Source organism: Hanamia caeni (assembly GCF_003721595.1).
Taxonomy (GTDB): domain Bacteria; phylum Bacteroidota; class Bacteroidia; order Chitinophagales; family Chitinophagaceae; genus Ginsengibacter; species Ginsengibacter caeni.
Genome location: NZ_RJJR01000013.1, coordinates 173,014 through 225,404 on the forward strand (window position 1 = coordinate 173,014; position 52,391 = coordinate 225,404).

The 52,391-nt window shown below is 39.7% G+C and carries 41 protein-coding genes (1 of these 41 running past the window's edge); 22 read left to right on the forward strand and 19 right to left on the reverse strand.

The genetic code is table 11. The features are described 5' to 3' along the window. Together EFY79_RS15620 and EFY79_RS15625 are read left to right on the forward strand one after the other, a co-directional pair. A protein-coding gene (locus EFY79_RS15620) for a BatD family protein (RefSeq protein ID WP_123121656.1) crosses the window boundary here: on the forward strand, positions 1-1,400 show its 3' portion. It extends 529 nt beyond the left edge of the window; the window shows 1,400 of its 1,929 coding nt (coding positions 530-1,929); the start codon falls outside the window, past its left edge; the stop codon is at positions 1,398-1,400. A 306-nt stretch (positions 1,401-1,706) separates the two neighbouring features. Beyond that, positions 1,707-4,535 (forward strand): glycosyl hydrolase, encoded by a 2,829-nt coding sequence (locus EFY79_RS15625; protein ID WP_123121657.1) that lies wholly within the window; start codon positions 1,707-1,709, stop codon positions 4,533-4,535. A 108-nt stretch (positions 4,536-4,643) separates the two neighbouring features. On the opposite strand, the gene radA is transcribed toward EFY79_RS15625, so the two are convergent. Further along, positions 4,644-6,017, reverse strand: coding sequence for a DNA repair protein RadA (gene radA, locus EFY79_RS15630; protein ID WP_123121658.1), 1,374 nt, complete (start codon positions 6,015-6,017; stop codon positions 4,644-4,646). A gap of 503 nt (positions 6,018-6,520) precedes the next feature. Here radA and EFY79_RS15635 point away from each other — a divergent pair. The 6 genes from EFY79_RS15635 (at position 6,521) to EFY79_RS15660 (ending at position 12,867) form a co-directional block, all read left to right on the forward strand. Next, a complete protein-coding gene (locus EFY79_RS15635) occupies positions 6,521-8,779 on the forward strand; it encodes a TonB-dependent receptor (RefSeq protein ID WP_123121659.1) in 2,259 nt (752 codons plus the stop codon). Positions 8,780-8,887: 108 nt separating this feature from the next. Continuing rightward, complete coding sequence (locus EFY79_RS15640; protein WP_158605227.1) at positions 8,888-9,178, forward strand: 2TM domain-containing protein; 291 nt, start codon at positions 8,888-8,890, stop codon at positions 9,176-9,178. Positions 9,179-9,219: 41 nt separating this feature from the next. Beyond that, the gene (locus EFY79_RS15645) at positions 9,220-9,861 is read left to right on the forward strand and encodes a hypothetical protein (protein WP_123121661.1); all 642 of its coding nucleotides are present in this window, start codon (positions 9,220-9,222) and stop codon (positions 9,859-9,861) included. Between the two features lie 53 nt (positions 9,862-9,914). Beyond that, positions 9,915-10,202, forward strand: coding sequence for a winged helix-turn-helix domain-containing protein (locus EFY79_RS15650; protein ID WP_123121662.1), 288 nt, complete (start codon positions 9,915-9,917; stop codon positions 10,200-10,202). Between the two features lie 188 nt (positions 10,203-10,390). Beyond that, on the forward strand, positions 10,391-11,782 hold the full coding sequence (locus tag EFY79_RS15655; RefSeq protein WP_123121708.1) for an ammonium transporter: 1,392 nt from the start codon (positions 10,391-10,393) through the stop codon (positions 11,780-11,782). 35 nt (positions 11,783-11,817) lie between these two features. After that, positions 11,818-12,867, forward strand: coding sequence for an outer membrane beta-barrel protein (locus tag EFY79_RS15660; RefSeq protein ID WP_123121663.1), 1,050 nt, complete (start codon positions 11,818-11,820; stop codon positions 12,865-12,867). A gap of 155 nt (positions 12,868-13,022) precedes the next feature. On the opposite strand, the gene EFY79_RS15665 is transcribed toward EFY79_RS15660, so the two are convergent. From EFY79_RS15665 to EFY79_RS15675, 3 genes are read right to left on the reverse strand one after another with little or no spacing between them, the layout of a single operon-like run. Further along, on the reverse strand, positions 13,023-15,599 hold the full coding sequence (locus EFY79_RS15665) for a ligase-associated DNA damage response DEXH box helicase (protein ID WP_123121664.1): 2,577 nt from the start codon (positions 15,597-15,599) through the stop codon (positions 13,023-13,025). Between the two features lie 55 nt (positions 15,600-15,654). Further along, complete coding sequence (locus EFY79_RS15670; protein ID WP_233578034.1) at positions 15,655-17,289, reverse strand: ATP-dependent DNA ligase; 1,635 nt, start codon at positions 17,287-17,289, stop codon at positions 15,655-15,657. Positions 17,290-17,295: 6 nt separating this feature from the next. Then, positions 17,296-18,324 (reverse strand): ligase-associated DNA damage response exonuclease, encoded by a 1,029-nt coding sequence (locus tag EFY79_RS15675; protein ID WP_123121665.1) that lies wholly within the window; start codon positions 18,322-18,324, stop codon positions 17,296-17,298. Between the two features lie 236 nt (positions 18,325-18,560). Here EFY79_RS15675 and EFY79_RS15680 point away from each other — a divergent pair, with 236 nt between their 5' ends. Beyond that, positions 18,561-18,941 (forward strand): hypothetical protein, encoded by a 381-nt coding sequence (locus tag EFY79_RS15680; protein WP_148041938.1) that lies wholly within the window; start codon positions 18,561-18,563, stop codon positions 18,939-18,941. On the opposite strand, the gene EFY79_RS15685 is transcribed toward EFY79_RS15680, so the two are convergent. Together EFY79_RS15685 and EFY79_RS15690 are read right to left on the reverse strand one after the other, a co-directional pair. After that, on the reverse strand, positions 18,938-19,993 hold the full coding sequence (locus EFY79_RS15685; protein WP_123121667.1) for a response regulator: 1,056 nt from the start codon (positions 19,991-19,993) through the stop codon (positions 18,938-18,940). The two genes, EFY79_RS15680 and EFY79_RS15685, sit on opposite strands and share 4 nt — an antisense overlap. Continuing rightward, positions 19,990-21,228, reverse strand: a complete 1,239-nt coding sequence (locus EFY79_RS15690) for a PAS domain-containing sensor histidine kinase (RefSeq protein ID WP_123121668.1) — start codon at positions 21,226-21,228, stop codon at positions 19,990-19,992. The genes EFY79_RS15685 and EFY79_RS15690 overlap by 4 nt, the downstream gene beginning before the upstream one ends. Before the next feature lie 255 nt (positions 21,229-21,483). Here EFY79_RS15690 and EFY79_RS15700 point away from each other — a divergent pair, with 255 nt between their 5' ends. From EFY79_RS15700 to selD, 4 genes are read left to right on the forward strand one after another with little or no spacing between them, the layout of a single operon-like run. Further along, a complete protein-coding gene (locus tag EFY79_RS15700; protein ID WP_148041939.1) occupies positions 21,484-23,178 on the forward strand; it encodes a hypothetical protein in 1,695 nt (564 codons plus the stop codon). Between the two features lie 44 nt (positions 23,179-23,222). After that, on the forward strand, positions 23,223-24,278 hold the full coding sequence (mnmH, locus tag EFY79_RS15705) for a tRNA 2-selenouridine(34) synthase MnmH (RefSeq protein WP_123121671.1): 1,056 nt from the start codon (positions 23,223-23,225) through the stop codon (positions 24,276-24,278). A gap of 60 nt (positions 24,279-24,338) precedes the next feature. Then, on the forward strand, positions 24,339-25,967 hold the full coding sequence (locus tag EFY79_RS15710) for a coiled-coil domain-containing protein (RefSeq protein WP_123121672.1): 1,629 nt from the start codon (positions 24,339-24,341) through the stop codon (positions 25,965-25,967). A 4-nt stretch (positions 25,968-25,971) separates the two neighbouring features. Then, positions 25,972-27,039: a selenide, water dikinase SelD gene (gene selD, locus EFY79_RS15715; protein WP_123121673.1), complete on the forward strand. Its 1,068-nt coding sequence runs from the start codon at positions 25,972-25,974 to the stop codon at positions 27,037-27,039. 161 nt (positions 27,040-27,200) lie between these two features. Here the strand turns inward: selD and EFY79_RS15720 are convergent, their stop codons facing one another. The 4 genes from EFY79_RS15720 to EFY79_RS15735 all read right to left on the reverse strand — a co-directional run bounded on the left by EFY79_RS15720 (position 27,201) and on the right by EFY79_RS15735 (position 30,228). Further along, positions 27,201-27,734, reverse strand: a complete 534-nt coding sequence (locus tag EFY79_RS15720) for a DUF4142 domain-containing protein (RefSeq protein WP_123121674.1) — start codon at positions 27,732-27,734, stop codon at positions 27,201-27,203. 172 nt (positions 27,735-27,906) lie between these two features. Then, positions 27,907-28,137 carry a 4a-hydroxytetrahydrobiopterin dehydratase gene (locus tag EFY79_RS15725; protein ID WP_123121675.1) on the reverse strand — a complete coding sequence of 77 codons (231 nt, stop codon included), beginning with the start codon at positions 28,135-28,137 and terminating at the stop codon, positions 27,907-27,909. Positions 28,138-28,147: 10 nt separating this feature from the next. Further along, positions 28,148-28,582: an IPExxxVDY family protein gene (locus tag EFY79_RS15730; protein WP_123121676.1), complete on the reverse strand. Its 435-nt coding sequence runs from the start codon at positions 28,580-28,582 to the stop codon at positions 28,148-28,150. Between the two features lie 11 nt (positions 28,583-28,593). Beyond that, positions 28,594-30,228 (reverse strand): M20/M25/M40 family metallo-hydrolase, encoded by a 1,635-nt coding sequence (locus EFY79_RS15735; protein WP_148041940.1) that lies wholly within the window; start codon positions 30,226-30,228, stop codon positions 28,594-28,596. Between the two features lie 136 nt (positions 30,229-30,364). Between EFY79_RS15735 and feoB the strand changes: the two genes are divergently transcribed. Further along, on the forward strand, positions 30,365-32,485 hold the full coding sequence (gene feoB, locus EFY79_RS15740) for a ferrous iron transport protein B (protein WP_123121678.1): 2,121 nt from the start codon (positions 30,365-30,367) through the stop codon (positions 32,483-32,485). Positions 32,486-32,581: 96 nt separating this feature from the next. Here feoB and EFY79_RS15745 read toward each other — a convergent pair whose 3' ends face one another. The 3 genes from EFY79_RS15745 to EFY79_RS15755 all read right to left on the reverse strand — a co-directional run bounded on the left by EFY79_RS15745 (position 32,582) and on the right by EFY79_RS15755 (position 36,321). Beyond that, the gene (locus tag EFY79_RS15745) at positions 32,582-33,376 is read right to left on the reverse strand and encodes a uroporphyrinogen-III synthase (protein ID WP_123121710.1); all 795 of its coding nucleotides are present in this window, start codon (positions 33,374-33,376) and stop codon (positions 32,582-32,584) included. A gap of 82 nt (positions 33,377-33,458) precedes the next feature. Next, positions 33,459-34,490 carry a DUF4271 domain-containing protein gene (locus EFY79_RS15750; protein WP_158605228.1) on the reverse strand — a complete coding sequence of 344 codons (1,032 nt, stop codon included), beginning with the start codon at positions 34,488-34,490 and terminating at the stop codon, positions 33,459-33,461. Positions 34,491-34,500: 10 nt separating this feature from the next. After that, positions 34,501-36,321, reverse strand: a complete 1,821-nt coding sequence (locus EFY79_RS15755) for a BamA/TamA family outer membrane protein (RefSeq protein ID WP_123121680.1) — start codon at positions 36,319-36,321, stop codon at positions 34,501-34,503. A gap of 74 nt (positions 36,322-36,395) precedes the next feature. Here EFY79_RS15755 and hemW point away from each other — a divergent pair, with 74 nt between their 5' ends. Next, a complete protein-coding gene (gene hemW, locus EFY79_RS15760; protein ID WP_123121681.1) occupies positions 36,396-37,577 on the forward strand; it encodes a radical SAM family heme chaperone HemW in 1,182 nt (393 codons plus the stop codon). A 181-nt stretch (positions 37,578-37,758) separates the two neighbouring features. On the opposite strand, the gene EFY79_RS15770 is transcribed toward hemW, so the two are convergent. Next, on the reverse strand, positions 37,759-38,361 hold the full coding sequence (locus tag EFY79_RS15770) for a hypothetical protein (protein WP_123121683.1): 603 nt from the start codon (positions 38,359-38,361) through the stop codon (positions 37,759-37,761). A 12-nt stretch (positions 38,362-38,373) separates the two neighbouring features. Then, complete coding sequence (locus EFY79_RS15775) at positions 38,374-40,200, reverse strand: ABC transporter ATP-binding protein (protein WP_123121684.1); 1,827 nt, start codon at positions 40,198-40,200, stop codon at positions 38,374-38,376. Positions 40,201-40,278: 78 nt separating this feature from the next. Between EFY79_RS15775 and rbfA the strand changes: the two genes are divergently transcribed. The 4 genes from rbfA (at position 40,279) to EFY79_RS15795 (ending at position 45,621) form a co-directional block, all read left to right on the forward strand. Continuing rightward, positions 40,279-40,668 (forward strand): 30S ribosome-binding factor RbfA, encoded by a 390-nt coding sequence (gene rbfA, locus EFY79_RS15780; protein WP_123121685.1) that lies wholly within the window; start codon positions 40,279-40,281, stop codon positions 40,666-40,668. A 50-nt stretch (positions 40,669-40,718) separates the two neighbouring features. Then, positions 40,719-41,933, forward strand: coding sequence for an FtsX-like permease family protein (locus tag EFY79_RS15785; RefSeq protein ID WP_123121686.1), 1,215 nt, complete (start codon positions 40,719-40,721; stop codon positions 41,931-41,933). Between the two features lie 317 nt (positions 41,934-42,250). Beyond that, the gene (locus EFY79_RS15790; RefSeq protein WP_123121687.1) at positions 42,251-44,419 is read left to right on the forward strand and encodes a T9SS type A sorting domain-containing protein; all 2,169 of its coding nucleotides are present in this window, start codon (positions 42,251-42,253) and stop codon (positions 44,417-44,419) included. A gap of 212 nt (positions 44,420-44,631) precedes the next feature. Next, complete coding sequence (locus EFY79_RS15795; protein WP_123121688.1) at positions 44,632-45,621, forward strand: aldo/keto reductase; 990 nt, start codon at positions 44,632-44,634, stop codon at positions 45,619-45,621. Between the two features lie 8 nt (positions 45,622-45,629). On the opposite strand, the gene EFY79_RS15800 is transcribed toward EFY79_RS15795, so the two are convergent. Next, positions 45,630-46,529: a diacylglycerol/lipid kinase family protein gene (locus tag EFY79_RS15800; RefSeq protein WP_123121689.1), complete on the reverse strand. Its 900-nt coding sequence runs from the start codon at positions 46,527-46,529 to the stop codon at positions 45,630-45,632. A 36-nt stretch (positions 46,530-46,565) separates the two neighbouring features. Continuing rightward, on the reverse strand, positions 46,566-47,555 hold the full coding sequence (gene obgE, locus EFY79_RS15805; protein WP_123121690.1) for a GTPase ObgE: 990 nt from the start codon (positions 47,553-47,555) through the stop codon (positions 46,566-46,568). 58 nt (positions 47,556-47,613) lie between these two features. Here obgE and EFY79_RS15810 point away from each other — a divergent pair, with 58 nt between their 5' ends. Then, entirely contained in the window at positions 47,614-47,961 is a 348-nt protein-coding gene (locus tag EFY79_RS15810) for a DUF6970 domain-containing protein (RefSeq protein WP_199727554.1), read from the forward strand. 262 nt (positions 47,962-48,223) lie between these two features. On the opposite strand, the gene paaI is transcribed toward EFY79_RS15810, so the two are convergent. Further along, a complete protein-coding gene (gene paaI / locus EFY79_RS15815; RefSeq protein WP_123121691.1) occupies positions 48,224-48,643 on the reverse strand; it encodes a hydroxyphenylacetyl-CoA thioesterase PaaI in 420 nt (139 codons plus the stop codon). A gap of 288 nt (positions 48,644-48,931) precedes the next feature. Here paaI and EFY79_RS15820 point away from each other — a divergent pair, with 288 nt between their 5' ends. Continuing rightward, a complete protein-coding gene (locus EFY79_RS15820; protein WP_123121712.1) occupies positions 48,932-50,404 on the forward strand; it encodes a Gfo/Idh/MocA family protein in 1,473 nt (490 codons plus the stop codon). A gap of 213 nt (positions 50,405-50,617) precedes the next feature. Next, positions 50,618-51,493, forward strand: coding sequence for a glycoside hydrolase family 16 protein (locus EFY79_RS15825; protein WP_123121692.1), 876 nt, complete (start codon positions 50,618-50,620; stop codon positions 51,491-51,493). Between the two features lie 161 nt (positions 51,494-51,654). On the opposite strand, the gene EFY79_RS15830 is transcribed toward EFY79_RS15825, so the two are convergent. Beyond that, on the reverse strand, positions 51,655-52,029 hold the full coding sequence (locus tag EFY79_RS15830) for a DUF4345 domain-containing protein (RefSeq protein ID WP_123121693.1): 375 nt from the start codon (positions 52,027-52,029) through the stop codon (positions 51,655-51,657). Positions 52,030-52,391 lie beyond the last annotated feature (362 nt).

Sequence of the window (52,391 nt, forward strand, 5' to 3'; positions counted from 1 at the left end):
TGGAAGAAAAGACCGCAAAAAATTTATTCATCAAGGTGAATGTTAGTAAAAAGTCATGTTATGTAGGTGAGCCTGTTGTGGCTACCTATCAGCTTTTTACAAGATTACCTTCAGAAACAACAATCACGGACGTGCCATCCTTCAACGGATTTTCGGTAAACGATTTGGATGTTTCAAGCAACTCAACTGTTCAGAAATATAATGGCCGGATGTATAATGTATACAATATCCGGAAAGTTGAATTGTACCCATTGCAATCAGGAGATATTACTTTGGGTTCGATGACATCTACAAATAAAGTAACGTTCGTAAAAGCTGCTTATCTCAACCGTCGCGACAGGGGAGGATTTTTTGATATGTTTCAGAATTTTGGCCAGGATGCCATTCCACCGGAAGGTCTGGTTGAGAAAAGCGTTACATTAAAATCACCTCCTGAAGTAATTAATGTAAAACCGCTTCCGGCCGACAAGCCCGCGGACTTTCGCGGTGCGGTTGGCGAATTTTCAATCGCTTCCTCATTGGAAAAAGATAAAATCAGCACTGATGATGCGGGCATTTTAAAACTTACGATCACAGGCAAAGGAAATATTCAACTGATAAATGCGCCCACTGTTTCGTGGCCCGACGGTATTGATGGCTATGATGCAAAAGTAAAAGACAATGTGGACAGGAAGCAGGTGCCTATGCAGGGGAGTAAAACATTTTCGTATCCTTTCACTGTTTCCAAACCCGGAAAATATTCTATTGATTCTATTGAATTTTCATACTTCGATCCTCTTTCTTCTTCCTATAAAATTCTTCGTACACCACCTTTGCATTTGGTGGTAACAAAGGGTAAAGGTATTCCGCATAATGGTTTATCAGGAGCTGCTAATTCTTCCTCTGCGGATGAAATTGTTTCCGCAAAAACTGAAATCATTGCAGGTATTATTCTGGTGGCGCTGGTGATTTTGGCCATTCTTTTTGTGTTGATTAGAAAACGCAGAAGCGGTGATGACCTCGAAAAAAATATTAAGCTTGATGATTTGAAGAATGACGAGCCGGCAGGTGATGAAATTAAAAAAACAGAATTCACCATTCCTGAAAACCCGTTAAAGGAAGTTCATCAAAAGCTTATGGCGCAGGACAGCTATGGCTTTTACCATACATTAGATGCTTCTTTGAGAAAATTTTTGTCAGGGAAATTCAAAGTGCCTCAAGGCGAATTATCAAAAAAGCGGGTGAATGAAGAATTGGATAAATGTAATGTTACGCTTAATACTTCACTTATGCTCACGTCTTTAATGGACGAAATACAAATGAATTTATATGCGCCTCCATCGCATGTGAGCCAACTCAATTCCATTTATGAAAAAGCATCCGAAGTAATTGTGTTGCTTGATAAACAAATTTGCCGTTAGAAATTCAGAAACTATAAACTAACGGCGATGGGTATACGTTTTTAAGGGTGTCCCCATTTGCGGTTTTAAAATTAGCAGGCTAAATTTACTTGCAGTAAAGCCATTTTTAATCGTGTTTTTATTTTGACATAATGAATCATACTGCTGAAATAAAATCCTTATTCATTCAGCATAGGACAGGATGCAGTTTGTTGTTTGAAAGAATATCTTTACATGCACACATTTATCTTTGTTTAATCACAATACTTATTGCCTGATGCAAATCAAAAGAGCCAATCTTAAACTTCAAGAGATTAATTTTAGAAAATGAAAAAAACGATTATTCTTTCGTTTACTGTCTTTTTTATTCATTACGTTTCGGCTCAAATCAAATGGCCTGCCATTACTGAACAAACAAAGCCCTGGACACGATGGTGGTGGCTGGGCAGTGAAGTGAATAAAAATGATCTTGCCGCAGTCATGCAACAATATCATGATGCAGGACTTGGCGGGCTGGAACTTACAGCAATTTACGGTGTGCAGCATGAAGAAGATCAATACATCAACTTCCTTTCGCCAAAGTGGATGGAGATGTTTGATTATACATTGCAAAAAGCCAAACAACTGAATCTCGGCATAGACCTGGCAAATGCTACCGGCTGGCCATTTGGCGGCCCCTGGATAGGAGACGAAGATGCATCCAAGGATATGGTTTATAAGACTTACAGCTTAAGCGCCGGAGAAACTTTGAAAGATACTATTCAATACATTCAACAGCCACTATTGCGCACGGAACATCCAATTGAAAAAACAATCAATGATATTTTACAACCCATTTCTGCCAATAAAGACTTACAGCAGTTGTCAATTGACCAGGTAAAATTTGCCCGTCCGCTGCCGCTGCAGGTGTTGATGGCTTATTCGGATGTGGGCGATACAGTTGAAGTAACAAATAAAGTAAATCAGAATGGGATATTGAACTGGACAGCTCCCAAAGGCAATTGGAAACTCTATGCTCTTTTTATGGGATGGCATGGCAAGCAGGTAGAGCGCGCTGCGCCGGGCGGTGAAGGTAATGTGATTGATCATTTTTCGTCGGCTGCATTAGGCCATTACCTCGCTCGTTTTGACGAAGCCTTTAAGGGCCGCGATTTAAGCAACTTGCGTGGGTTTTTTAATGATTCGTATGAAGTAGATGATGCTGTGGGCCAATCAAATTATACGCCTTTGCTTTTTAAAGAATTTGAAAAAAGGCGCGGATATGATCTCAGGAAGTTTCTTCCTGATTTATTTACCAATACACCAACAGAAAAAAGCAATCGCATTGTGTGTGACTATCGCATGACTATTGATGAATTAATATTGAATGATTTTACAAAAGAGTGGTATAAATGGGCGCATAGTAAGGGTAAAATCGTGCGCAATCAATCGCATGGTTCTCCGGCCAATACGCTGGATTTGTATGGCGTGGTGGATATTCCCGAAACCGAAGGAACCGAAATACTGCGCATTAAATTTGCGCCTTCCGCTGCTCATATCATGGGCAAACCTTTGGCGTCGTCCGAATCGGCTACATGGTTAAAGGAGCACTTTTTGTCTTCACTGAGTGATGTAAAAGAAGCGCTCGACGTTTATTTTATTGGCGGCGTAAATCACATTTTCTATCATGGCACTGCTTATTCGCCTGCTTCGGAACCGTGGCCGGGAAGGCTTTTTTACGCATCGGTCGAATTTACTCAAACCAATCCTTTCTGGAATAATTTTTCAAAATTGAATCAGTATGTTGCCCGGACGCAATCGTTTCTGCAGAGTGGTAAATCGGACAATGATGTTTTATTGTATTTCCCTATCTACGATAAATATTCAGAGCCTTCCAAACAATTGCTGTTGCATTTTGATGGCATGAAACCCGGATTTGACGGAACACCTTTTGAGCTGGCTGCAGATACCATGCAGCAAAAAGGCTATGCATTTGATTATATTTCTGACCGGCAGATAGAAAATCTTTCTGTTGATAAAGGAAAGATTGCAACAGGCGGCGTTTCCTATCAAACTATTGTGATACCCGGCGTTAAGTTTATGCTGGCTTCCACGCTACAAAAATTGGTGCACCTTGCTGAAAACGGCGCTACTGTCATATTTTATAATGGATTGCCCACGGATGTGCCAGGCTATGCTGAGCTTGATCAACACCGGAAATTATTCCATAATCTCATCGGCGACATGCACTTCCAAAAAAACAAAAACGGTGTTGAAATGGCTGAAGCAGGCAAGGGGAAAATTTATCTGTCCGGAGATTTAATGCAAACACTTCAGCTTGCCGGTATTCGTCGTGAGACGATGGCAGACGGCGGCCTTGAATATGCCAGGCGGCAAAATAAAGATGGCTCCGAATTCTATTTCATTGCCAATCGAAGTGATAAATTTTTTGAGGGCTGGGTGAATCTACAAACCAGCGCCAATGGGTCGGCGCTGTATCATCCTATGTCGGGAGATAGCGGCGTAGCTCGGTTTAGAAAAAATACCAACGGTAGCTCATCTGTCTTTTTGCAATTGGAACCAGGTGAAAGTATCATCGTACAAACATCAAAAAATGCGATTAAGGGAACCGTTTATCCTTATCTTGAAAAGACGGGCGAGCCTGTGCAAATCAAAGGCAAATGGAGTGTAACGTTCTTAAGCGGCGGTCCAGTTTTGCCTGAAAAACTTCAACTGGATCATTTACAGCCGTGGACGGATTTTAAGGATACTTCTTACCAGGTATTTTCCGGTACTGCAGCGTATGTTACTCATTTTAAGATGCCGGCATCAAAGGCAGCGCATTTTTTATTGAACCTTGGCGAAGTGAATGAAAGCGCTGAAGTATATTTAAATTCGAAACACGTGGCTACTGTTATCGGCCCGGTATTTTCATGTAAACTTAACCGGAAAGATTTCAAAGAAAACAATGTGCTTGAAATAAAAGTAGCTAACAGCATGGCCAACCGCATCATCAATCTTGACAAAAACCATGTATTCTGGAAGAAATTCAACAATATAAATTTTGCTGCAAAACTTCCACAGGATCGCGGTAAAGATGGCTTATTCAATGCAGCAAAATGGGAACCTGTGAAGTCAGGATTAACGGGGCCGGTTACTATTACGCCAATTAAATGATTAAGGAAATTGGTTCTTGCTAATAATCAACTTTCATACAGTAAAGAAACAAATAATGCGGATTTCTATTTTAATGCGGTGATGAGATTTTTTTTCTTTTTTGGCAGATTAAAACAAATACCGGTACAGCTCTTCCACTTTTCCCAAAGAAATCACTTCAATGTTGAATTTATTTTTCCCTAACCCCTTAGTATTGTATTTACTCACAATAATTTTTTCAAATCCTAATTTTTCTGCCTCGGCAATTCGCTGTTCAATCCGATTGACGGCTCTGATTTCACCACTTAAACCGACCTCGCCCGAAAAACAGATTTGCATGGGCAGCGCCACATCTTCATACGAAGAAAGCAAAGCGCTTAATACGGCCAAATCAATAGAAGGGTCTTCTACTTTTAATCCGCCTGCAATATTTATAAAAACATCTTTTACGCCAAAATGAAAGCCGCCGCGCTTTTCCAAAACCGCCAGCAGCAATTGTAACCTTCGTAAGTCAAAACCAGTATTGGTTCTTTGCGGGGTTCCATAAACACTTTGTGTTACCAATGCCTGCACTTCAATCAATAAAGGGCGTATCCCTTCCATCGTAGCGCCGATAGCTACACCGCTTAGCTGCTCCTCCTTTTGGGTAATTAATATTTCTGAAGGATTGGAAACTTCTTTCATACCCTCGCTGGTCATTTCATAAATCCCTAACTCAGATGTAGAACCGAACCTGTTTTTTAAGGTTCGTAAAATCCGGTAGGCATAATGCCGGTCGCCTTCAAATTGCAAAACGGTGTCTACCATGTGCTCCAGAATTTTTGGCCCCGCAATGCTTCCGTCTTTGGTGATGTGGCCAATTAAAAATACCGGCGTATTGGTTTCTTTGGCAAAGCGCTGAAGCTCTGCGGCGCTTTCTCTTATTTGCGATACGCTTCCGGGCGCCGATTCTATATATGGCGATTGAATGGTTTGGATAGAATCAACAATAACTAATTGAGGTTTTAACTTTTTGATTTCTTTAAAAATACTTTGTGTGTTCGTTTCTGTTAACAGAAAAAAATTCTGATTATCGATTTGCAGCCTGTCTGCCCGCATTTTGATTTGCTGTTCACTTTCTTCGCCGCTTATATACAAGGTGCGAATATGCTGCATTTGCAAAGTAGCCTGTAAAAAAAGTGTTGATTTCCCGATTCCGGGTTCTCCGGCTATTAGTATAATGCTGCCTAAAACAATACCACCGCCTAACACACGATTGAGTTCTTTATCGATTGTAATAATTCTTTTTTCCTCACCGCTGGTTACATCCTGGAGGGAAATGGTTTTAATGCCCCCACTCAAAGCAGAAAATTCTTTCCATTCTGATACAGGCTTTTCATTTCCTTTTACAATCACTTCTTCCACAAAAGTATTCCACTCATTGCATGACGGGCATTTACCTACCCACTTTGCACTTTCGTGTCCGCAGTTGTTACAAAAAAAAGCCGTTTTAGTTTTGCTCATTTACTTAATGTACTAATGTGATGATTTGCTAATGTGCAAATTAATTCCTTGGTGCCAAAATAAGAATATTGAACATTTATACTTTTGCTGAAAGAGATTTTCAAATTACTGACAACGATGCATGTTATACAAATCTTCTTTTACAAAAAAGTTTTTCGATTATTCCCGTTCGATAGAATGTATTTTACAACAACCGGTTTTAAATCCGTTATGTATAAAAAAGTAAAAGAGCCGGTAATTCTACCAGCTCTTTGTACTTACTAACCCATTAAATTCTATTGCTAAATTACAAATTGCAGAGAGATAAACAAATTAAATTTCGGCGATGTGAATAATTTTTCTAACCCTTCACATATAAGAGCAAATAGCGTTTTGATTTCATCTACTATTGATTTTCAGTTGGTTACAAACAATAATTTCTACATTGGCGGTTATCAAAGTAATTATAAAAATATTTTGTTTATATTATAAACTAATTTATTTTTATGCTTTATTTATGTACAATGAAGATTTTAAGCATTCTTTTTCTTGTTTTAATTAGTTCTAATGCAATAAGCCAGGTAAAAATCGATGGAAAAATCCTGAGCAATAAAAATATTCCGTTAGCAGGAGTAAGTGTCAGTATTATGGATTCCTACGACGGCGCCACCTCAGATTCCGCTGGCAATTTTTCTTTTATCACTTCAGAAAAGGGGCCGCATATTTTAAAAGCTACCTCTTCAGGTTTTAAGGATTATGAAGAAAAAATTGAAATCGCATCTTCACCTATAAATCTCAACATACAGCTCAAGGAAGCCATCACTGAATTAAAAGCGGTGGTAATTAGCGCCGGCACTTTTGAAGCAGGAGATGCAAAAAGAGCGACTGCCTTAAGCTCAATCGACATTGCTACTACAGCCAGCGCTAATTCGGATATTACTGCTGCGCTTAAAACGCTACCCGGCACCCAGCAAACAGGAGAAAGCACGGGTTTATTTGTAAGAGGCGGCACAGCCGATGAAACAAAATATTTCATCGATGGTTCATTGGTCAATCATTTTTATTACAGCACCGAACCGGGCCACGCATCGCGCGGCAGATTTAATCCGTTTTTATTTAAAGGAACGCTTTTTAGTTCCGGCGGATATTCTGCTTTATACGGCCAGGCGCTTTCTTCTGTGCTGCTGCTTGAGTCCATCGATCTTCCTGAAAAAACCTCAGCCAGTTTTGGAATTTCTTATCTCAATGCCAATGCAGGTATCCAAAAACTTTCTAAAAATAAAAAGTCATCCTGGGGAGCTACGTATTCCTATGCTAATTTATCGCTCGTTTATAATCTCATCAAACAAAGATTTGATTATTTCCAGGTTCCCATAGCGCACCAGGCAGATGCAAATTTCAGAATTAAAACTTCATCCACTGGCATGTTAAAATATTATGGAATGTTTGGGGCTACTAATGTAGGTTTCAGAAACCAGGATGTGGACTCTTTAAAAATGAAAGATGCATTTGCGCTTAAAAATATAAACATCTATCACAACCTGTCGTGGCGTGAATTTTTTGGAAATGGGTGGAAAGTGGATATCGCAGGTTCGTACAGTAATAACGAAGATAAAATTAAAATGCAGCTGCAGGATGAAAACAATATGAAACAGGAAATACCAGACAATCCCCTGTATGCTTATAAAAATTTCCGACTGGTAAGTAAAGGTAATTATGCTAATGGCAAAGTAATATTTGAAAAAAAGTTACAGGCGCTCAGCGCTATCCGGTTTGGCGCTGAGGATAATTATAGTGATGAAAACGCAAATTATTACGAATATGACGGAACAATATATCCCCGTAAAATAAAAGAGAATATTTTTGCTGGTTTTGCTGAGGCCGATATTTACCTGGCAAATAATTTCGCTGCGCGGGCCGGCGTACGCACAGAGCATTCTAAATTAATAGAAGAATGGAATGTTGCGCCGCGTATTTCTTTTGCTTATAAATTTCCGGATAAGGGCCAGGTCTCTTTCGCCTATGGCAATTTTTACCAGGACCCTGACAACAAATACTTACCTTCTATCAATGCTTTGCATTTCGAAAAAGCTACTCATTATATATTGCAATATCAGAAATCAGTGAAAGACCGGTTTTTCAGAACGGAAATATTTTATAAAGAATACGACGACCTTATAAAAACCATGGGCGCTAACAATGAAAATTTCACCGCCATAAACAATAATGGTTTTGGCGATGCAAAGGGAATTGAATTTTTTTGGAGAGATAAAAAAACTTTCAAAAATTTAGATTACTGGATTTCTTATTCTTACCTTGATACCAAACGGGATTTTTTAAATTATCCTTCTTCTATTGAACCGTCTTTTGTTTCAAAACATACGGCGTCGATAGTGCTTAAACAGTTTATAGCGCCGGTAAAAATGCAATTCAATATGTCTTATACTTTTGCTTCGGGCCGCCCTTACTATGCAATGGTATACGACGACAATCAAAATAATTACTTTATAAAAGAGCAGGGACGAACAAAAAGCTATAATGATGTAAGTGTGAGCCTGAATTACCTTCCAACCGTATTTAATCCCAAAGCGAAAGCTTTTTCTGTTTTCGTACTTTCGGTAACCAACGTTTTTGGGTTTAAAAATGTGTATGCTTATAATTTTTCAGTAAACGGGCAAAATAAATTGGCCGTTACGCCGCCTTCCAGAAGATTTATTTTTATTGGATATTTTGTGAGCCTTGGAATTGACCGCACACAAGATGAGATTAATAATCATTTGTAAAGCGGAGAGCCGAAAGCAAAACGCATGGCTAAAGAACGAGACTAAGAATTATCAGGTATGAGGTTTGAGGTATTTGGGTTATTTATTATAAAACCTAAAATTAAGATTATGGAAAAAGAAATTAAAGACCCGGAATTATGGAAAAGAGCGCAGAAAAGGGCAGCATTTAAATATCATGTGCTTATTTATTTTATCATGAATATTTTTTTCTGGACCGTCTGGTATCTTAGCCTGAAAAATACCCCGAGCCCAATCACGCATATTGAGAAGATACCGTGGCCCGTATGGCCAATGGTTGGCTGGGGCATTGGGATTTTTTTTCATTACGTGGCTGCCTATAAAAATCAAAATTCCCTTGCCGAAAAAGAATATAATAAACTTAAAAACAATAATAATTGAACCAGGCAACGGCTTTTTCTCTAATTCACAAAACAATCAAAATGAAACAAACAATTTTTTTGGCGGCATTAATTAGCATTTCCGCATTTACTTTCGCCCAAAGCGCGAAATATGAAGGAGCAATGAAAGCAAATATTTCGCAGCTCGATTCACTCATGGCAAAAGGCAATTATACCGAATTGGCCAATAATTTTACACGCATCGGCGATGCCGAAAAAAACCAATGGCTTCCCTATTATTATGCCTCCTATTGCTACACCATGGACGCATTAAGAAGCCAGGATGCTTCGGCAAAAGATCCTATAGCGGATAAAGCCGATTCATCCATTCAAAAAGCAGTGGCTACTTTAGGAAAAGATAATTCTGAAACAGCGCTTATCAAATCAATGATTGCAACTGTTCGCATGACGGTAGATCCACAAAACCGTTACCAGCAGTATGGCCCCGCTATCACGGATAATCTGCAAAAATCTGAAACGCTGGACCCCGCTAATCCACGGCCTATTCTGTTTGAAGCTGAAAACAAATATTATACTCCGGAAGCATACGGCGGCAGCAAAGAAGAGGCAAAAAAGCTGTTAGAGAAAGCAAAAGTTCTTTTTGATAATTTCAAACCAGCCTCAGATATTTCACCCAATTGGGGTAAAGATGCATTGGAATATTTTTTATCGCAGTATAAATAATTGGCTTCGAAGATCAAGTAAAAAAAATATGATATTTATCGTAATTCAAAATAATGCAGTTTAAAGAATTAGACCCCATATTGCATTCTCAGTTGCGGCTGGCGGTAATGTCGATTTTAGTCAGTATAAAAGAAGCGGAGTTTTCATCTCTCAAAGAGAAAACAAATGCTACTTCGGGTAACCTAAGCGTTCAAATCAGTAAATTAAAAGAAGCAGGTTATATCGAAATTCAAAAACAATTCAATAATAACTATCCACAAACCCTGTGTAAAATAACCCCCCTTGGCAAAGAAGCTTTTGAGAATTATGTAAAGGCCTTGCAATCTTACATGAACCTGTAAAATGAGATTTCGAATATTTATTGCTCCACTATAAACAAATTATATAAATTAATATGTTTTAAATATAAAAGAAAATAGCCTGTAATTCATTTCAGTATAGCTAAAATATTACATTAAATAAATAAAAATATATTTTTTTTGTTTGTTTTTTGGATTATTCGTTTAGTTTTGATTAAAATTAAATGGATATGAAAAAAATTAATCTGTCTAAAGTTATTCCTTTTGGAGTTTTAATGTTAATTGCCTGCGTTGCATTATTTGTTCCTTCCCTTCCCGAATTTAATGGTAAAGGCCAATATGTTCCGGCAGATATGACCTGGTTATTAATTGCCACTGCTCTCGTTTTCTTAATGACTCCCGGCCTTGCATTTTTTTACGGAGGAATGGTTCACAGAAAGAACGTGCTCTCGACCATGATTAAGAGTTTTGTGGCTGCGGGCATAGTGAGCGTTTTATGGATAACAGTAGGGTATAGTCTTGCTTTTGGAGATTCGATCGGAGGCGTAATCGGGAATCCCTTCACACATATTTTTTTCAAAGGAGTAAATTCAGGTCAGCCCTGGAGCCTGGCGCCGACTATCCCTTTATTATTGTTTGCTCTTTTTCAATTGATGTTTGCCATCATTACACCCAGCCTGGTGGTGGGAGCTGTGGCAGAAAGAACAAGGTTTTCTTCTTACGTGCTTTTTATTGTCCTGTTCAGCCTGTTTGTGTATGCGCCCATTGCTCACTGGACATGGAATCCTGAAGGATTTTTATTTAAAATGGGAATCCTCGACTTTGCCGGCGGAACTGTAGTTCACATTTCAGCAGGATGCGCTGCCCTCGCTGGAGCCATCGTTTTAAAAAGAAGAAAGGTACACATAGAACATAAAGAAATTCCGCCCGCAAATATTCCCTATGTACTAATTGGAACTGGCCTTTTATGGTTCGGCTGGTTTGGTTTTAATGCTGGTTCTGCCATGGCAGCCAACCATTTGGCCGTTTCTGCTTTTGCCACTACTAATACTTCTGCCGCCGCCGCTGGTTTAGCCTGGATGTTTTTTGATCTTTTGAGGGGGAAAAAACCTTCGGTTCTCGGTTTCTGTATTGGCGCCGTGGTAGGCCTGGTTGCTATCACACCTGCGTCAGGCTATGTAGCCATTCCCCAAAGTATTTTTATTGGAGTAGTAGCCGCTGTAATTTCAAACATAGCTATTTATTATAAATCCAAATCTCCTTTGGATGATACCTTGGATGTGTTTCCCTGCCACGGTATCGGCGGCATTGTAGGCATGATTCTTACAGGAATTTTTGCTACCAAAACCGTGAATGCCGGCGGTAATGATGGCTTATTTTATGGAAATCCAACATTTTTCTTCACTCAATTAAAAGGATTGGGCATTGTAGTAGCCTATAGTTTTGCCTCTTCCTACGCTATTTTCAAATTCATCAATTGGATAATGCCTATGCGGGTAAGCGAAGAAGATGAAGAATTAGGATTAGATGCCACTCAGCATGACGAGAAATATTTCCAGGGCACTTTGCTGGTAAAGCAGAATGGCATTTTACACATCGAAGAAAATACCATAGAACTTTAAATCATTCTATTTTTTCATTTTTAAATAATTATTCAATGCTGACAAAAATTGGCCCGGCCATCTTTTGCCTGGTAGCATTTACAAGTGCAAAAGGTCAAGACACGACGAAAAATGCTTTTTTTAAATTTTCAGGAAGTGCTGATGCATATTACAGGTATGATTTTAATAATCCCGAAAAGCCATTTAATAATTTTACGAGCTTCACTAATTCACAGAATTCATTTGAGTTGGGAAGCGTATCCTTCAAGGCCGAACACAACGTAGGCAAAGTGGGGATGCTTGCTGATATTGGTTTTGGAAAAAGAGCAGAAGAGTTTTCCTATAATGATGAAAAATCCTCAATTGCCATTAAACAATTGTATGTTACTTACTCACCTTCCCCGAAAATAAAACTGACAATGGGCAGTTGGGCTACCCATGTTGGTTATGAATCAGTAGATGCGTATGCTAATAGAAATTACAGCATGAGTTATCTTTTTTCCTATGGCCCCTTTTTTCATACCGGGTTAAAAGCGGATATTTCTTTGTCCGGAAAGTCGAATTTAATGATTGGAGTGGCCAATCCTTCTGACTTGAAATATGCCAGCAATCTTCCAAAAATGATAATTGGCCAATTTTCAACTTCTACCAAAGATGACAAAGTAAAGCTGGCTATCAATTACCAGGGCGGAAAAAATAACGATTCAGCAAAGCTTTACCAGGGCGATGTGGTAGTTAATTATTCCATTGCGCAAAAATGGAGCCTGGGATATAATGGCTCTGTTCAATGGCGGAAAGGAAAACAATTTGACAAATGGGATGCCTCTAAAAGCTGGTACGGCAATGCATTGTACATAAATTCAAGTCCCAATAGCTGGCTAGCATTTTGCCTGCGTACAGAACTTTTCAATGACAATAAAAATGTGCTCGGATTTGATGATTCTATTTTTGAGACCACGTTTTCAACTAATTTCATTATTGATAACCTTACCATTATTCCTGAAATACGATTTGAAAGCGCCGGAAAAAAGATTTATTCAAAGCAAAATGGCGACGGCATAAATAAAACCGGAAATTTTTTACTGGCGGTGGTGTATCATTTTTAATCTTCCCATGCCCCAAAAAAAAATGATGGTATTTGCTCGTCTGCTGTAAATATGAAAGAATTAATTTTCCTATTATATCGTCGCATTCGGATTGACATTGGATAAAAACAATCATTTAGGAATTGAGCCTGGTCTTTTAAAGTTCCGGTGTAGGTTTATTTTTCCAGTTGCAGTTGCATTCTCTTTACGCGCTCCTCCAGCTTTTCTGACGAAAGGTCTTCACGCATGCTGTCAACTTTTATCGGGAAGCAAAAAGGAGTGAGTCTTTTTGGAAAAGTAATAATAATTTTTCCCTGTTGAATTCTTTCCAGCATATCGTGCAGGCGCTGTTCTTCCATTTGTTGTTCCATCACTTCGTTGTACGCCTGCCGCAACAGGAGATTATGCGGGTCATATTCTGAAAATACATTAAACAGGAGCGAAGCCGAAGATTGCAGATGGCGTGCTTTCTTCTGCTCGCCGGGGAATCCCTGGAAAATTAATCCTCCAATTACGGCGATATCACGGAATTTTCTTTTCGCCATTTCCACGCTGTTAAGGCTGCGCCGGATATCTTCAAATAAATTAGCAGGCGAAAAAAGTGTGTACGCGTTACTGTCATCCAGGGGAATTGGCTGATCACTCAGCAATTCAAAGCCGTAATCGTTCATCGCAAATGAAAACGTAATAGGGATGATTAAGCTGATGCGGTACGCCAACACCGCTGCCATGGCTTCGTGTACCAATCTCCCTTCAAAGGGAAAAACAAAAAGATGAAAGCCATCATTGGTTTCAATGTGTTCAATTAATAATTCATTGCGCTTTGGAATATGAGAAAGATATTCCTGCAATTCAAAAAGTGGCTTTAGAATTTTCAACTCTTCTTCTTTTTCAACGCTCAATTTATCATTTTCAATTCCTAAGCCTGCTTCATCAAATTTTTTGCGAAGCATAAAACCGAGATTGGCTGAAAGCGGCATTCTTCCTCCCTGCCAACTCGGTATGCGGGCCTTCTTTGCATTTGATTTTCTCACGACGCACGTCATATCTTTTATCATCACAAATTCAAGTGTTCTTCCGGCCAAGGTAAAGACATCGCCTGGCTGCATTCCGGCGATAAACCATTCTTCGATAACGCCGACATAGCCCCCACTGATAAATTTTACTTTCATCATTGGGTCGCTCACGATTGTTCCTATATGCATGCGATGTCGCATCGCCATTCTTCGGTTATTGATTTTATAAAGGCCATCGATAATTTCAATTTTTTTAAAATCGTCATATTGTTGCAATGCCACGCCTCCTGCAGTTGCAAAGTGCAGGATTTGCTGCCATTCTTCCGTTGTTAGGTATTGGTAACAGTAAGTGGATTTGATTTCTTTAAAAACAATTTCAGGGTAAAACCCATCTGAAATAGCAAGCGTACTCAGGTACTGGATAAGCACATCAAAGCATAATAAGCGCGGCTCACGTGCTTCTATCAGCTTAATTTCCGTTGCTTCTTTTAATGCAGCAGCTTCGATTAATTCCAATGAGTGTGTTGGTAAAAAATAAATTTTACTGACTTCACCCGGCCGGTGCCCGCTTCTTCCGGCTCTTTGTAAAAATCTTGCGACGCCTTTGGGTGAACCCACCTGGATCACGGTTTCAACGGGACGAAAATCAACACCAAGATCCAGGCTGGCAGTGCATACTACCGCTTTTAATTTCCCGGTGTGCAGATTTTCTTCCACCCAGAAACGAAGATCCTGCTCGATACTTCCATGATGCAAAGCGATAGATCCGGCGAGGTCCGGACAAGCATTTAACAAAGCCTGGTACCACATTTCGCTCATGCCACGTGTGTTGATAAAAATAAGCGTGGTCTTGCTTTTCATGATGATTGGAATTACTTTTTCAACCAGCTTAATTCCAAGATGGCCTGCCCATGGATACTTTTCAATTTCATCAGGAAAAATGGATTCGATTTGAATCGGCTTATTAATTACAGCAGTAACTGTTTTAAAATCTTTTTGCGTTAAACCGATTTGCGAAAGAGAAGAAAGCAATACTTCCTGCGCCTGTTTAAGATTTCCAATGGTGGCGCTAATGCCCCAAACATTTAATGCAGAAGGCTGAATGCTGAACGCTGAAGGCCTTGAACTGCCGGCAGAATCAAAATTTGCATTATTTGTTGCTTTACTATTCTGTCCAATAATTCTCGACAAAGCAAGTTCCACTTGCACGCCACGTTTGCTTCCCAGCAATTCATGCCATTCATCAACTGCAATGATTTTTAAATTTTTGAAAATATCCGGATAATTTTTTTGTGCCAATAAAAGATGAAGGCTTTCAGGAGTGATGATCAGCACTTCAGGAATTTGTCTTTTTTGTTTGGCGCGCTCGCTCAAGCTCGTGTCGCCATTGCGAATGCCGACTTGCCAACTCATGCCAAGTTCTGCAATCACTTCTTCCATCGCTCTTTCAATATCTTTTGCCAGCGCGCGCAAAGGCGTGATCCATAAAAGTTGTAAGCCGTTTTTATTTTTCGTTAGATAATTTTCCGGATTTGAATTAATGAAAGAAATGATGGCGCCTAAAAAAACAGAAAAAGTTTTTCCGCAACCGGTTGGAGCATTTACCAATCCCGATTTATGATTGATGATGTGTTGCCATGTTTCTTCCTGGAAAGAAAACGGAATAAAATCCTTTTCAGCAAGCCATTCACTGATTACTTTAAAGCCCTTTGTATTTTTTAATTCAACTTCAATCATTCAACAATAACAATAAAACAATCAACAATAATTCAATAATAAAATAATTCAATAATCACTTTCCATATAACCTCAACATCTCTTTCAAATCATCCAGCGTGTTGATCTCCTCAACCGTTTTATCTTTCCTCCAACGGTTCATTCTTGGGAAACGAAGTGCCACTCCGCTTTTATGACGATTGCTTGCAGCAATTCCTTCAAATGCAATTTCAAAAACCAATTCAGGTTTTACGGTTCTTACCGGTCCGAATTTTTCTAAAGAATTTCTTTTTACAAAATAGTCTATCTGGGCAAATTCTTTATCAGTCAGTCCTGAATAGGCTTTTGTAAAAGTGATTAATTCATTTCCGTCTTTCACCGCAAATGTGTAATCGGTGTAAAGATTGCTTCTTCTTCCACTTCCTTTAGCTGCGTACACCATTACGCAATCAATCGTCAAGGGATCGATTTTCCATTTCCACCAATCGCCTCGCTTTCTGCCTACTTTATACACCGAATCCTTTCTTTTCAACATGATCCCTTCGCTGTTTTTATTTCTTGATTTTTTTCTGAGTTCTCCAAGGTCATGCCATGAATTAAACTCAATGACTTCAGAAATTTGTATTGCCTTATTTTGAATAGGCGAAAGAATTTCTTCCAGTTGATTTCTTCTTTCAATTAAAGATTTCTCACGCCAGTCTTCATAGTTATATTCCAAAAGATCGTAAGCGAAAAAACTAATTGGTGCTTCCTGCAATTGTTTCTTGGAAATATTTTTTCTTCCGATCCTCGTTTGCAAAACCGCGAATGGCAACGGTTTGCCGTCAACAGCAGGAATGATTTCTCCGTCCAAAACAACACCATCCGGTAACAAATCTTTCAGAATACAATACTCCGGAAACTTATCCGTCATCAATTCTTCGCCTCTGCTCCACACAAATAGTTCGTTATTTCTTTTGATCATTTGCCCACGGATTCCATCCCATTTCCACTCCGCCTGCCACAATTCCGGGGCTCCCAGATTTTCAACAGAATCGTCAATAGCATAAGCAAGATAAAATGGATAGGGTTTTGAAAAGTCGGTAACAGCAACGGTTTCATTTAATAATTCGTTAAATGAAGTAGTAAGCGGGTCCCAGTTGCCGCTGATCCTGTGCGCGATGATTGAAGGGGAAACATTAACCACTTTTGCCAATGCATTCACGATTGTTTTTTGTGAAACGCCAATGCGGAAAGCGCCGGTGATCAGTTTATCAAAAACAAATTTTTCTCCGGCGTTCATCTGTTTCCAGCTCTCAACAATAAAGTTTTTTTTCACCGCTTCATCTTCTTTTTCGATGCTAATTAATTTTTGTAAATAGTAAGAAAGATTTTGATTTTCGTGTTGGAGCGTTTCTGTTTTCGAAAGCAACAAAGCCAGTGTTTCGGAAAAATCACCGACGGTATGATGGCATTCAGTAAATAGCCAATCGGGAATTTGCGCAAGTTCTATACACCATTGCCGCATGAGTTTCAAATTCACTGACCGCCGTGGTCTGCGTCCGCTGAAGAGCGCAATTACCCAAACCTTATCTTCATCGGGGCCGGTTGCAAAATAATCAACAAGGCTTTGCAATTTGTCGTTTGTTTTTGTGGAAGAACTTAGTTCGTTTACTAACTCTGCAAACAATTGCAAGCCATTATTCTTTTCTATGTGAGCAATTTCATTCATACACTTTTAGTCTTCATTTTTGTTTTCCAACGGCGAATTTGCTTCTTCATCTTCATCGCCAAATTGCGTTTTTACTTCTGCAGAAATGGCAATATTTTTTTCATTGAGATAACGGCTGAAGGCCGATTGAAAGCCATGCGTCACAAAAACTTTTTCTGCTCCGGTTTCCTGAATTGTTGTTATTAAAGAATTCCAATCTGCGTGATCGCTTAAGGCAAATCCTGCGTCCACATTTCTTCTCCTGGCATTTCCTCTGACCTGCATCCAGCCGCTGCAAACGCCGATTGAATACGGATAGAACTTTCTCATCCACGATGTTCCCTCTGCTCCCGGCGGCGCTATAACCACCGTTTCTTTCAACAATTCTTTTGGAGTTTCAGGAGTGATTCTTACAACAGGATTCAAATCCCAGCCGGCATCAATAAATGTCTGTTGCATGTTGTAAATCGCGCCATGAGCATAAATTGCTTGCGTAGTTTCTTTAAGTGCCTGTAATACACGCTGCGATTTGCCGAGGCTGTAAGCGATCAAAATACTTGCTTTGCCATTCTCTTTATTTTTAGTGATCCAGTTGATGATGTCAGTGTAAATTTCCTGTTGCGGCTTCCAATGAAAAATGGGCAAACCAAAAGTGGATTCAGTAATAAAAACATTACATTTTACCGGCTCAAATTTTCCGCTGATGCCATCATCTTCTCTTTTGTAATCGCCACTTACTACCCAAACCTCATTTTGATACTCGATCCTTATTTGTGATGAGCCAATGATATGCCCTGCAGGATGAAATGAAATTTTTACGCCATTCATAAAAATCGTTTCGTTCCATTCTACCGTTTGATAATGGTTGTTTCCCAATCGCAATTGCAGAATGGGTTTTGTGAATTTGTGACACAAATAAAATTTGTTTCCGAAACGCGCATGATCGCTGTGGCCGTGGGTTATAACTGCTCTCTCCACCGGTTGCCACGGATCAATATAAAAATTTCCCGCTTCGCAATAAAGGCCTTTATCCGTAAAAGAAATAAGTTGGGGCATGAATTAAAAGATTACAAATTACCTGCCTCTTTTTACGGGTTAATAATTTAGACGGGCTTTCAAACAGTAAACAAACAAAAAGTAACAATTTTTATTTTAATGGCGACACACAGAATCGATTTTGTATGAAAAATTCTTAAGAAAAGTGAAGTTGTTTGCTGCATGATTTTAATCATACAACTAATTGCCTGCGCTCATTTGCCAGGCGCGCGCTTATATTCAATTTTGGGTTTGCAATGATAAAACCACGAAACGAAATAAATGATCAATTAAAACACGAGCTTATGTCGTGGTTGAGGCTTATCGAGTTTTACCGGCAGGAAAATGCATTGCTTAAATACCGCCTGAGTGAGTTAGTGGACGATAGCGAGGATAAAAAATTTTTACAGCTTGCCGAGCATTATCAAAATGAATTTTTATTAAAGGACGATACTTTGAAAAAGCTGCTAAAAAATGTGCGGCAATATTTGGATTGGCTGGAAGATGGGAATGAAAATGCATCGGGTATCATAAATAATCACCATATCCTTCGCGATGAAATCCTCGGTTTTGAAAAAAATTTTATCAGTGTTTCCGCAGAGTTTAATCAAACAATGCTGCAGTCGCTTTCATTTTAATTCAACATATCTTTCAGCTTCCTTTCATTTAAAACTTTTACATAACCGGCCTCTGCTTCTATTAATTTTTCATTTTTGAAATCGCTGAGTGTCCTTATCAGCGATTCGGTGGTGGTGCCTGCAATATGCGCCAGGTCTTCGCGGGAGATATGAATCGTAAAATCCGGCGCATCTTCTTTTTTATATTTTTTAGAAAGATTTATGATGGCATCGGCTACTCTTTTTCTGAGCGAATTGTAGGCAAGGCTTATAAGCTGTTCTTCTTTTTCTGCTACATCATGTGCCAGCATCCTGATAAATTTTTGCGCTACCTTTTTATTATTATTTACCAGGATTTCAAAATCTTCGCGGCCAATTACTGTAATGTCTGATTCTTCCAGCGTTTCAGCGGTTTCTTTGTAAGCTGTATTTTCAAGAAGTGCATTGTATCCAAAAAAATCACCCGCATTATATAAGCTGGTAGTAAGCTCTTTGCCGAGGTCGTTGATTTTATAGGTTCTTATTTTTCCTGAGCTTAAATAATATAAGCTATGTGGGTGGTTTCCTTCAGCATATACGCGTTGCTTTTTTTTGAAATGATTAATGACTTGTGAGTTGGTTAATTTATCAAGTGCATCTTCATTTTTTATTTCATCAAAAAAATCATTGAGCTTGCTGGCAGTTTGCGCGCGGGTTATTTGCGCTTTCACTTTTTCAAGGCGGCTTTCGATGGCGTTCAATAATTCGATATCAGTAAAGGGCTTGGTAATGTAATCATCTGCGCCCATTTCCATTCCTCTTCTGAAATCGTTGCGTTCCGTTTTAGCAGTCAGAAAAATAAACGGGATGCTTTTTAAATTTTCGTTTTTATTGATGAGATGGAGAAGGCCGTAGCCATCCAGCACAGGCATCATGATATCACAAACAATAAGATCCGGCTGAAATTTAACAGCCAGCTCGTAGCCCGCTTTGCCATTGGCTGCTGAGGATACCTGGTAATTTGCCATTTCAAGAATTTCGCAGGTATTTTCCCTTATGTCATCATTATCTTCTACTAATAAGATTTTTGTCATTGTGCAAAGATTATATTTATTTCTGTGCCTTTATTGAGTTTACTTTTTAATTCTATTTTGCCATTCATCATCTCTACATATTTTGCCACAATATGCAGCCCAAGGCCTGTGCCGGGGATGTTGATAGCGTTGGAAGCGCGATAAAATATCTGGAATAAATTTTCCTGGTCTTTTGTTGAAATCCCCATTCCCTGGTCTTTTACACAAAATTTTAATGCATCGTTTGTTACTTCCGTCGTGACTGTAATCGGCTTATTTTCTTCGGAAAATTTTGCAGCATTGGAGAGAAGATTGATAAGAATATTTTTGAACAATACTTCGTCAAGAAAAACCGCCTGGTTACCGGTGTGCGTGTAAATGACTTTCTGGCCTTTCTTGAAAAATTCGGCCATCTCATTTACCTGCTGGGAGATCATTTCCTTTATATCGAAATTGGATTCATGCCGGATGATTTTTCCATCTTCTATCTTACCCAAAGATAAAAATTCATTGAGGATGTTATTCAGGTTTAATACCGATGATTTGATACGCTGGATGTGCTTATCCCGCTTTTCCTGCTCGGAGGTCAGTTTGTATTTGGCGAGCAACGAAGCTGAAGAAAGTATGGTGCTCAGTGGTGTTCTGAATTCGTGTGAAGCCATAGATACAAAGGCGCTTTTCATATCTCCCAAATCCTTTTCCTTGCTCAGGGCTTTTGTAAGCTCATCTCTTGATTCTTCCAGCTTTTTCAATGTTTCCTGCAGGATTGCCGTTCGTGCTGCCACTTTTTTTTCCAGCTCGGCATTCAACGATTCCATTTCCTTGTTCATCGCGGCCAGTTGCAGCCGTTGCTGTCTGAGAATGCTCTGCGCTTTCACCCTGGCGGTAATATTCATGACAAATGCAATGGAAAAGGTGCCCTGTTCATCGGTGTAATTACTCAGGCTTACTTCCACCGGAATTTCCACACCATCTTTTGTGAGGCCAAATAATTCCCTGCCGATACCCATTGGCCTGCTGGCCGGTTGTTCCATAAAATGATTTCGCTCGGATATATGCACCTCCCTGTACCTTGATGGGATAAGAATTTCCATTTTTTTGCCGATGAGCTCATCCAGATTGTCATATCCGAATTCAGTAATCAGGTAGTCATTTGCGAGTGTGATATTGCCCGAGTCGTTCACTACAAGTATGCCAAGCGAAGCGTTTTGAAATATGGCTTTAAATTTTTCCTGCTCCTGAATCAGCTTATCCATGATGTCGAATTTTTATGCGCATCCTCATGTTACAATAAAAAAAGCAAATTTAAACTGTAATGGCAAATGCCATCGCCAAAACTTGTTGAAATGCAGTAAAGCAACCTGCCTACCGGTGGGTAGATAAATAAAGCATTTTTTTATGTAGCAAAAAAAGCAGGCTAATGCCGTTATCCTAAAATAATCGGAAAGAAGTGGATGAATGATTTCGACAAACAAACAGTAATTTGCCGCATGCATTTTAAAAAAATAATTTTGAAAATTAACGCACTGAACAAAAAACAAGAATCTGCATTATTTCTTGCTTTACTGTGTATTTGCCTTATTTTATTTTCATTTTCCAAAAAAAAGCCGGGTGTAATTTCTACAAACAAGAATCCTAAAATTGTAAACATTATTAATTTCATTCGCCTGACAGAACCAAGGGATGCTAAAATTACAGAGGATGTGCTTTATCAAACTGTGGTGAGCCAGATAGAATTCATGAGAAAATACAAGCTCAAAGGCACTTTCCTGTTGCAATATGACGCCTTAATGGATATTCGTTACCAGGAATTATTAAAAAAACTTCCTTCAGATTCTTTTGAAATTGGTGGCTGGTGGGAAATGCCCAGACCCTTTGTTCTTGATGCCGGATTGAAGTGGCGTGGCAATTCTTCATGGGATCCGCGCGCCGATGTTGATTTTGCTACCGGCTATTCTATTGAAGAAAGAAAGAAGCTGGCAGATACGTATATGAAACAATTCAAAAATATTTTTGGGCATTATCCCTCGTCTGTTGGTTCATGGTTTATTGACGCTTATACACTGAATTATTTATATACGAAATATGGAATCATTGCGTCCTGCAATTGCAAAGACCAAATCGGCACTGATGGATATACTTTGTGGGGCGGCTATTGGAACCAGGCTTATTATCCCAGTTTGAAAAATGCTTACATGCCTGCGCAGAATGCGGATAACCAGATTCCTGTTCCTGTTTTCCGGATGCTGGGAAGTGATCCTGTGAGGCAATATGATAATGGATTAGGTAATGAACGGCAGGGCGTGGTTACGCTGGAGCCGGTTTATAAATTTGGCGGAGGAGATTCTGCGTGGGTGCATTGGTATTTCAAACAATTTACCGAAGGCGAATGTTTGAATTTTGCTTATGTGCAGGCCGGCCAGGAAAATTCTTTTACCTGGGATGCCATGGAAAAAGGGTTTAAAATTCAAATGCCTCTTATTGCCAAACTCAGGGATGAAAATAAAATTAAAGTTGAGACCCTGGCGGAATCGGGGAAATGGTTTCGCAATAATTTTAAAGTAACACCGGCAACATCAGTAACGGTAAATGATGATGTAAAGAAGGATGATGTACAAACTGTTTGGTACGACAGCCGCTTTTACAGGGCCAACTTTTTATGGGAAAATGGAACCTTGCAAATACGCGACATCCATTTATTTAATGAAAACCTGGCTTCTTCCTATCTGACTCAAAAATCCACTTCTACCAAGTCGGAATTTTTTACATTGCCTTTTGTGGATGGCAACAGGTGGGGCTCACCAAATAAGCTTGCGTCATTATTTTTTAAAATAATGGATAATGGAAAAGAATTATTGCTGAAAGGAGGAAAACCTGTGATTTCAGGAACAGGGAATAAATTGCGCATAGTCTGGCCGGTTAATTCCCAGGATGGAGCCATGGTGTTGAGTTTGGATGAACAAACCCTCAAAATAGAATTTACTGGGAAAAAACCATTAGAGTGGTTTCTAAAATTGTCAAAACAGGCAAATGTGGATCTCCCTTTTAAAAAAATAACGCTTAAAAAAGCTGAATGCGAATTTGAGAAAATGAATTACGCTGTAGTAGCAAAGAAAGGATCATTTGGCCAGCCAACAGAAGAAGCGCCCTTATTTTTAAAACCTGAAAACAATCAACTGGAACTTGAATTAAATACGCTCAACTAAATACATTTTTTGTGCGGGGGTGAGTATCCAAAAAAAATTTATTGATGCCCATTGAGAAAATTGATGTTGAAAGTTTTTTAAGGCTGTCTGAAGTTTTCCCGGTTCTTGATGTAAGAAGCCCGGGTGAATATTTCCATGCGCATATTCCTAACGCCTGTTCTGTTCCGATTTTTACGGATGAACAGAGAAAAATAATTGGTACGGCCTATACACAACAAAGCCGCCAAATCGCCGTAGATCATGGTCTCAATTATTTTTCTGAAAGAATGAAAATTATTCCCGCAGAAGTGGAACAAATTTCTTCTCAGAACAATTTGAATAATAATTCTGACAAAACATTTTTAGTTCATTGCTGGAGGGGAGGAATGCGAAGCGACGCCGTGGCCTGGCTTTTAAATTTATATGGCTACAAAATATTTTTGCTGAGGGGCGGCTACAAATCGTTCAGAAGATGGGTGCTCGCGCAGTTTGAAAAACAATATGAATTAAATATTTTGGGTGGATTCACGGGCTCAGGCAAAACTGAAGTGCTGAAAGAACTGGCAGCGAACGGTGAAAAAGTGATCGACCTTGAAGCCATTGCCCGCCATAAAGGTTCAGCCTTCGGCAGCCTTGGAGAAGCACCGCAGCCGGGTGCTGAAATGTTTGAAAATTTATTAGCAGTTCAGTTATGGAATATTTCAATGAAAGAGGATAAAACAAGCCCAATATGGTTAGAGGATGAAAGCGCGCATATCGGCACTGTTGGAATTCCTAAGCCCTTTTGGCGTCAAATGCGGCAGAGTAAATTATATTTTTTGGACATTCCTTTTGAAAAACGGCTTCAGCATATTGTAAATACCTATGGTGTTTTTGACAGGCAATCGCTGATGGAATGTGTCTTAAAAATCCAAAAACGGCTTGGCGGATTGGAGACAAAAAACGCTGTGCAATTCATAGAGGAGGGAAACCTATTGGCCGCATTTTCTATTCTTCTGAAATATTATGATAAGATGTATGGCCAAAGCCTTCTTAAACGTGATAATGTCGAATCATTGATCCAGAAGATTGATTGCGGCGACGTGACCGAAAAAAATGCATTGCTTTTACCTGAACATTAATGTATTTTTGAATACTTTAGGGCCGTTCAGGAACCATCTTCACCATAAGAACTAACATTTATGCGTCATAAAAAATTTATAGCTAAGCTGCGGGCTTGCTTCGTGATTTTTTACGTTTTCCCATTTTACTGTTTTTCACAGGACCTTGCCGGCGTGTATACCGGCCGGCTTTATAACGACACCACTAAAGAATATATCCCGTTTGAGTTAGCAATAGATAATTCCAAAGGCAAAACGGAAGGTTTTTCCCACACTACTTTTGTTTCAGAAAGTGGCAACAATGTAGGAATAAAACAGGTTAAGATTAAAATCAAAAATGACGAGGTTACTTTTGAAGATGAAAAATTTGTTTACAATAATTTTCCCGAGCCACCGCCAAAGGGAGTTAAAATGTTTGCCTCGTTGAATATATCAAACCGCAATGGGATTCCCGTTTTGACTGGCACCTGGAAAACCAATGCGACAAAGGAATACAGGCCACTTACGGGAACGGTAATGCTTGAAAAAAAGAAAGAGCCGCAAAGCACGTCTCTCGTGAAAAAGCTGGAGGATTTAGGATTAGCCAGATATCTGGAATTTTTGACGGATAATTCGAATACTATTGCTGCAAATAGTAAGGCCAGGGAAGATTCTATAAGAAAACAGCAGGAACTGGATGCGCTTGCCAAAGCACAAAAAGCAAGGGAAGATTCAATAAGAAAGCAACAGGAACTGGATGCGCTTGCCAAAGCACAAAAAGCCAGGCAAGATTCAATACTAAAACAACAGGAACTGGATGCACTTGCCAAAGCACAAAAAGCCAGGGAAGATTCAATAAGAAAACAACAGGAACTGGATGCACTTGCGAAAGCGCAAAGAGCCAGGGAAGATTCAATAAGAAAACAACAGGAACTGGATGCGCTTGCCAAAGCACAAAAAGCGAGGGAAGATTCTTTAAGAAGACAACAGGAATTGGATGCGCTTGCCAAAGCACAAAAGGCCAGGGGAGATTCAATAAGAAAACAACAGGAACTGGATGCGCTTGCCAAAGCACAAAAAGCCAAAGAGGATTCTACAAAAAAACAACAGGAGGAGCTTGCAAGAGCTGAGCGTATAAAATTATACCGCGAGCAACAGGCTAAAGAAGAATTAGAAAAACAACGGGTGGCACAGGAGCAGTCAGCGAGCGCACAGGCAGCAAAAGATCAGAAGGCCAGGGAAGAACTGGCCCGCCAGCAGGCTGAGAAAGAGGCGCTGGCAAAAGCCCAAAAAACAAAAGAAGAATCGGAAAGACAAAAACGGGCGCAGGAAGAACTACTTAGAATTCAAAAAGCAAACCCGACAGCAGGCGCTGATGTTTCAAAAAGAAAACTGGAAACGATAAGGACCGTAGTGGTTGCCCAGGATAGTCTTGTTTTTTCATTATATGATAACGGAACAGTGGACGGCGACACCGTGAGTGTTTTAATAAATGGGAAAGTGGCCATTCCACGCTTGGGTTTATTGGAAAGAGCTTATAATAAAACGATTTATCTTACGCCCGATATGGGGGATTCTATTTCAGTAGTTTTGTACGCGGAAAACCTTGGCAGCATTCCTCCGAACACGGGGCTTCTTGTTATCAGGGAGGGCTCAAAAATTTACGAGATCCGGTTTAGTGGCGATATGGATAAGAATTCAAAAATTGTATTAATTAGAAAAAAAGAATAACTGATTGGAAAATCCTGAACTTAAAGAAAAGATAAAGCTCACTCAATATTCCCGCGGGGCTGGTTGTGGTTGTAAAATTTCACCGAAAATATTAGAGGAAATCCTGGATTCACAGTTTTCATTTCCCGGAAACAACCTGATTGTTGGAAATAACAGCGGGGATGATGCTGCAGTGTATGACCTTGGCAATGGCCAGGCCTTAATTTCTACCACCGATTTTTTTATGCCCATTGTGGATGACGCATTTGATTTTGGACGGGTAGCAGCCGCCAATGCCATCAGCGATGTATATGCTATGGGAGGAAAGCCTGTGCTGGCACTTGCTATTCTCGGATGGCCGGTAGATCATCTTCCTGCATCTCTTGCAAAAGAGGTGATGGAGGGCGCAAAAACGATTTGTTCCCAGGCCGGAATAGCGCTCGCCGGAGGACACAGCATTGATTCTGCCGAGCCCTTTTTTGGCTTGTCAGTCAATGGCGTGATTTCAATTAACCATTTGAAAAGAAATGATACGGCAAAGGAAGGCGATGTAATTTTTTTGACAAAACCCATAGGCGTGGGTATTTTATCCACTGCTCAAAAAAGAGGTGTAATAGAAGACAATGATCTCAAAATTCTGATACATCAACTAACGTCATTGAATTCGATTGGGAGCAGGTTAGGCGAAATCAAAGGCGTGACGGCAATGACAGATGTTACAGGCTTTGGCCTCGCCGGTCATCTCTCTGAAATGGCCGAAGGAAGCGGATTATCTGCACAAATTAATTACCCGGCAATACCAATTATAGAGGGGGCCGTTGAATATCTTTCAAAAAGAATTGTGCCGGATGCTACCTACAGAAACTGGAACAGTTATAGCAACAAAATCAGTTTTGAAAAAGGCGTAAATGTGATGGAAGCTTTCTCTATCCTGCCCGATCCCCAAACCAATGGCGGATTGTTAATCGCTGTTGACCCGGGTTCGGTTGATGAAGTAAAAGAACTTTTCCGGCAAAACGGTTTGGAAAAATTTGCAAATCCTGTGGGGAGGTTTGTTGGAAAAGATGAGAAAGTAATCCACGTATTGAAATAAAATAAGTTAACTAGATTACCGTACACAGCAAAGCAGCAAATAACTTCTTTTTTTATTTCGCCATTTATTATAAAATGGCGGGTGGGCCCACCCGCCATAATAATTCTTTGCTTACTACATACAAAAAGCAATGGATCGCTATCGGACTGAATTTACCTGTGTTATTTAAAATGCATTTCAGTGGCGATGCTATCTGCTTTTTGCAAATGTATTTGAATTTTGGGAAGATACTTATTGGCGAAATCTTTCACTTCTGTGCGGCTGCCTGAACTTAATTCTGTCTGAAAATCGGTTACCGTCTTTTGATGATCTGCAATCTGGTTAATGATATAAGTGGAATCAAATGCGCGGCCTGAAAGTCCCTGCAGGGTTTGCAGCAAAGTTGTATGGTTTGCATCCACAGAATCTTTCACATCTACGCCCACAGTCGTGCCAACGCTTTTCAGATCTGCCTGCGCTGTCGTATGCTGTGCTACCATCGTGTCACCGAAAGATTTAATCATGACATCTTCACCCATCGTAGAAGCAAGCGCTCCTGCGGCAACTTCCGCGCTATTGGCTGCAGACACCTGCATCATAAAAGTTTTGTCGGCGTCGTTAAGCGTATTGGAAGTCTTGGTTTTGTCTTTTGTACAGGCAAACAAGGACACGCTTAAAGCAGCGCAGGCAATAAATGATTTTGTTGTAATTTTCATAGATGTACGTTTTAAAAGATTAAATAATTAAAAAAAAGGGTATCGCGGTTATTAAACAAAACACGTGCGAGAAATTCTATTTCCAGGGGTCAGCAGTAATTTTAACTTTACCGTATCAGCAAATTAAGAGGAACAGATAATCACTTTTTCATTACGTCGCAATTAAAACCGGTTAGCTAAACTTATCAATAATATCCGAAAGCTTTTTGTCTTTATCTGTAACAATATCGCCTGCATCGTGGCTTGAAAGCCAGATTTCCAGCTTATTATATTCGTTAGTCCATTTGGGATGATGGTCCATTTTTTCGGCTGCCAGCGCTACCCGGGTCATGAAGGCGAATGCTTCTGAAAAATCTTTAAATTCAAATTTTTTACAAAGCTTATTATTTTCTTCTTTCCACATAATAAATATTTTAAAAGATTAAATGTTGCTTGTTTTTAATTTTTTCATTGGTAAGTTCAACCACCATCTGCACCGAAGGTATTGTCTTCACCGTATTCATTAACGCAGACAATTCATCGTCCTTCATAATGTCATCTTTCATCAGCCATAGAAAATCGAGGTGCCTGAACTCAGGTAGCAAATATTCACCGTCATCTTCATTATTGTATAAATAATGTTTTATGGTGGCGGATTGCTCGCCGTATTGATAAATCGGGAAAAAATAGTGCCGGTTTTTTTTATTGAGATGAATTTCGATGCTGTTATTAATCCTGAAATCAAAATTGAGCAATTGATTCAGGTGCCAGCAAAAGCGGTATTGTTCGATAGAAGCCACAATGCCTAGCAACCTGGTGTTTTCAAAAAATTCACCCAGCATGGCTTCATTGTCAATACGCAATTTCATCTTCCGTTGGTTTAAAAAACTACATTAAATCTTAAGGTTTGGTTCCCTCTCAAAACCGTAACAGTGGTTGCATCTCCCTTTTTAAATTTCCCTAATGCTTCCATATAACCGTAAATATCACTGATTTGGTTATCGCCAATTTGTGTAATTACATCCCCGTTCTTCATTCCAATCTTTTCTGCATTCCTGCCTTCAACAGTGGCATCTACTCTTACACCTTTTCCCTGGTACCCATAATCAGGCATAAATCCAAGGGTTACTGAAAAGTGCGCTGTTTCCATTTTAGGCTCCTTTGTTTTTGAAAATGGGATTTTTTCGTCATTATTGGTTTTTTTAAGAATGTCTTCAATGTATTGAATTACCCTCAGTTCCCCGGTGAAATTTATTTTGTCCGCATCATCAGTGGCTTTATGATAATCCTTTTGCATGCCGGTAAAGAAAAACAGCACAGGAATATTTTTTAAATAAAAAGAAGTATGATCGCTTGGGCCGATGCCTGTGGAATCAAATTTTATGTTGAGCGATTTTGTTTTTTCGGGAAGAATTTTACTCCATTCCGGCGATGTGCCATAGCCGCCGATTATTAAAGATTTGGTAGCATCATCCAGCCGGCCAATCATGTCCATATTAATCATATAATTTACTGCATCTGGTGGCACGGTTGGATGTTCTATAAAATATTTAGAGCCAAGCAATCCAAGCTCTTCTCCTGAAAAACAAATGAAAAGAAAATTATTTTTTTTAAGCTTTGAATCTTTTACCATTTTAGCCAGTTCCAATACGGCTGCGGTGCCGCTCGCATTGTCGTCAGCGCCATTGTGAATTTCATGTACACCGGGGTCTGTTGCATTGTGGTCGTCGCCGAATCCCAGGTGATCATAGTGAGCACCCAAAATAATCGTGTACGGTGCACCGTTATCTACATAACCAATTACATTATGGGCGGTAGACATTTTTTCGCCGATTTCAACTTGAAGATCTACGGTAAGGTTTGCTGCGTTGTCGCTTAAATATTTCGCTGCCATCTTCTTTGATAAATAAACTACAGGAATGTTTACCGACTCCATTTTTGATTTCGCATCAAAATGTAAATCGTCATCTTCATTTCCCGAATTGAAAATAATTAAAGCAGATGCGTCTTTTTTTTGAATGTTGAGCGCCTGTTGCTTTGCCGATTCAGAAATATCAAAATGAGGATTGTCTTTATTTTGTGCAAGTATATCTTTGATATCCCAAAACCACGGCATTCCTTTTTCTTTGAATGCCGGAGAAACATCTCCGCCGGCCTTACCATTGCCGCTTATAATTAAAGGGAAAAAATCTTTGCCGGCTTGTAATGAAGTATCGTTAATAATAAAATGTGTAGCCGGAAGAATTTCCTTGCCTTCGTGAATCGTAAAAGCCTGCAAATAAGAGTTATTATCTCCTTTAGGAATTAATCCTATGGCTTTAAACTGGCCTGATAAATATTCGTAAGCTAATTTTTCGCCTTCGCTGCCGGCTCTTCTTCCCTGCAATTGATCGCCGGCCAAATAGGTGATTTCAGTTTTCAGATTGTCAATGATTTTCTTCTCTGCTTTCTTTAATTTCTGCGCCTGTGCCTGAACGGATAAAAGGATAAAAAATATATAGAGGTATTTCATCATGAAATTGTTTTTTTTGGAAGACAAAATTAAAGGGAATTCACACAGGTGATAAGATAAATTCATGCCAACAATGTGTTTCCCTATTTCGTAAAAAGAATGAATCGTTCGCTGTTACCTTTGCCCATTATTTCATTCATTGGCCACGCAACTCAACATAGCTTTAGTCGGAAATCCTAACAGCGGGAAAACCTCGCTTTTTAATGCACTTACGGGCCTCAACCAAAAAGTGGGCAATTTTCCAGGTGTGACGGTTGATAAGAAAACCGGTATTTCACGGATTTCTCCCTTTATGTCTGCCAAAATCATCGATCTGCCCGGGACTTATAGCCTTTATCCGAAAAGAGGCGATGAATGGGTAGCCTATAAAGTTTTGCTGGAGCAGGACCCGCAGATAAAGGCGGATATCATTGTGTTGGTGGCCGATGCAAGCAACCTCAAAAGAAATTTGCTGTTTTGTTCGCAGATCGTGGATCTGAAACGGCCGGTGGTAATTGCGCTGACGATGATGGATATTGCCGGAAAAAATAATATCAAAGTGGATGTGGCGGGACTGGAAAGAGAACTCGGTGTTTTCGTGGTGCCCGTAAATCCGCGAAAAAATAAGGGCATCAGCCAGCTAAAATCAGCCATTTCAAATGCGGCAAACAATCTTGATCGTTTGCCGGAGCGCGATTTTACCGATATGAAAAGTTTAGCGCCCTGTGCTATAAAGAAAGTGCAGCATTTGTTTCCTGAGGTCAGTGATTACCGCGCCATACATTATCTCATTAACCATGAAAATTTTGCGCTGAACGATGAAACCCAGGAAGCGATAGAAAATATTGAGATTGAAACGCAATTTAATCCTACCAAAACCCAGGCGCAGGAAATTTTGCAGCGATATGGAAAAATAAAATCCATAATGAAGCAAACCGTGGTGGAAGCTGACCCGTTGCAAAAAGCTTTATTTACGCAAAAACTTGATGATATTTTATTACACCGCACCTGGGGCTATCTCATTTTGATGGCGGTACTTTTTATATTGTTTCAAAGCATTTTTGTAATTGCCCAATACCCGATGGACGGGATAGAATGGTTTTTTGCGGAGGGAAGCAAATGGCTGGCCACGCTGCTGCCCGCAGGCTGGTTTTCTGATCTTTTCATCAATGGAATTCTGGCTGGCTTAAGCGGTATTGTAGTTTTTGTGCCGCAGATCATGATTTTGTTCGGCCTTATTACGCTTTTGGAAGATACCGGTTATATGGCAAGGATTAGTTTTCTTACCGATAAAATTATGCGAAAGGCAGGCCTGAATGGCAAAAGCGTAATGCCTATGGTAAGCGGCCTCGCATGTGCGGTGCCTGCCATTATGAGCGCCCGAAGTATTGAAAATAAAAAAGAAAGGTTATTAACCATCATGGTTACGCCCCTGATGAGCTGCAGTGCAAGATTGCCGGTTTATACGGTGCTGATTGCGCTGGTGATTCCGAATAAAATGTATTTGGGTTTTATAAGCCTGCAGGGCTTAGTGATGATGCTGATGTATTTTTTAGGAACTTTTATGGCGCTGCTGGCCGCTTATGTAATGAAATGGTTTATCAAAAGCAAAGAAAAAAGCTTTTTCATTTTGGAATTGCCTTCTTATCGTGGCCCGCGATGGAAAAATATCATGACGACGATGGTAGAAAGAGCCAAAATATTTGTTTTTGAAGCGGGGAAAGTAATCATGGTAATCAGTTTGCTGCTATGGGTGCTAAGCACGTTTGGGCCACCCAAAAAAATGCATGCCGTTACTGTCAAATACGAAAATCTAACTAAACAAAATCCATCGCAGGCTAAGGAATATGGAAAGCTTGAAAGCACTGAAAGGCTTGAGAATTCATACGCGGGCATCTTAGGCAAAAGTATCGAACCGGTTATCAGGCCTTTGGGGTACGACTGGAAAATAGGAATCGCGCTTATAACTTCGTTTGCTGCCAGGGAAGTGTTTGTCGGAACAATGGCTACACTGTACAGTGTTGGCGACGACGCGGATGAAAACAGCGCCACCCTTCGTGAGAAAATGAATGCGGCCACGTGGCCAAACGGTAATAAAGTTTACACGCTGGGGGCCGGATTATCGCTACTTGTTTTTTATGCATTGGCGATGCAGTGCATGAGTACTTTAGCTATCGTAAAACGTGAAACCCGCAGTTGGAAATGGCCTTTGATAATGCTGGCCTACATGACCGGCCTTGCCTATATTATGAGTTTTATTGCGTACCAGTTGTTCAAATAAAAATATAAATCCGGCCATTTGTTTATTTACTGTAAAACAGGTTGCCTTGCTATTCACGCTGAAAACTTAGAAAGATAATTTCAAATGAAATTTTGACTATTTCTTCTGTAAGGCAGACAAATATTTTTCAAGCGCTGAAACCATGCTGGGCGCTTCCTGCGCCGGGGCGAGTATATCGGGCCTTAATCCTGCATTGATGATGGCTTTACGGGTATTATCGCCAAAAGCGCCTATCAACGTGCCATTTTGTTTAAAGGAAGGACAATTGTCTATAAAGCTTTTCAGTCCCAACGGGCTGAAAAAACAAATTATCTGGTAATCATATTTTTCAATGATGGCCTTCACATTGTTGGAGGTAATTTGGTAAAGTACGGGAATTGCGTAATTGCAATTATTTTCACTAAGCCACGAGGTGATTTCACTGTCGAAAGATTGCGAACACGGATACAAAAATTTTTCCTGGTGCTTGTACTTATCCATTACGTCGAACAGGTTCCTCGTGGTGCCATCATTGCTAAAAAACACCTTTCTTTTACGGTATAGGATAAATTTTTGAAGATAAAGTGCCACGGATTCGGTAATACAAAAATATTTTACATCCTGCGAGATAGAAATTCTCATTTCATCACAAATGCGAAAAAAATGGTCGATGGCGTTGCGGCTGTTAAAAATAACCGCAGTAAATGAAGAAATATCTATTTTTTGTTTTCTGAAATCTTTGGATGGCACCGGGTCAATGCTAATCGGGTTCGCAAAGTTTAATTCAACATTGAATTTTCGGGCAATCTCAAAATAGGGGGATTTTTCACTTTCGGGCCTGGGCTGCGTGATCAAAATATGGCGGATTTCCTGTACTGTTTTGGGATCCTTAGGGTCGATATTTGTATCCATTTTAGAATTCATGCAGTATGACTGCAAAGTTAGTCTTTTTATTAAGAAAATTAAAAATAAGCAGCAAAAAATTAGATAAAAATCATATTAAATAATCTATGGCAACTTTGTACAATATAAATAAAGGAATTATCTCAGCGCCTGCAATGTAGATGAGAAAATGAAGCGGCCGCAACGGGATTTTTTTTTCAATTATTCCATAACTTTTAACATATCGCGACAGGAACAGTAAAATAAGTAACAGGAAAGAAATATTCAATACAATTGGCAGCCATTCCGGATTGATAAAAGCCAGCAAAATGATAAGCGGCACCAAAAAAATGCCTGTCATTTTATTCACCAGGAAAATGGCAAAAATATACCCGTTCGTACTTTCCTGCACGTCTGATACCCACCCAAGAAATTTTAGCAGGCAAAATTTGATAAAATAAATGGTAGCTACCGACAAAATGCAAAATGGTAAAAGCACGGGACCTTTAAACAATTTGGGAGGATGGTAAAAATTGAAAAGGAGCCAAATGTAAATGCCCGCGGTAATGGCAAAAAATATATTTAAAATCAACGAAGGCAAAGTTGCTTGCCGCAGTTGGTCCGATAGCTGTGTTTGCCGCAGGGAAGTATTAAAATAAACCCTGAATAAATTTTTAAAATAGCCTGTAAAAAAGGTTCTGAAAAGGCCAAGAATCAATAGTACGATACACAGTACATAAAACAAAAACTCTTTGCCGCCGGCTGCATGAGCCTGTTCTTCAAAAAATACCGGTTTGCCGGTCGAATTAACATACGGATTTTTAGAAAGAATGATGCTGTCATAATTTATCACGGGCTTTATTATCGCGATAGCAGAATCAGTAAGGCTGTCAGTTTTTAGTTGCAAACTATCATTTGGGTTCAGAACGGCCGACGGGGCATTCGCTGAAATTTTGCTTTTATTTCCGGAATCCTGCAAAACAGGATTTGAAGTTATTTGTCCGTTTACTGTCCGCGGCTTTTTTTCGATCACGGCCCGGCTGGTATCTTGCGTTTTTACACTATCCCGCTGAGTTTGGCAAAAAGCGGCGCCGCTAAAAAGAACAAGAGAAACAAACACCAGGAAACCGCTGAAAAATTTCATTTTCATTTTGTCAAAAATAGTTGATATATCCAAAATGTATTTTAGAAGAATTTCTATGATCAAATTTTATATCATTGCGCTTTCCTACGGCGTAACTCAGGTTCAGCAAACCGAATCTGGTTTCAAATTCCAACCCGACACCGCCGCTGATAAATGAGTTGGAATAATCTGCAGCGCTGAATTTTGTTTTTGTAAAGCCGACATCAGAAAAACCGAAAAAATAAGAATTAATTCCCAGAAGATACCGGTACTCCCCGGTGAAAACCGCGTATTTATTAGCATAGATGCTCTCTTCATCAAATCCGCGAAGCAGGCGGTAGCCGCCAATTCTAAACAATTCATTTTGAAAATTCTGCGGGCTCTCTATCCATCCAAAGCTACCGGATGTTTTAAAAGCGGCTGCTTTGCCCAAGGGAAAAAAATGTGCAGCCGATGCAACAATCTTCAACTGGTAGGTTTTTGGTTTGATGGAATCATATAATGAATTAAAATCGAACCCGGGATTAGAAGGATCTTTCAGGTTCAGAATATCATTATTTTTTAGGGTTTTTTTTATGCCTGCTGTAGCCGTAATATCCACCTCGTTTCCTTTTCTCGGATTCAACCGGTAATTGGTATTTTGGAATTGATACCCAACGCCGATATTATTAGAGCGAACATCAATATTTGGCGGCAATATTTTTGAACTGATAATTTGGTTGGTATCCAGGCCGCCAGCCAGCAGGTAATTTTGTTCTGCCTGGTAAAAAAAATCAAGCGTTTTGTCCGCAGAAATAAAATATTGAATGCCCAGGATTCCTTTTAATTGCAGGTAAGAAGAATCTCTTTTCAATAAATCAAAAGAGAAATTAAATCCAAAGTTCGATTTTAAAACATAGGGAACAGAATAGCCCAGGTTAAGCCGCGGCGATTGAGGCTGAAGCTGTTGCCAGTTCAGTAAAATATTTTCGCCCGCGCCAAAACTGTTTTTCAAATCAAGATGAACATCAGCCGTCAGCGTGGATTTCTTTGTAATAGTATTTGCCGGTGCAAATCCGACCAGCACATTCACCTGGCTGCTTCGCTTGGGCTCAAGATACAAATTGAGCGTGGCGCCGCTTCCGAGCATGGTTACATCCCAGTTTTGCTGTTCCTGCAGAAATGGAAGTTGCTTCAGGTTAGTGGAAATTTTTTGCAATTGCGCATTATTATAAAGGCTGCCGTTATAAATGCCAAGATAATGTTGCAAAAACAGATTTTTAATTTTCACTTTACCATAAACACGGATGCTGTCTATATGGTACAAAGGCCCTTTGGTAACATGCAGCTCACCTTTTATCAAGTCATCTTTAAAAGAAATATTTTTCAGCGAAACAGAAGCGAATGGATAGCCGTTGTTTTCATAATAATCACTGATTTTTTTTTCCTGCAGCCTTAGTCTTAAAAAATCCATCGGCTTATTTTCGAATTGCCTGGAATTCCATCCCGTTCTTTCGAGCACCTCTTCATCAACACTGTCTGTACTAATTTGTGCCCACTTAAATTTTTCTCCTAAATATAATTTAACTTTTGCCTGCGAAGAATCATAAGTCACCAAATCCACAGAGGCCACCGGAAAGCCTTTGTTTAAAAGGCTTACAGGCAATTCGTTTATATATTTTTGCGCGGCTTGTTTATTTTCAAAATCTGTTTCCGGCTTCAGTTGCTGAAAATTAACGGAAGTATCTTTGCCGGATGCAGCATAGGTTACCGTATATTTTTTTTGACAAAAAGAACCATGCGGATTTACAAAAAGAAATAATAAAACGAGCGCAGCAATATAGCTCAGATATTTTGTGGTGGCTGGTTTCATCTTGAGCGCGTAAAGCTAAATTGATTTTGCGAAAACCGGTAGTTGTGCGGTTGTAAACAATAAATTAAAAATCCTTGGCCGGAATTTATATTCATATTCCTTTTTGCAGGCAGGCATGCTTTTATTGTAATTTCCATTTTTCTACTTCCATTGCCTATAAAAAAGAAATGTGTGAAAGCCTTGTAAAAGAAATCATTTTAAGAGGAGACAACTTAAAACAAAACAAACCTGGCGACCTTGCCATCCTTTCGTCCGCTCAAGAAAAAACAGAAACCATTTATTTCGGCGGAGGCACACCCAGCCTTCTTGATGAAAGTGAAATCGGCGATATACTGGATGCTATTCAAAAAAATTATAACGTAGATGCTGATGCAGAAATAACGCTGGAGGCCAACCCGGATGATATTAATGAAGAAAAATTGTTCGCCTGGAAAAAATCAGGAATTAACCGGTTAAGCATCGGCATTCAGTCGTTTGTTGACCGGGATTTGGTTTGGATGAACCGTGCGCACAATGCTGCGCAGGCCTTGCAATCCATTACGCTTGCAAAAGATGCCGGGTTTGATAATTTTTCGATTGACCTGATTTTTGGTACGCCTGGTTTGCCGGATGACGAATGGCAGAAAAATATCGCGATGGCGGTTGATTTAGATATTCCCCACATTTCTTCTTATGCATTGACCGTAGAGCCCAAAACGGCGCTGCAAAAAATGATTGAATTAAAAAAGAAAGAAAACACAGACAATGAAGCGCAGGCCCGGCAATTTGTAATTTTAATGAATTCGTTGCGCAATGCCGGTTATGAGCATTATGAGATTTCTAATTTTGCCAAACCGGGACATAGAAGCCGCCACAACAGCAGCTATTGGAAGGGAGAAAAATATATTGGCATTGGGCCTTCCGCCCATTCGTTCAATGGCAATGAAAGAAGCTGGAATAAAGCCAACAATATCATTTATATAAAATCATTACAACAAAATATCATCCCTTTTGAAAAGGAAATACTTACTGAAGCGCAGAAATTAAATGAATATATAATGACGTCCCTGCGCACGATGGAAGGAATGGACTTGGATGTAATCGAAAAAAAATTTTCTGTGAATGAAAAAAACAGGATTGAAAATTTGCTGCATAGCAAAGTAAAAAAAGAATATTTTCTTCAGGAAAAAAACCAGGTTACTCTGACAGATGAGGGGAAATTGTTTGCAGATTTTATATCGGTAACATTGTTTGCGGATTCAAATGAAGGAAAATAAAAAAAGCAGAAATTTCCTGCTTTATCATACAACGATTACTTTACCGCCTGCATACTCACCAGTTTTTTATAAAAGCCTTCCAACGCAATCAAAGTTAAGTTTGTTTTTTATTTACATCAATAAATCGTATAATAGCATGATAGTAATTGCAATTGATAATTCCTTTTTCATAAGTTTTTGACTAATCTTTTATTAAATGAAGTTGGAAACCTACAGAAATTTGAAACCCATTTCTAGTATTAATTTGGTCGCTGGGTGAATTGTCAATTGTAACTAAATTATGAGCGTATCCCAATAAAATTTCCAAACCGGCAGTAGAATTAAAAAAGACTTCCATCCCGCTCATTAAAGAAAAACTTTTATATTTTCCTTTATCACCACCAGTTACGAAATTGGTTCCAAATTGATAACATATATCAGATAACAAATTAAATTGTCTTTCATTACTTAAAAAATAATATCGCGCAAATGGTCCAATTTTATAACGAAAACCGTGTCCTATTGCACCGCTTATTCCCGGCGACGCTTGAGTCCAATGAGATTTTTCCCATGTCATATCAGGTCTTAATCCAATGGATAATTTATCTTTTAGAAAATAACCTATAGAAGCGGATAAATCTAAGTTTACGTCCTTATACTTGATAAAATTAGTAGGTGTGGTATTAGTTCGGTCATTTGTATAAAAACTTCCCGAACCGCCTACTAGCCAGGTTCCTTTTTCTAATTGAGCAAAAGATGAAGTGGTAATGAGCAAAGCAATCGTAATAAAAAAAATAGGTTTCATAATATGTAATGGTTATTTTACCGCCTGCATACTCACCAGCCTTTTATAAAACCCTTCCAGCGCAATCAAAGTCTCGTGGGTGCCGCGTTCTACGATTTTGCCTTTTTGCAAAACAATGATTTCATCAGCATGGCGAATCGTGCTTAGCCGGTGAGCAATTACCACGCTGGTACGGTTGTGCATCAGGTTATTTATCGCATCCTGCACCAGCTTTTCGCTTTCTGTATCCAGCGAAGAAGTGGCTTCATCGAGAATCAGTATCGGTGGATTTTTTAAGACCGCCCGCGCAATGGTGAGCCGTTGCTTTTCGCCGCCGCTTAATTTATTGCCTCTTTCACCGACGGAAGTATTATAGCCATTTTCTTTGGTAAGAATAAAATTGTGGGCGTTGGCAATTTTTGCGGCATTGATGATTTGCTCTTCAGAAACGTGGTCCATGCCGAGCGCAATATTATTGGCGATGGTATCATTAAACAAAATCGGCTCCTGCGTTACGATGCCCATCTGGTTGCGCAAAGATTTTAATGAATACTTTCTTATATCGGTGCCATCAATCAAAATTTCTCCTTCAACGGCATCGTGAAAACGCGGAATCAAATCCGCCAATGTGCTTTTGCCTGCGCCTGAAGAGCCTACCAATGCAATGGTTTTGCCTTTTTCTATTTTCAGATTGATATTTTGAAGAATCGTCTTGTCGCCATAGGAAAAGCCGACATTTTTGAATTCAAGGCTTTCTTCGAAATCTTTTAATATTACGGGATTTGGTATCTCTTTTATAGATACATCTTCCGCAATTAAATGTTCAATGCGTTCAATGCTTGCGGCTCCTTTCCTTATATTATAGGATGCTGCCGATAATGATTTTAGCGGCTGAATCACCTGCGAAAAAATTAATATGTAGGCTAAAAAATCGCCGGGATCCAGGAATGAATTCCGCAACACCAGTCGCCCGCCATACCACAACACACAAATGATAGCCACTATCCCCAACACTTCGCTTACCGGCGAGGCGAGGTCTCTTTTTCGAATCACGCGGTTTTTTAGATTTAAATATTCTTCGTTCTGCGTATCAAATTTGTGCGACTGCTTTTTTTCTGCATTGAAAGCTTTTATCACCCGGATGCCGCCCAGCGTTTCTTCAATCGTCGACAGAATCGCCCCAAGTTTTTCCTGTGCTTTTGTGCTTTTCTTCTTCAGCGTTCTGCCGATTCTGCCGATAATTAAACCCGAGAGCGGAAGAAAAAGAATCAGGAAAAAAGTTAGTTGTGGACTTAATACCACGAGGTAGGCAAAAAATAATAAAATAGTAACCGGCTCGCGAAAAAGCGTTTCCAAAAGGTTAATTACAGAACTCTCTACATCTGATAAATCATTGGTAAGGCGGCTCATGATGTCGCCTTTTTTTTGTTCGTTAAAATAGCCAATAGGCAGTTGCAGAATTTTTCGATACATATTGGTGCGCATATCATTCACCACCGAATTGCGCACCGGCGTAAGGAAATAGATCGCCATGTATAAAAAAACATTTTTGAGAAGAATAAAAGTTACAATGAGAATGCAGATGGCGGCCAATCCTTTAATATCTCCATTGGGTGTTTGCAGGGTTTGATTAAGCCATTCTTTAAAAAAATTTATCGGGTTAATGCGGGAAAGAAAGCCGGTATTTGAAGAAGCGGCTGAAAGTGTGTCTTGCTTTTTAAAAATCAACAATAAAAACGGGCTCAGAAGGCCCAGGGAAACTACCGAAAATATATTGGAAAGAATATTGCAGCCAAAATAAGCGAAAATTAATTTGGGGTATTTGCCAACATACCGAAAAATAGTCCGTAAACTTTTCATTAAAACTATTGAGAATGCTTAAATAAAATAAAATAGCAGCAAAGTAACTAATTTTACAAGGAACGATAATTACATATCATGACAGAAGGTAAGAGACAAAAGCAGGTGGCAAATGAGATTGCTAAGGAATTAAATGACCTATTTTTAAAAATGAGCCTCACGATGGTGGATGGCGGCATGGTATCCATCGCCTCGGTAAAAATGACGCCGGATTTGTACGAGGCAAGAATTTATTTAAGCCTTTTCCAGGTAAAAGATCCGCAGGCAGTTTTGGAAAAATTTAAAGAATTGAGCAGTGAAATACGCGGTGAATTGGGCAAAAGGATGCGCCACCAGTTACGGATTATTCCGCAGCTTACTTTTTACCTTGATGACACGCTTGATTATGTTTTTAAGATTGAAAAATTGCTGGATGATATTAAAAAGCAGGATCCGCACCAGGACAGCGGAAAAGATGGCCAGCCTTGATTTTTTTAATATTAACTTTCGTCTGATTTAACCAGTAAACGAACAAATAATTGCATTTTAAATTTGCATGGCGGTATTTTAAAGCAAAAAAAAGCACCAACGCCATCAATATTATTTCATGGGTAACTGCAGGCGTTATTGCCTTTTCTACCTTATGCCAGGTATTGGTTTTGAGTGTCTTTAATGGTTTTGAAGACCTTGTAAAATCTTTGTATTCTAATTTTTATTCGGATGTAAAAGTGGTGCCTGCCAAAGGGAAAACTTTTACCCTTACTCCGCAGCAGCTTCATAAAATTCATAGCCTGGCGGGCATCAAGGGCAGTTCTTTAAATATTGAAGAAAAAGCGCTGTTGCAAAACCAGGAACTTCAAACCGTAGTGTTGCTAAAAGGAGTGGATACAAATTATTACCGGGTATCAGGCGTTCCTCAAAAAATGTATGACGGCATTTTTAATACGGGCACGGTTGACAATCCCAAACTGATTTTGGGAGCCGGAATTGAAAATGCACTTGGTGTTCAGGCAGACAGGAATCTTTTACCGATCACAGTTTTTCTACCTAAAAAAACCAGTTCCAATAATCCCCTCGAATCTTTGAGTGAAGGAAATGCAACCACTTCCGGAAGCTTTGCTATCCAGCAGGATTTTGATAATAAATATGTAATTACGAATCTTCCTTTTATGCGGCAACAAATGAATTATCAGCCTGATGAATACAGCGCCTTGGAAATTTCGTTAACCAATCCGTCCAGTTCGGGTGATTTCATTAATGAACTCCAAAAGATTTTGGGTGCTAATTATAAAGTGCTTACCAAATATGAACAAAATATGAGCCTGTATAATTCTATGCGGCTTGAAAAATGGTTCATTTATGCTGTGCTCACTATGATTTTGATAATAGCGGCATTTAATATGGTTGGCGCCTTAACCATGCTGGTGTTGGAAAAGAGAAAAGACATCAGTGTATTGCAGTCGTTAGGCGCTGATAAGTCTTTAATAAAAAAAATATTTTTGAGTGAAGGAATTTTGCTGGCGGTGATTGGCGCAGGCACGGGAATCGTACTGGCACTTATTATCGTTTTTTTACAAACGAAATACCATCTTATCAAACTTGCCGGCAATTCTTTTTTGATTGATTATTTCCCGGTAAAACCACAATTGACGGATTTTATTCTCGTAATTCTGACTGCTTTGGTAATAGCTTTTATAGCATCCTGGTTCCCGGCCACCAAGGCATCAAAACAGATGTTTAACCTGAAATCATGATAAATTCAGTACGCGTTTAAAAATAAAGTTTTAAAAAAGCTTTGATATTTCAATCTAAAATATAATTTTGCTCTCTCAAACCTCTGAAGACCCCATAATTCCTTTTATTTTTTTCCATTTCATCTTCTGAAAAGCGTGTGCTAACCCGGTAGTTTTTTACAATCCGGCTGTTGCCAAAACTCCCAATGTTCCATAAAACATAAGCTGATTCTACATCATAAACATCCCTGTTCCTCGAAGAAGCCTGTCTCTGAAAATGTTTTCCAAGATTATATGATAAACGTTCTCATTTATCATTAACCGCAGAATCAACAACCATGAAATTTTTTACACCCGGGGTTAGAAACGCAAACAAATTAAAAAGAACTTTTATTGCTGCCTTTCTCATAATAATCACTTATTCCGCACAGGCTCAAATCCGCACTTACAGCCAGGTTTATTCTGACAACATCAAAGGCGGCACCACCATTATAGGAAATACATTGCTGAATATTGTCAGCAATAATAAAGTGGACACTTTTAAGATGAATAACAATCGCAGCAATGGCAGCAGCGCTTATGGCAATGATGATGAAGATATGGAAAACATTGATATTGACGGTAATGCCGGAAACGGGAAAGCTACCAGGAATTCTTCCAGCGCTGACCTGATACTCCCTGCAGGAACCAATACCATCAAACTGGCGCGCCTATATTGGGGAGGCCGCGTGAAAGATTCGGAATTTGATCTGTCATCTAACCAAAACAGGACGGTAAAAATCCGTAAGGGCACAACCGATACTTATTCAAATGTGACTGCCCTGGGTCTAGATAAAACGCCTATCAGCAATACTTTTGGCTATTCTGAATACCAGGCTTATGCAGACATTACGGCTTTTATCAAAAATAACGGGGCCGGAACTTATGAAATAGGAAATGTTCCATTAAGCGTGGGTGCTGTTTCAAATGGCGGCAATCACGGCGGTTGGAGCATCGTGGTGGTTTATGAAAACAATAATGAGCCTTATAACAGCGTAAGGGTATACGATGGATTCCAGCAGGTTTATAGTGCCGGAAATCCCACTACCACCACGGTTACATTAACAGGGCTTGATGTTCCCTCAGGAACTATGGCAGCCGATGACGCCAAAATGGGTGTAGTGGCGTGGGAAGGCGATGCCAACCTTACCGGAGATTTTTTAAGAATTAATGGCAATACTTTTTCAAATGCAACCAATGCTTCAGATAATCCATGGAATGGCACTATTACAGACAATGGAAAACATGTGACCACAAAAAATCCTAACTATACCAACCAAATGGGGATTGATATAGATATGTTTAATGTGGGCAGCGGTTATGGTATTTTACCAAATGCGAACTCTGTAACGCTGCAATTTGGAACTGAGCAGGATCAATACTATCCAGGTGTTTTTACATTCAACATCAAGATGAAAGATCCGACTATTACTCTTGATAAAACCGTTACTGACGCTAACAAAAATCATTTAGCCGAAAGCGGCGAAACGCTTACCTACACCTTAAAGGGAGCAAATACCGGAGTTGGAAATGCAAGTGGAGTGATTGTCTCAGATACGCTGCCTTCAACCATAAGCTACAAACCCGGAACCTTAAAAATAATCAGCTCTCCGGGGATTGCCCCCGGCATACAGACAGACAAAGCTGGTGACGATTTTGCCGAATACATTTCCAAGAATGGCGTTAATTCAGTTTCTTTCAGAATTGGTACCGGCGCCACAGCTACCGAAGGCGGCACATTGGCTGCCGGGCAATCTTACGAAGTTCAGTTTCAGGTGACGGTAAATGACCCCGGCAACGGAAAGGCTGTTCCTTCTATCATGAACATTGCACGTGTTACTTCCCAATCAGATGCCGGCGTTAAATTTGTGGACGACGGAACCGCCATCATCAACCCTGAAGCGGGCCCGCTGCCGGTAACGCTGGTAAAATTCACCGCTAAATTATTGCAGTCAAACCAGGTGCAAATTGACTGGAGCACTTCAATGGAGCTTAACTGTAAGAACTTCATCGTAGAAAGAAGTTATGATGGAAATGTGTTCACCGGTGTGCAAACAATTGATGGCAACGGGAATTCCAATTTATTGCACAACTATTCAGCTACAGATGATTTACATTCATTTACCGGAACTACTGCTTATTACCGTTTGAAACAGATTGATTTTGACGGAAGAGGATATGTTTCAAAAATTATCCCGGTAAAATTAAAATCTGCCGCTAACAAAACTATCATTTCTCCAAATCCATTTTCAGATTATATCAATATCAATACGCAATGGCAAAATGCGGAAATAGCAACCATAACCATTTTTAATGTACAAGGTAAAATGGTGGTTTCAAAACAGGTCTCATTGAACAAAGGAAATAATGACATCAGAATTGACAATCTTTCAAATCTTCCTGCCGGAAATTATTACCTCCAGTTGTCATCTGCCACTCAAAAAATTATTGAGAAGATAGCTAAATAATTAAATCGTGAATCCCTTACCAAAGCCACCCGCACAAGGTGGCTTTTTGCTTTTTATTAAAAATAAAAATCCGGGTTATTTATGTGTTTACTGTTCCAGACATAAATAAGACACCATCAAAAAAGGCGTGATTGTTGCGGAGCAAAACGGGAATGGGTTTTTTTTGGATCACTGTGATCAATCATAAATTTTGTATTTAAAAATTAAAAAGAATGAAAATTAAATCTTTAGGCACACAAGGATTAACCGCTTCTGAAATGGGACTTGGCTGTATGGGAATGAGCGATTTTTACGGCTCACAAAATGACGATGAATCTATAAAAACAATTCATAGCGCCTTCGATCTGGGCATTACATTTTTCGATACTGCAGATATGTATGGCCCTTTTAAAAATGAAATTTTAGTCGGCAAGGCTATTAAGCCGTTTCGGAATGAAATTACGCTGGCCACCAAATTTGGCATCTTACGAGACCCAGTTGATCCTAAAAAAAGAGGCGTTAACGGAAAGCCCGAATACGTGAAAAGCGCGTGTGAAGCCAGCCTTAAGCGATTGGATGTAGAAGTAATTGATTTATATTATTTGCATAGAAAAGACCCCGCAACGCCCATTGAAGAAACCATAGGCGCTATGGGCGAGTTGGTTAAAGAAGGGAAAGTAAAAGCCATAGGCGTGAGCGAGTTGAATGTTGACACGCTTCGCAAAGCACATGCTACCTTTCCCATTACCGCTTTGCAATCGGAATACAGCTTGTGGTCGCGCGAGCCTGAAGCAGAAATTTTGCCGGCGTGCAACGAATTAGGAATTGCGTTTGTGGCCTACAGCCCGCTCGGGCGCGGATTTCTTACCGGGCAAATCAAAACTTTTGAAGACCTGGAAGAAGACGATTTCCGGCGCAATTCGCCGCGCTTTATGGGGGAAAATTTTAATAAAAATCTTAACCTGGTAAAAAAAGTAGAAGCCATCGCAAAAGAAAAAAACTGCACGCCGGCCCAGTTGGCGCTGGCCTGGGTGATGGCGCAGGAAGATTTTATTTTTCCGATTCCGGGAACAAAGAGAGTAAAATACCTGGAAGAAAATGTGAAAGCGACGGAGATTCATTTATCAGAAAAAGATTTAAGAGAAATTGAAGAAGTGTTTCCTGAAAATGCCGCATCCGGGTTGCGCTATACAGAAGCAGGAATGAAAACGGTGGATTTGTGAATCAACATTCAGGGCTGAATTAGTTTGTAGGCCGAGGGCAAAATTTCAATTGAAAATTCTTTGCTGGTTTCTGCCGGATCGCCATCAATATGCAAGGGAGCCAGCCCGGGATTTTCGATTTTTAATTTGTTGGTTTGAAAATAAAGAATGTTTTTCTTCTGCAGTTCTGCTTTAGAAAAGTGATGAACTTTTCCTGAAATAATTTGTTGCGCAAAAGACAAAACCGCCTGTGTTTTATTTGTTTTTTGTAAAACCACAATATCAAGCAAACCATCGCAAATACTGGCTTCCGGCGCCACTTTAAAATTATTTCCAAACTGGTTACTGTTGGCAATGCTGATAAAAAATGCATCCAGATTGATTTTTTTTTCATCAGCCTCAATTGTAAAAGGATAAGTTTTTGCAGACAAAAAATTCTTTATCGCAATCTTCGTGTACGCATGAAGCCCTCTCGTTTTTCCTTCAGAAAAATCATGCGCCACTTTTGCGTCAAAACCTAAGCCGCTTACATGAACACTCAACTTGTTGTTAATCAAAAAAGCATCGGTACATTTTGATTTTCCTGCAAAAATTATATCAATTGCTTTATCAACTGAATTAGGGATTCCTGCAGTTCTTGCCAGGCCATTTCCTGAGCCCAATGGAATGATGCCCACATTTACATTCGCGTTTAAAACCGAAGAAACAATGTGCCTGATGCTTCCGTCACCGCCCGCAATGGCAATGTCAGTTACGCCGTCGTCACGCGTTTTATCATGCAAAAAATTATAATTGCCCTCTTTGGAAGTAAATAAAATTTCAAAGGAAATATTATTCGATTCACATTTTTGAATGATCTTTTTTTCAAGATCCATCTTGCTCTTTGTGCCTGAAACCGGGTTAATGAAAAATAAAATTTTACGGTTCATTCTCGAAAATTATTGGGCAAAAATTTAGTTATAATTTCATGTAGTCAGTTCTTTCCATAGCAAGTCTTTCAGTTCAACGAGCCCTTTATGAGTAACAGATGAAATAAAAATGTGTGGAATATTTGCCGGTAGTTCCTTTTCAATGGCGTCTTTCAATTCATTATCCAGCATATCACTTTTACTGATAGCGATTAAAAATTTTTTGTCGAGCAATTCGGGATTGTATTCCTTCAATTCGTTTTTAAGAATCTCAAATTCTTTTTTATGATCGTTGCTATCTGCCGGAATCAAAAAAAGCAACACCGGGTTTCGTTCAATATGCCGTAAAAACCGGTGTCCAAGGCCTTTGCCTTCAGCCGCGCCTTCGATAATACCAGGCAAATCGGCTACACAAAAGCTCCTGCTGTCCCTGTAAGGAACCATGCCAAGCTGGGGCGATAAAGTCGTGAAAGCATAATCCGCAATTTTGGGTTTGGCTGCCGTAATTACAGAAAGTAAAGTTGATTTTCCCGCGTTGGGAAATCCTACCAAACCTACGTCAGCCAGCACTTTCAATTCGAGGCTTACGAAGCTCTCATCGCCCGGTTCGCCGGGTTGCGCATGCTGCGGCGCCTGGTTGGTAGGTGTGGCAAAATGAGCATTGCCCTGGCCGCCCCTGCCGCCGCTCATTAGTATTTTTTCTTCGCCATCTTCCAGTATTTCTGTTTGCTTGCCGGTTTCTTCAATGGTAGCAATCGTTCCCAAAGGCACTTCAATGATTATGTCTTTTCCATCGTGGCCGGTGCAATTGTTCTTGCTTCCGTTTTCACCATTTTCTGCAAAAACATTTTTAAAATACCGCAAATGCAAAAGTGTCCACAGGTTTTTATTTCCTTTTAAAATGATATGGCCGCCACGGCCTCCATCGCCGCCATCGGGGCCTCCAAAAGCTGTAAGCTTATTTCTTAAAAAATGCCTGCTGCCTGCGCCGCCGTGGCCGCTTCTGCAAAAAATTTTTATCAGATCAATAAAATTGGATTTGTCCATCCGGTAAATTTCGTAAACTTTTTAAGAACCTTTTTTGTAATGTTACACGAAAAAAATTATGATTAAAACAATAACTTTTGCAGGTGTCCTGTTTTTATTTGGCTGTGCGGCTCATAAAAATGTAAAAGTTACTAATCAAATCCCTTCATGCCTTCGGTCAAAAGTTGATTCAATGTCGGCCAATGCAAGCATAGGAGCGCCGCAATCCATTACCCGCTATAGCTTCCATGGAAAAACGGTTTACTATCTAAAGTCAGCTTGCTGCGACAAATATAATATTGTGTATGACAGCGCGTGTAATCTTTTAGGATTTCCGGATGGAGGATTCACTGGCAAGGGCGATGGGAAAATGGTGGATTTTCACAGGGAAGCAACAGATGGAAAAATAGTGTGGAAGAAGGAATAAGTTTGAGCAAAACTTAAATAAATTCAGGCTTATTTGTCCGTTCACTGTAAAAATCATTTGGGAATTATTTTCGTGTAGCCATGACCGTTATAAGACTTTTTTCTTTTCTCATTGCGGGGCAAACAAAAAGAACCTGAGGAATTGAATGGCCCTTTGCCGAAGCATCTCCTAACCAAAATCAATTTCTATTGTGAATTGCTTCTTGCTGGCATTTTATCAAAAATAAAAACTATCAGCCTCCCGCAATCACGGGTTAAAATATTCAAACTAAATTTTTTCCAGTTCTGAAGCAGGTTCCCTTAAAAAAAGCGACAAGATGATTATTTTGGTTGAAGATAGATACATGATAAATCCCGGTAGATTTTCCATTATGAATTTCTTTTGCTTCGGCGGTTAAAACATCATCCACATGCACTGGTTTTATAAAATTGATGGAGGTATCAAGCGCTACAGATAAATTATTTCGATTGTTACATGCGAAGGCGAATGCACTATCAGCAAGAGAAAAAGCAACCCCGCCATGAACAATTCCAAATCCGTTAATCATCTCTTTCCTTACGGTCATTTTTAATTTGCTATGGCCGGGCGCTACTTCTAACACTTCAATGCCAAGCCATTTACTGAAAAGATCATTTTCTGTTAATTGATGCACCACCTTAGTGGCCAGTTCGTTTTCCGCCATAATAATTTTTTGATATCAATTTACAGAAATAAAAACCAATGGATGAAAAGAACACGAACGGAACTACGCCAAGATTCAGCGTTGCAGTAAAGAAATAAATAAAACAATTTTTTATTTTCATCTTTTGCCAGGTGAAAATCTTCTTAAACCAGGTATAGCAATCATTTTAAAAAATTATTGCCCAATGTCGCCCAATATAGAATTTATGAATCCTGTTATTTTTTATAATTATTATATTTGAAGAAGAAAACACAACAATTATTTATTTACCAATTAAAATTCAATTCCATGTCAGAAAAAAAACAGGATATTAAGGAGTCATCCGTTTCACGAAGAAATTTTATCCGTAACACTTCCCTCGCTGCTGCTGGTTTTTATATTGTGCCACGCCATGTGTTGGGAAGGGGTTTTGTAGCGCCCAGTGATAAATTATTAATTGCGGGCGTTGGCGCGGGAGGAAAGGGAGGTGATGACGATCGCCATTTTGCAAAAACGGGCAAGGCAGAAATCGCTTTTCTTTGTGATGTAGATGATCGCCAGGCAGTACAAAACCGCAAACTTTTCCCCAAAGCAAAATATTACCACGACTGGCGCGAAATGTTTGATAAAGAACACAAGAACTTTGATGCGGTTGACGTAGGTATCCCGGATCATAATCACGCAGTGGTAGGTTTTCATGCGATGCAATTAGGCAAACACGTGTATGTACAAAAACCTTTGACCCACGATATCTGGGAAGCGTATATGATGGGTGAAGCCGCAAAGAGATATAAGGTGGTTACCCAGATGGGCGACCAGGGAACATCGGGCGATGGTGTTCGCCAATTAAGAGAATGGTATGAAGCAGGAATTATTGGTGAAGTACATACAGTTCATTGTTGGACAAACCGGCCAGTGTGGCCGCAGGGAGTTCCATGGCCAACAAAAAACCCACCGGTACCAGACGGGCTCAACTGGGATCTCTGGCTCGGAACCGCGCAGGAGCATCCGTATGAAGATATGATAGTACCATTTAACTGGCGAGGATGGTGGGATTTTGGAACCGGCGCAATCGGCGATATGGCTTGCCATATTGTTGGCCCGGTGTTTAAAGTGCTTGGGCTTGGATTCCCCACAGAGGTGGTAAGTAGTGTAAGCACACCTTATGTTGATAACTGGCAACAGGCGTATTATCCACAAAGTGGTCCGGTATCTTCTTCTTCTCATCTTAAGTTTAAAGGAAAAACCGGCCAGGATATTAGCCTTAGCTGGATGGACGGTGGCATTCAGCCGCCACGCCCCGCAGAGCTTGGCCCCAACGAAGTAATGGGAGGTAAAGGAGATAAAGGAAATGGGGTAATTTTCGAAGGCACAAAAGGTAAAATGATGTGTGGCGTTTATGGCCAGGATCCGCAATTACTGCCTACTTCCCGAACCAAAGAAGTGAGCGTTCCTCAAAAATATCCGCGCGTGCCGGGTGGTGAAAACGGGCATTATGGCCAGTGGGTGGAAGCCTGCCTTGCAGGTTATGGCAACATGGAAGTAGATTCACCATTTGTGGAATATGCAGTTCCGCTTACGCAAAGTATATTGATGGCCAACCTGGCTATCCGTAGTTTTGATTACCGGGAACCAACCGCTGATGGCAAAGGATTTACTTATCCTGGCCGTGGCATTACGCTCACGTGGGATGCTGAAAACAGGAGGGTGACCAATTTTGATCCTGCCAACCAATTTGTAAAACGCACTTACCGCGAAGGATGGCCTGAATTAAAATTCTAGACTTATTTTGGAGAAAAAGAAAGAGGCTGTTTCAAATACAAATCATCGTTATAGTCGACGGCAGGTTTGATTTGAGGCAGCCTTTTTAATGTTTCAAATTATTTTGAATTCATCTTTTGAATTCAGTGAACGAACAAATAAAATGAATTTGTTTTTGTTTTCTGAAAGATTAACTGAAACAATAAATCCGGCAACTGAAAACGGAAAACATTTATGAAACAAATTCCACTCATCTTCTCATTCCTCTTCGCCACCGGGCTGCAGGCGCAGACAGGAAAGCTATCTGGTTCATACATTGAAAATTTCAACGATCCGGCTTTACATGATTTCAGGTATGGCTCTACCGGAACTAAAGAGGCATTTAAATGGCAAACAGGTGTTGTTTCCAAAACGGAACCCGCCACCAAAGTGCTGCTGTTCAAAATCGATCCGCAAGATAGTGCGGGCGCTGGCCGTGGCCCGGAAATTATATCGAACGGACTTACTTCTTTTGGTACTTATTCCGCGCGGCTGAAAGTACCGGATGTAAAAAAGATGCAGCCGAATACTGGCGCCGTGGTTGGTTATTTTACCTATTATATGGATAGCATTTACGGCCTTAGTGAAATTGATTTTGAATGGCTGGTGGCTGATCCTTCCATCGTGTATATAGGCACGTGGACTGGCAGCAGGGGCAAGCTTCACCGCATCGGGCGCACCATCAATTTGGCGAAAGGAATAATTTACAATACGATTTATAAGGAAGGCTATAAAGGAACGCCTACCTCCTTTACCGGCGCTCAAAACCAGCCGGATTCGATTGAGGCGATTAATGGTTACGATGCTTCATCGCAGTTTTATACATACGGGTTTGACTGGTATCCGGATCACATCACCTGGTGGATGATTCATCCCGTAACAGGAAAGAAAATTATATTATGGGATTACCGGGGTTCTCAAAGAGGCATACCTCAGCATCCATCATATTACAGGATGAACTTTTGGCATACCAACGACTGGGCGGTTGAAACGAATCCTGCCTCCATTGAGAAGCCATTGCATCCGTATGAACTGGAAGTGGATTGGATGAAGTATGAGGCAGGAAAGTAGTAAGAGGTAGGGAAAGAACGAGGTTTCAAATCGTAAACCGTTTGCTAAACAGTAATTATGAATTTTTCTTTGTTCACTGCACGGAAGGATATTAAAATTGAAGATGCCTAATTTGTTTTATAGCGGTATTATAATTGAATTTGGCTGCGACTGTTGTTTCTCTAATGTCCAAAATAATGGAGTATAGCGATACTTAATCCCAGGCAACATTCGATTATCATCATCGAATCATAATAAGTTCCTGCCGAGCCTGCTTTTATCCTTGAATATAATCGTCCAAGTCCTGAAAAAAATACAGTGATGGCGATAAAATACAATAAATCACCCGCCTGGCTTGAATGAATTGTAACCCAAAGCATTAAAAAGCCTAACCCCAAATAAATACCACTTAAAAACCGAAAAAGGTTGTCCAACCTTGGTTGAACAGGTAATGAATCCGGCAAAAAAGATTTTGCTCCTTTTGTGAGTAAGTTTATGCCGCCCAAAAAGCAAATGGTTGTTACCATCCCTAAAATAATTTTTAATGTTAATTCCATACATTAATTGTTTTAATTCAATTACTAATTCTAACAAAGGGTCTCCTGTTCATTTTGTATGAGAAGTTACCTCACTTTTTCATTGCTCAAGGCGAACAAAGACTTTTTTATTTATCCTAAAACAAACAAAGCGGCAAGGCTGCCCAAAAGTAAATGAAGGTATTGGGAATCGCTTAAATGAGATTTTATTCCAATTCTGACCGAATAAAAAAGGCTGCCTCACACTTTCAAGACAGCCTCTTCTGGCTTCAATTTCAACGAATTACTTACCTTCTTTTATCAACCGGATAGTTACTTTATCACTACCCTGCAGAAACTCTGCAATGTAGATGCCCGGATGGTAATTGCCAGCCAACTGAATA

Excerpts from the sequence above, each read along its gene's own strand:
- EFY79_RS15625 (WP_123121657.1), top strand. The coding sequence starts at position 1,707 with ATGAAAAAAACGATTATTCTTTCGTTTACTGTCTTTTTTATTCATTAC.
- EFY79_RS15750 (WP_158605228.1), bottom strand. The coding sequence starts at position 34,490 with ATGAAATTTTTCAGCGGTTTCCTGGTGTTTGTTTCTCTTGTTCTTTTT.
- EFY79_RS15655 (WP_123121708.1), top strand. The coding sequence starts at position 10,391 with ATGAAAAAAATTAATCTGTCTAAAGTTATTCCTTTTGGAGTTTTAATG.
- obgE (WP_123121690.1), bottom strand. The coding sequence starts at position 47,555 with ATGGACAAATCCAATTTTATTGATCTGATAAAAATTTTTTGCAGAAGC.
- EFY79_RS15665 (WP_123121664.1), bottom strand. The coding sequence starts at position 15,599 with ATGATTGAAGTTGAATTAAAAAATACAAAGGGCTTTAAAGTAATCAGT.
- EFY79_RS15720 (WP_123121674.1), bottom strand. The coding sequence starts at position 27,734 with ATGAAAATTACAACAAAATCATTTATTGCCTGCGCTGCTTTAAGCGTG.
- EFY79_RS15755 (WP_123121680.1), bottom strand. The coding sequence starts at position 36,321 with ATGAAACCAGCCACCACAAAATATCTGAGCTATATTGCTGCGCTCGTT.
- EFY79_RS15770 (WP_123121683.1), bottom strand. The coding sequence starts at position 38,361 with ATGAAACCTATTTTTTTTATTACGATTGCTTTGCTCATTACCACTTCA.
- EFY79_RS15635 (WP_123121659.1), top strand. The coding sequence starts at position 6,521 with ATGAAGATTTTAAGCATTCTTTTTCTTGTTTTAATTAGTTCTAATGCA.
- EFY79_RS15710 (WP_123121672.1), top strand. The coding sequence starts at position 24,339 with ATGCGTCATAAAAAATTTATAGCTAAGCTGCGGGCTTGCTTCGTGATT.
- EFY79_RS15650 (WP_123121662.1), top strand. The coding sequence starts at position 9,915 with ATGCAGTTTAAAGAATTAGACCCCATATTGCATTCTCAGTTGCGGCTG.
- rbfA (WP_123121685.1), top strand. The coding sequence starts at position 40,279 with ATGACAGAAGGTAAGAGACAAAAGCAGGTGGCAAATGAGATTGCTAAG.
- EFY79_RS15810 (WP_199727554.1), top strand. The coding sequence starts at position 47,614 with ATGATTAAAACAATAACTTTTGCAGGTGTCCTGTTTTTATTTGGCTGT.
- mnmH (WP_123121671.1), top strand. The coding sequence starts at position 23,223 with ATGCCCATTGAGAAAATTGATGTTGAAAGTTTTTTAAGGCTGTCTGAA.
- EFY79_RS15745 (WP_123121710.1), bottom strand. The coding sequence starts at position 33,376 with ATGGATACAAATATCGACCCTAAGGATCCCAAAACAGTACAGGAAATC.
- paaI (WP_123121691.1), bottom strand. The coding sequence starts at position 48,643 with ATGGCGGAAAACGAACTGGCCACTAAGGTGGTGCATCAATTAACAGAA.
- EFY79_RS15830 (WP_123121693.1), bottom strand. The coding sequence starts at position 52,029 with ATGGAATTAACATTAAAAATTATTTTAGGGATGGTAACAACCATTTGC.
- EFY79_RS15660 (WP_123121663.1), top strand. The coding sequence starts at position 11,818 with ATGCTGACAAAAATTGGCCCGGCCATCTTTTGCCTGGTAGCATTTACA.
- EFY79_RS15690 (WP_123121668.1), bottom strand. The coding sequence starts at position 21,228 with ATGGATAAGCTGATTCAGGAGCAGGAAAAATTTAAAGCCATATTTCAA.
- EFY79_RS15820 (WP_123121712.1), top strand. The coding sequence starts at position 48,932 with ATGTCAGAAAAAAAACAGGATATTAAGGAGTCATCCGTTTCACGAAGA.
- radA (WP_123121658.1), bottom strand. The coding sequence starts at position 6,017 with ATGAGCAAAACTAAAACGGCTTTTTTTTGTAACAACTGCGGACACGAA.
- EFY79_RS15670 (WP_233578034.1), bottom strand. The coding sequence starts at position 17,289 with ATGAATGAAATTGCTCACATAGAAAAGAATAATGGCTTGCAATTGTTT.
- EFY79_RS15800 (WP_123121689.1), bottom strand. The coding sequence starts at position 46,529 with ATGAACCGTAAAATTTTATTTTTCATTAACCCGGTTTCAGGCACAAAG.
- EFY79_RS15675 (WP_123121665.1), bottom strand. The coding sequence starts at position 18,324 with ATGCCCCAACTTATTTCTTTTACGGATAAAGGCCTTTATTGCGAAGCG.
- EFY79_RS15645 (WP_123121661.1), top strand. The coding sequence starts at position 9,220 with ATGAAACAAACAATTTTTTTGGCGGCATTAATTAGCATTTCCGCATTT.
- EFY79_RS15775 (WP_123121684.1), bottom strand. The coding sequence starts at position 40,200 with ATGAAAAGTTTACGGACTATTTTTCGGTATGTTGGCAAATACCCCAAA.
- EFY79_RS15640 (WP_158605227.1), top strand. The coding sequence starts at position 8,888 with ATGGAAAAAGAAATTAAAGACCCGGAATTATGGAAAAGAGCGCAGAAA.
- EFY79_RS15725 (WP_123121675.1), bottom strand. The coding sequence starts at position 28,137 with ATGTGGAAAGAAGAAAATAATAAGCTTTGTAAAAAATTTGAATTTAAA.
- EFY79_RS15825 (WP_123121692.1), top strand. The coding sequence starts at position 50,618 with ATGAAACAAATTCCACTCATCTTCTCATTCCTCTTCGCCACCGGGCTG.
- EFY79_RS15735 (WP_148041940.1), bottom strand. The coding sequence starts at position 30,228 with ATGATGAAATACCTCTATATATTTTTTATCCTTTTATCCGTTCAGGCA.
- EFY79_RS15790 (WP_123121687.1), top strand. The coding sequence starts at position 42,251 with ATGAAATTTTTTACACCCGGGGTTAGAAACGCAAACAAATTAAAAAGA.
- EFY79_RS15680 (WP_148041938.1), top strand. The coding sequence starts at position 18,561 with ATGATAAAACCACGAAACGAAATAAATGATCAATTAAAACACGAGCTT.
- EFY79_RS15795 (WP_123121688.1), top strand. The coding sequence starts at position 44,632 with ATGAAAATTAAATCTTTAGGCACACAAGGATTAACCGCTTCTGAAATG.
- EFY79_RS15685 (WP_123121667.1), bottom strand. The coding sequence starts at position 19,993 with ATGACAAAAATCTTATTAGTAGAAGATAATGATGACATAAGGGAAAAT.
- EFY79_RS15730 (WP_123121676.1), bottom strand. The coding sequence starts at position 28,582 with ATGAAATTGCGTATTGACAATGAAGCCATGCTGGGTGAATTTTTTGAA.